This window comes from Kosakonia sp. R1.Fl (genome assembly GCF_023516815.1).
In the GTDB taxonomy this organism is placed as follows: Bacteria; Pseudomonadota; Gammaproteobacteria; order Enterobacterales; family Enterobacteriaceae; genus Kosakonia.
This window is the reverse complement of record NZ_JAMGSQ010000001.1, coordinates 1,254,899-1,312,569: the sequence shown is the minus strand read 5'-3', so window position 1 is coordinate 1,312,569 and position 57,671 is coordinate 1,254,899. Positions and strand designations below refer to the sequence as shown.

The window sequence follows — 57,671 nt, the reverse complement described above, 5'->3', positions numbered from 1 at the left end:
GAAGAAAGGCTTTATCGCCAACACGTTAACGCCGTTTGTCGGCGATGCGAACACCCAAACGCCGGAGTTTAAGGCGTTCCTGGTGAATGTGGAAAAGGTGTAACGGAGACGACTTATGGCTTATCAATCGCAAGACATCATCCGTCGTTCCGCGACTAACGGTTTCACTCCCGCGCCGCAGGCGCGGGATCACCAGCAGGAAGTGGCGAAGCTTATCGACGTCACCACCTGTATTGGCTGTAAAGCCTGTCAGGTGGCCTGTTCCGAGTGGAACGACATTCGAGATGAGGTGGGGCATAACGTCGGGGTGTATGACAACCCGGCGGATTTGACCGCCAAATCGTGGACGGTCATGCGCTTCTCGGAAGTGGAACAGAACGACAAACTGGAGTGGCTGATCCGTAAAGATGGCTGCATGCACTGCGCCGATCCTGGCTGTCTGAAAGCATGCCCGTCAGAAGGGGCTATCATTCAGTATGCCAACGGCATTGTCGACTTCCAGTCTGAGCAGTGCATCGGCTGCGGTTACTGCATCGCTGGGTGTCCGTTCGACGTACCGCGCATGAACCCGGAAGACAACCGCGTCTATAAATGTACGCTGTGTGTTGACCGCGTGACCGTGGGTCAGGAACCGGCGTGTGTGAAAACCTGCCCGACCGGCGCTATCCACTTTGGCTCTAAAGAGGATATGAAAACGCTGGCCGGCGAGCGCGTGGCGGAACTGAAAACCCGTGGTTACGACAACGCGGGCCTGTACGATCCGGCAGGGGTTGGCGGTACGCACGTGATGTATGTGCTGCACCACGCCGACAAGCCGAATCTGTACCACGGCCTGCCGGAGAACCCGGAAATTAGCTCTACCGTGAAGTTCTGGAAAGGTATCTGGAAACCTCTTGCGGCGGTCGGCTTTGCCGCGACCTTCGCTGCCAGCATCTTCCACTATGTCGGTGTCGGTCCGAACCGCGCAGAAGAGGAAGACGATAACCTGCATGAAGAGAAAGACGAGGTGCGCAAATGAAAAAACGTGACACCATCGTGCGCTACACGGCGCCAGAGCGCATCAACCACTGGGTCACCGCCTTCTGCTTCGTGCTGGCGGCGGTGAGCGGGCTGGGGTTTTTCTTCCCCTCCTTCAACTGGTTGATGGGGATTCTGGGTACGCCGCAGCTGGCGCGCATTCTCCATCCGTTTGTCGGCGTGGTGATGTTCGCGTCGTTTATAATCATGTTTTTCCGCTACTGGCACCATAACCTCATCAATAGGGATGATATCTTTTGGGCGAAGAATATTCGTAAGATCGTCGTCAATGAGGAAGTGGGTGACACCGGGCGCTATAATTTCGGTCAGAAATGTGTTTTCTGGGCGGCGATTATTTTCCTGGTGTTGCTACTGGTAAGCGGCGTGGTTATCTGGCGCCCTTACTTCGCGCCAGCGTTTCCCATTCCGGTGATCCGATTAGCGTTGATGGTGCATTCATTTGCCGCAGTCGCGTTAATTGTGGTTATTATGGTGCACATTTACGCCGCCCTGTGGGTAAAAGGCACGATAACCGCAATGGTGGAAGGCTGGGTTACCAGCTCGTGGGCGAAGAAACATCACCCGCGCTGGTACCGGGAAGTTCGCAAGACAACGGAAAAATCGACTGAATGAGTATTCGCATAATCCCGCAAGATGAGCTGGAGAAGAGCGATAAACGCACGGCGGAAGTTATTCCGCCGTTATTATTCCCCAGACTGAAAAATCTCTATAACCGCCGCGCAGAGCGTTTGCGTGAGCTGGCAGAGAGTAACCCGCTGGGTGATTATCTGCGTTTTGCTGCGCTTATCGCCCATGCCCAGGAAGTGGTGCTTTACGACCACCCCCTGCACATCGACCTGACTGCGCGCATTAAAGAGGCCGCTGAACAGGGCAAACCGCCGCTGGACATTCATGTGCTGCCGCGCGATGCGCACTGGCACAAACTGCTGCATTCGCTGATCGCCGAGCTGAAGCCGGAGATGAGCGGCCCGGCGCTGGCGGTCATTGAGAATCTGGAAAAGGCCTCTGCGCAGGAACTGGAAGCGATGGCCAGCGCGCTGTTTGCCGCTGATTTCACCTCGGTAAGCAGTGATAAAGCGCCTTTTATCTGGGCTGCGCTGTCGCTCTACTGGGCGCAAATGGCCAGCCTGATCCCCGGCAAAGCGCGCGCGGAATATGGTGAACAGCGCCAGTTCTGCCCGGTGTGCGGCGCAATGCCGGTTTCCAGCATGGTGCATATTGGTACGACACAAGGGTTGCGCTATCTGCACTGCAACCTGTGTGAAACCGAGTGGCATGTTGTGCGCGTCAAATGCAGCAACTGCGAGCAAACCCGCGATTTACACTACTGGTCGCTGGATAACGAGCAGGCAGCAATCAAAGCGGAAAGCTGCGGCGACTGCGGCACTTACCTGAAGATCCTGTATCAGGAAAAAGACCCGAACGTCGAGCCGGTCGCGGACGATTTGGCCTCGCTGGTGTTAGATGCCCGCATGGAGCAGGAAGGCTTCGCCCGCAGCTCCATCAACCCGTTTTTATTCCCCGGCGAAGGGGAATAATCGCCTCCAGCCCTTGCCTTTCTGGCAAGGGTTGTCAGCCCCTCTTTTTACTTCCCCAGGCACTGTCATTTCGCCCGCTGTTATTAAAAATCAGCCGTTCCCATTTACGCCAAACCAGGCTATAAAGACTGGATATTTATACAGATAAAGGTTAGCGGAATGGCACTGGAAAAAGGTATTGCCGGGCTGGTGAGCGACTTTATTGCCGCCGGTCGCCCGTCAGCGCGAGCGAAGAGTATTGATGACCGGCGCAGTGGATATGTCGCCAGCACCGTGCTGGCAGGGGAAACGGAAACGCGCGTTCATGTTGAAGATATAACGCTTGAAGGCATGACGTTTCGTCTGTTTTCGCCGCAGAACGCCAGCGGTGATCTTCCCGCGTTGATTTACTACCACGGCGGCTGTTTTATTAGCGGCGGCTTCGACACGCACGATAAGCAGTTGCGTCAGCTGGCCTTTTATAGTGGCTGCCGGGTTGTTGCTGTGCAGTACCGTTTAGCGCCAGAATATCGCTGGCCTGCCGCACATGATGATGCGCAATCTGGTGCCGATATAGTATGGAAAAACGCCGAAAAACTCGGTATCGACAGCAAACGTATCACGCTTGCGGGGGATAGCGCAGGCGGTCACCTGGCGCTGGTGACGGCGCTACGGCTGAAGGCTGCGGCGACATGGCAACCGGCACAACTGGTGTTGATTTACCCGATGCTCGATGCCACCGCCTATTTTGATAGCTATACCTTTAACGGTTCCGATTATGTGATTACCCGCGAGGCGCTGCTTTCAGGCTATGAAATGTATCTTGGCGATACCGATCGCCTGTTGCCGGATGTCAGCCCGCTGTGGCGCGATGATTTTTCCGGTCTGCCGCCGGTACATATTATTACTGCAGAGTTCGACCCGTTATGTGATGAGGGCGAGGCGCTGTTTCAGCACATGACCGAGCAGGGCGTAACCTGTACTTGTTCACAATATCAGGGCGTGATCCATGGCTTCTTCCAGCTTGCCGGGATCAGCCAAAGCGCAAAAGACGCGATAAGAGACGTGGCCGCACGGGTGGCCAGGATATAACCGCGCGAAAAAGGAGAGCCGATGTCTGTCGTAAGTCCTGTGGAAAAGCAGTTTGCTGCTTACAATGCCCATGATATTGAGGCGTTTATCGCCTGTTTTAGCGACGATTTTATCGCGTATCGCTTGCCATCCACTGAGCCATCGCTGCAAGGGCGTGAAGCATTACGTGCCTTTTATGCTGCGCATCGCTTTAACAACCCGGCATTACACGCCGAGTTGCTCTCGCGCACGGTGATGGGCAATAAGGTGTTCGATCACGAAAAAATCTACGGCATCGGCGAGTCGGTGATTGAAAATATGGCGGTTTATGAAGTGCAGGATGGGTTGATCAAAACCGCATGGTTTTTCTTCGCGCAGTAGGGGTTGTTCGCAGGACGTTGCGCGCCTGTATCGTCAGGCGCGCAGCGGCTTACTCTTCCTCGTTACCACCCTCTTCAAACGAGCCGAAGGGTTTGGCGGGCAACACGATATAAATGCCTTCGAAAATCGCGCCCTGCTTATCTTCGCCAAACAGTTCAACCTGGAGCTGAACGCGCGCTTTGCGCCCGCGCGCCAGACGGTCCAAATCACCGCTTAGCGAGCCAAGATCGGCAATTGCGCTCGGTTTACCGGTGATCGGCGTGCTATAGCGAATATGCGCATCGGCAAGAATGATGGTGCCGCCGAGATGGCGTTCGCGCAGCATCAGCCAGATCAGCCCCCAGCCGGTGAGCGTCGCCAGGGAAAACAGGCTACCGGCAAACAGCGTGTGGTGCGGATTCTGGTTGCCGGTTTCCGGCATGGTGGTGATAAATTTCTGCCCGGTGTACTGCTGAATGCGCACACCCATTTTTTCGCTCAGCGGAATATGCTGATACCAGGCCTGCTGCAACTGCCCGCACCAGTCGCCGCGATGCAGAATATCATCGAGCGTGGCGATCGGTTTGATCATCAAAAAGTGGCGTACCGGCGTGGTTTGCGGCGCGGTGATTTCCCCTTCATTGACGAACCCGAGTTTCGCGAAGAACGCCACCGCATCCTCACGGGCGCTACAGGTCACGCGCTTCACCCCTTCCTGGCGGGCCACGGACTCCAGCGTCATCGCCATCAATGTGCCGAGGCCTTTTTCCTGCACGTCCGGGTGGACCGCCATAAAGCGAATCGATCCTTCGTTATCTGCGTTGATATACAACCGACCGATAGCGACAATGTTGCCCTCTTCGTCGACAACCATCTGATGATGTGCCATCGCATCCCAGCCATCACGCTCGGAACCTTTCGGTTGATGCAGCGGTTTACGCAGCATTTCCCAGCGGAACTGGTAATAGAGTTCTAACTCTTCTTCCGTTTGCGGTACGCGAAGGTGGTACATAGCAGCACTCTCTCTTGTAACCAGGGGCCACGCCGCAAGCTGGCTCATACTTGCAACCAGAACGTGACGGGGCCGTCGTTGACCAGCGAAACCTGCATATCGGCAGCGAATCGCCCGGTTTGCGTTTCCATTTGCTGGCTGCGGCAACGTTCAACAAAATAGTGGTACAGCGCCTCGGCTTTTTCCGGCGCAGCGCCACGGGAAAACCCCGGACGCATGCCACGTTCTGTATCCGCCGCCAGCGTAAATTGCGACACCACCAGCACACTCCCACCAGCCTGCTGGACGTTAAGATTCATCTTCCCTTCCGCGTCGCCAAAAATACGATACCCCAGCACGCGCTCGCACAGGCGGTTCGCTTTTTGTTCATCGTCTTCTCTTTCGACGCCCAACAACACCAAAAGTCCAGGGCCGATTTCACCCGTCACCTCACCCGCCACGCTAACGCTCGCGCGGGAAACACGTTGAATTAATGCAATCATGGTTGGTCTGCTTCTTCTTGCTGTGCGGCTATTTTGAGTTTTCGGTATTCACCGAGAGTGACAGTTATTTCTGCGCCAAGCAAGACGATACACCAGGTCCAGTAGACCCAGAGGAACAAAATGGGGATGACAGCCAGCACGCCATAAATCAGCTGGTAAGACGGAAACATAGTGATATAGAGACCAAAAATCTTTTTACCTAACTCAAATAACAGCGCCGCGACAAACGCGCCGACAATCGCATCGCGGTTCGGCACGCGGGTTGTCGGCACAATGCTGTACAGCAACCAAAAAGAGAGCCACGACAGGATCAGCGGGAATATGCGCAGCACATCATCAATCACGCTATCCAGCTCGCTGGCCCAGCGCAGCGACAGCAAGTAGGAGCTTATCGCCAGGCTGGCACCCGCCAGCAGCGGGCCGAGTGTGAGGATCATCCAGTAGACGGCAAATGAATAAACATGCGGGCGTACACGCGTACTGCGCCAGATGGTGTTTAGCGCCGAATCGATGGAGTACATCAGCAGCAGAGATGTCACCACCAGCCCGCATGCGCCAACCGCCGTCATTTTGGTGGAGTTCGCCACAAACTGCTCAATGTAGTTCTGAATCACATCGCCGGTGGTGGGAATGAAATTGGCAAACACAAAGTGGCGCAACTGGACGCTAATTTCAGAAAACATAGGAAAAACAGCGAATAATGCAAACACCACGGCGATCAGCGGCACCAGCGAAAGCAAAGAGACGTAGGCGAGATTCCCCGCCAGCGTCGTCATATGGTCTTCATCAATGCGCCGCCATAGCAACCGCAACCAGGCAACAAGCGGGCGCGTGCGATGTTTTGCATGATGCCGCAGATTTTTTAGCATAGCTGTTTCGCGAAATAGTCCGGGATGGTCGTTTTATCCGTCACCAGAATACTGGTTATGCCCAGTTGTTCCGCACCGGCGATATTATCCGCATTGTCGTCGAAAAAGACGCCATCTTCGGCAGAAAAACCTTCAAGCGCCAGAACCTGCTGATAAATTCTCGCCTCAGGCTTACGCATCCCCATCTCCTGGGAAAGATAAATATGGTCAGCCGCCGCCTGAATTTCCGGATATTGCTCCGGCCAGTACGTGGTGTGCAGACGGTTAGTATTCGACAGCACGACAACCCGATGCCCCTGATCACGCAGTTTGTGCATGATGTCGACAACCTCTTTGCGCAGCGCGACAAACACCGCCTGCCAGCCGGTGGAAAACTGCTCGTAGCTGAGCGGTAGTTCCATTTCATGACACAGCGCTTTAGCGAAATCTTCGTCGCTGATTTCCCCTCGTTCGTGCTGATGAAACGGCTCGCCCATGGTGAAATTCTGCTTTAAGGTCGCCAGCGGCACACGGCTAAAATCGCTCCAGACACCCAGCACCCGATTGAAGTCGATGTCGACAATCACGTTACCTAAATCAAAGATATAGAGCATTTCTCTCTCCTTGCCAGCCGTGGAGAGTTAACTGTAGCGGGAAAGTTCTGACTTGAATAGTTCGCGGCTTCACGCGAAGAGGATACAGACATAAAAAAAGCCGCTGAAAATTAGCGGCTTTTTCACAAGCAAATAAAGAGCGATTACTCTTCTTTCGCTCCGCGCATTGCGCGTTTACGGTCGTTTTCCGTCAGGTGACGTTTACGAATACGGATAGAGAGCGGGGTCACTTCTACCAGTTCGTCGTCATCGATGAATTCCAGAGCTTGCTCCAGGGTCATCTTGATCGGCGGAACCAGAACCGTAGCTTCGTCTGTACCAGACGCACGCATGTTGGTCAGTTTCTTACCGGTCAGGCAGTTTACCGTCAGGTCGTTAGAACGGCTGTGAATACCGATGATCTGACCTTCGTAAACTTCCGCGCCGTGACCGAGGAACAACTTACCGCGATCCTGCAGGCCGAACAGTGCGAACGCAACCGCTTTACCCTGACCGTTGGAGATCAGCACACCGTTGTTACGCTGGCCCACTTCACCCGGACGAACATCGTCGTAGTGGCTGAAGGTGGAGTACAGCAGACCAGTACCGGAAGTCATGGTCATGAACTCTGAACGGAAGCCGATCAGACCACGGCTTGGGATCACGTAGTCGAGACGTACGCGGCCTTTGCCGTCCGGATTCATGTTTTTCAGATCGCCTTTACGCTCGCCCAGCGCCTGCATCACAGAACCCTGGTGCTGCTCTTCAACGTCCAGCGTGACGTTTTCGAACGGCTCTTGTTTACGGCCATCGATTTCGCGGAAGATAACTTTCGGACGGGAAACCGCCATTTCGAAACCTTCACGACGCATGTTCTCAATAAGAACAGACAGGTGCAGTTCACCACGACCGGAAACGCGGAATGCATCAGCATCCGGTGTTTCTTCAACACGCAGCGCAACGTTGTGCACCAGCTCTTTGTTCAGGCGGTCGAGGATCTGACGTGAAGTCACGTACTTACCTTCTTTACCACAGAACGGAGAGGTGTTGACGTTGAAGAACATGGATACGGTCGGCTCGTCAACAGACAGTGCCGGCAGCGCTTCCACATTCTGCGGATCGCAGATGGTGTCGGAGATGTTCAGCTCGCCCAGACCGGTGATCGCGATGATGTCGCCTGCTTCTGCGATCTCGCTATCGATACGCTCCAGCCCCAGGTGGGTCAGCACTTTGCCGACTTTACCGTTGCGGGTTTTGCCTTCGCTATCAATGATAGTGACTTGCTGGTTCGGTTTTACTTTACCGCGTTTGATACGACCAATGCCGATAACACCAACATAGTTGTTGTAGTCGAGCTGAGAGATCTGCATCTGCAGAGTGCCATCGAGGTCAACGTTTGGCGCAGGAACACGGTCAACAATCGCCTGGTACAGCGGAGTCATGTCTTCAGCCATGTTCTCGTGATCCAGACCTGCGATACCGTTCAGCGCGGAAGCGTAAACGATCGGGAAATCCAGCTGCTCGTCAGTCGCATCAAGGTTTACGAACAGATCGAATACCTGGTCAACAACCCAGTCAGGACGCGCGCCAGGGCGGTCAACTTTGTTGATAACGACGATGGGCTTCAGACCATGGGCAAATGCCTTTTTAGTCACGAAGCGCGTCTGCGGCATTGGGCCATCCATTGCGTCAACGACCAGCAGAACGGAGTCTACCATGGACATTACACGTTCAACTTCACCACCGAAGTCGGCGTGCCCTGGGGTATCCACGATGTTGATACGGTAGTCATTCCATTTAATCGCGGTGTTTTTCGCGAGGATGGTAATCCCACGCTCTTTCTCCAAATCGTTGGAGTCCATCACGCGTTCTTGGGTTTCGGCACGAGCATCAAACGTACCGGATTGCTGCAGCAGCTTATCAACCAGGGTAGTTTTACCATGGTCAACGTGCGCGATGATGGCGATGTTACGCAAATTTTCGATCACAACTTTGCCTCAGGCATTTAGAAATAGCGCGTTATTGTACACGGATTAATCGCACTACAAAACAGGATCACAAACATCCCCCGCAAACAAGTATTGCAGAGATGCTTTGTGATCGCTTTCACGGAGCGTTAAAAGGGGCAATTAACGAAAATTGCACCAATATAGTGCACTATGTTCACATAAAGGCACTATATTGGTGCAACATAACCATCATGGTGCAGCCCTTTTGCACTATACCGTGCATGATAACGCCTTTTTAGGGGCATTTAAAAGTTGGCATAGATTTCGCTTTAACGATTGTACGATAACTACGCCAGCTTACGTAGTAATTAGAAGACCTCGTTACCACGACGACAATGACAAATCCGGGAGAGTTTAAGTATGTCCGCTGAACACGTTTTGACGATGCTGAATGAGCACGAAGTGAAGTTTGTCGATCTGCGCTTCACCGATACCAAAGGTAAAGAACAGCACGTCACTATCCCAGCCCATCAGGTAAACGCTGACTTCTTTGAAGAAGGTAAAATGTTTGATGGTTCTTCGATTGGTGGCTGGAAAGGCATCAACGAATCAGACATGGTGCTGATGCCGGACGCGACTACCGCTGTCATTGACCCGTTCTACGAAGAGTCTACGCTGATCATTCGTTGCGATATCCTCGAACCAGGCACCATGCAGGGCTACGATCGTGACCCGCGCTCCATCGCTAAACGCGCTGAAGAGTACCTGCGCTCCACCGGTCTGGCAGATACCGTTCTGTTTGGGCCAGAGCCGGAATTCTTCCTGTTCGACGACGTACGTTTCGGCAGCTCCATTTCCGGTTCCAGCGTCGCTATCGACGATATCGAAGGCGCATGGAACACCTCCACCAAGTACGAAGGTGGTAACAAAGGTCACCGTCCGGCTGTGAAAGGCGGTTACTTCCCGGTTCCGCCGGTCGATTCATCACAGGATCTGCGCTCCACCATGTGTCTGGTGATGGAAGAGATGGGCCTGGTTGTTGAAGCTCACCACCACGAAGTGGCAACGGCTGGTCAGAACGAAGTGGCTACCCGCTTCAACACCATGACCAAAAAAGCGGACGAAATTCAGATTTACAAATATGTGGTGCACAACGTTGCTCACCGCTTCGGCAAAACCGCGACCTTTATGCCGAAACCGATGTTCGGTGATAACGGTTCCGGTATGCACTGCCACATGTCCCTGTCCAAGAACGGTACCAACCTGTTCTCTGGCGACAAATACGCTGGCCTGTCTGAAATGGCGCTGTACTACATTGGCGGCGTAATCAAACACGCTAAAGCTATCAACGCCCTGTCTAACCCGACCACCAACTCCTACAAGCGTCTGGTCCCGGGTTATGAAGCGCCGGTAATGCTGGCTTACTCTGCACGTAACCGTTCTGCGTCTATCCGTATTCCGGTTGTTGCGTCTCCGAAAGCGCGTCGTATCGAAGTGCGCTTCCCGGACCCGGCTGCTAACCCGTACCTGTGCTTCGCAGCGCTGCTGATGGCGGGTCTGGATGGCATTAAAAACAAAATCCACCCGGGCGAAGCGATGGACAAAAACCTGTATGACCTGCCGGCTGAAGAAGCGAAAGAAATCCCGCAGGTTGCAGGCTCTCTGGAAGAAGCGCTCAACGCGCTGGATGCTGACCGCGAGTTCCTGACTGCCGGTGGCGTGTTCACCGACGACGCTATCGATGCTTACATCGCGCTGCGTATCGAAGAGAACGACCGCGTTCGCATGACGCCGCACCCGGTAGAGTTCGAACTGTACTACAGCGTTTAAGAATTAAGACTCGGCAGAAGTCTTGTCGCAGCAAGGTGGCAACCGAATGAGTCCCGATGAGCTTAGTCTATAAGTGATTCGGGCTAATGAGGGCAGCCAACGCCGCTACGGTGAGAAAGATGCCAGAGGATTTTTAGTTGCCGTGGAACTTTTAGCCCATCCCTGGATGGGCTTTTTTCTCCACCAACAACCTGATCTAACGCGCTTTTTATCAATAAAACGCTATACTGCACTAAATTAGTGCACACCTCCGGGAGACTGCTAAATGGCAAGCGGCGTGCTGCCCGATGCTGGGCAGATCCTCAATTCTTTGATCAACAGCATCTTGCTGGTTGATGACGACCTGGCGGTACATTACGCCAACCCTGCGGCACAACAACTGCTGGCGCAAAGCTCTCGTAAGCTATTCGGCACACCGCTCCCCGAACTGCTGAGTTACTTTTCCCTGAACATCGATTTGATGCGGGAAAGTTTGCATGCCGGACAGGGGTTTACCGATAACGAAGTGACCCTCGTGATTGACGGGCGCTCACACATTCTTTCGCTGACGGCGCAACGTCTGCCGGATGGTTTGATTCTGCTGGAAATGGCGCCGATGGATAACCAGCGCCGTCTTAGCCAGGAGCAACTCCAGCACGCCCAACAAGTTGCGGCACGCGATCTGGTACGCGGTCTGGCGCATGAAATTAAAAACCCGCTTGGCGGTTTACGCGGCGCGGCGCAGTTGCTGAGCAAAGCCCTGCCCGATCCGGCGCTGCTGGAATACACCAAAGTGATCATCGAGCAGGCTGACCGCTTGCGTAACCTGGTTGATCGTCTGCTGGGGCCGCAACAACCGGGGATGCACGTTACCGAAAGTATTCACAAAGTGGCCGAGCGTGTAGTGAAACTGGTATCGATGGAGCTACCGGAGAATGTCACCTTAACCCGTGATTACGATCCAAGTTTGCCGGAGCTCGCACACGATCCCGACCAAATCGAACAGGTTTTACTGAATATTGTGCGTAACGCTTTGCAGGCGCTGGGGCCGGAGGGGGGCGAAATTATTCTGCGTACCCGTACGGCCTTCCAGTTGACGCTGCACGGCGTGCGTTATCGCCTCGCGGCGAGAATAGATGTGGAAGATAACGGCCCGGGTATTCCGTCGCACCTGCAGGATACGTTGTTCTACCCAATGGTGAGCGGACGCGAAGGCGGCACCGGGCTTGGGTTATCTATCGCACGCAGTTTGATTGATCAACATTCTGGCAAAATTGAATTTACCAGTTGGCCAGGCCATACCGAATTCTCGGTATTTCTGCCTATTCGGAAGTAGAGGTGTTTATGCAACGAGGGATAGTCTGGATCGTTGATGACGATAGCTCCATCCGTTGGGTGCTGGAACGCGCGCTCACCGGGGCTGGCTTGAGTTGTACAACGTTTGAAAGTGCCAATGAAGTGCTAGACGCACTCACCACCAAAACCCCGGATGTACTGCTTTCGGATATTCGTATGCCAGGGATGGATGGTCTTGCGTTACTGAAACAGATCAAACAGCGCCATCCGATGCTCCCGGTCATCATTATGACCGCGCATTCCGATCTTGATGCGGCTGTTAGCGCGTATCAACAAGGGGCATTTGATTATCTGCCTAAACCGTTTGATATCGACGAAGCCGTTGCGCTGGTTGAGCGCGCGATCAGCCATTATCAGGAACAGCAGCAGCCGCGCAATGTGCAGGCCAGCGGCCCGACAACCGACATCATCGGCGAAGCACCGGCGATGCAGGATGTGTTTCGCATTATCGGTCGCCTGTCGCGCTCGTCGATCAGCGTATTGATTAATGGTGAATCGGGGACCGGTAAAGAACTGGTGGCTCATGCGCTGCATCGCCACAGTCCGCGAGTGAAAGCGCCGTTTATCGCCCTCAATATGGCCGCCATTCCGAAGGATTTGATTGAATCGGAACTGTTTGGTCACGAAAAAGGGGCGTTTACCGGCGCGAATACAATTCGTCAGGGGCGGTTTGAGCAAGCCGATGGCGGGACACTGTTTCTGGACGAAATCGGCGATATGCCGCTGGATGTACAGACACGTTTGCTGCGCGTACTGGCCGATGGCCAGTTTTATCGCGTTGGCGGCTATGCGCCGGTGAAGGTCGATGTCCGTATTATCGCAGCCACACACCAGAACCTGGAACAGCGCGTTCAGGAGGGCAAATTCCGTGAGGATCTGTTCCACCGCCTGAACGTGATCCGCGTGCATTTGCCGCCGCTGCGTGAACGCCGGGAAGATATTCCGCGTTTAGCACGCCACTTTTTGCAAGTCGCCGCCCGTGAGCTGGGCGTGGAAACGAAACAACTGCATCCGGAGACCGAAACCGCGTTAACGCGTCTGGCATGGCCGGGTAACGTCCGCCAGCTGGAAAACACCTGCCGCTGGTTAACGGTTATGGCCGCAGGCCAGGAAGTGTTGATTCAGGATTTGCCAGGCGAGTTGTTCGAAACCACCGTACCGGACAGCCCTTCGCAGAGCCTGCCAGACAGTTGGGCAACACTGCTGGCGCAATGGGCGGATCGAGCATTACGTTCCGGTCATCAAAACCTGCTTTCAGAAGCGCAACCCGAAATGGAGCGCACGTTACTGACCACGGCCCTGCGCCACACACAGGGCCACAAACAGGAAGCGGCGCGGCTGCTCGGATGGGGTCGTAACACCCTGACGCGTAAGTTGAAAGAACTGGGAATGGAGTAGCGTGCGGGTGAAGTGTAAAGAATGAACCGCGATCGCAAATTGCCGCTATTTTGCGCTTTACTGTTACCGGCAGTGACGTATGATCTTGCCCGTTCATGGGAGAGGTCATCATGCTGGAATCATTAATCAATGTGGTCACTGCAGGCGTAGAAGCTGGCGCGTCGGCAAGCCACACACCGCAAACGGCCATCGCGGCTGTTCTGTGTGCCGCGCTGGTTGGGCTGTTTAGCTAATCTTCGCGTTATGCTGCGCTTATCAGGCCTACAGAACCTGTTTTGTAGGCTTGATGCGCCATCGCGTTAAATCACCCGGGAAAACTGCTGCAAGCGTGCTTTGCGCCGCAGATAAGCATCGAAACACATGCAGATATTGCGGATCAGCAAGCGCCCTTTCGCTGTGACTTGTAATCCCTGCTCGTTCATTGCCACCAGCCCGTCCTCCACCAGCGGTGCCAGCAGGCGCAAATCCTCGGCAAAATAATCACGGAAGTTGAGATCCCAGGCGCGTTCCACCGCATCGAACTCGAGGCGGAAGTTGCAAATCAGCCCTTTAATCACATCGCGGCGAATACAGTCGTCACGGGTTAGCGCGATACCGCGCCACAGCGCATTTCCGCGCTCGTCCACTTGCTGATAATAGTGTTTCAGCTCTTTTTGGTTTTGCGCGTAGCTATCGCCGATCATGCTAATGGCAGAAACGCCCAACCCCAGCAGATCGCTGTCGCCCTGCGTGGTGTACCCCTGGAAATTACGATGCAATACACCTTCTCGCTGAGCAATAGCCAACTCGTCGTCCGGGCGGGCAAAGTGATCCATACCAATAAACTGATAACCGGAGCCGGTCAGCGAAGCGATGGTCTGCTGCAAAATATCGAGTTTCTGCTGCGCTGTTGGCAAATCAGCGTCTTTGATTTTGCGCTGCGCGGCGAATAATGTCGGCAAATGGGCGTAGTTAAAGACGCTCAGGCGATCCGGGCTAAGCGCCGCCACGCGTTGTAACGTGAAAGCGAAGCTTTCCGGCGTCTGTTTTGGCAGGCCGTAAATCAGGTCAATATTGGTCGAGGTAAAACCAATATCGCGGGCATGATTGAGCAGCGCGAAGATAAAGGCTTCATCCTGCTCGCGATTAACCAGACGCTGAACCTCTTTGTTGAAATCCTGTACGCCCATGCTCAGGCGATTAAAGCCCTCGCTGCGCAGATGATCGAGCACATCCAGTTCGATTTCGCGCGGATCAACTTCGATCGAGATTTCCGCATCAGCATTAAACGCAAAATGATCGCGTAGCAGGCTCATCAGGCGGCTGATTTGCGCTTTGTTCAGATAGGTCGGCGTACCGCCGCCCCAGTGCAACTGGCTGACGTGGCGACCTGAAAATAGCGGCGCGCGGTGAATAATTTCCTGCTCGAGCGCGTCCAGATACTGATCGGCTTTATGCTGCTGGCGGGTGACAATCTTATTGCAGCCGCAGAAGTAGCACAGCTTGTGACAAAACGGGATGTGCACATACAGCGACAGCGGTCGCTCAGGATAACGCGCCACAGCCTGGCGAAAATCGTCTTCGCCGTAAGCGTCGGAAAACTCCAGCGCGGTAGGATATGAGGTGTAACGCGGCCCGGAATAGTTATATTTCTGGATCAGGGCCAGGTCCCAGTCGATGACTTGCTCAGACATTGTTTACTCCTTCCGATGACGCCGCTGGCGGTTCCGGCGGCCCGGCCTGACCTCGTTTCGGGTCATAAGCCGGTTGCGCAGCCACTGCTTGCGCCGCGACAACCGCTGTAGTTTAACGAATAACCACACCAGATAACATATAACCGGAAGGGTTATAAGCAGGACAGAAAGCCCCATAGAAAAGGATTAGTTGCCGCCCTTCAACAGACGCATCATATCTTCTTTGCCTTCTTCTTCCTCTTCTTCGTCATCATCGTAAGAGAGGCCGAGTTTTTGCATCAACTCATCAATGCGGTCCAGTTTGGCATCGACCCACGCCTGATCGTCAGCGCTCAGGGTTTCACCCTCTTCCAGACGTTCCAGTAGCGCGTCCAGGCGCTCATCCGTTTCCAGCATTTCCAGCTCAGCCTGCGGTGAAAGCATAGGTTTCTCGCTCTTAGGTTTGTGCTGCTTGTTGACCGGCGTGTCGGTGACACCCAGCGGGATCGGTTTTTTACTGCCAATACGCGGATCTTTTTGCTGTTTACCCCTTCCGGAGCCAGAAGCGCCGTCGCCACCGTTCGCACGGCTGCCTGAAGCATTACCGCGGTGCTTTTTCTCACGCTTACGATCGCGGCCTTCCTGATTTAACTCTTCACGGGTTTTACGGCGCACTTTACCGCGCGGATTGGTGGACGGTTTTTTCATATTAGTGGTCTTAAGTCGTTTTTCATCAGTATAGAATTGCGGCGGAATCTAGCAGAAAGCAAGCAAAGAAAAAAGGCGACAGTGCAAACTGTCGCCTTTTTTCTTGACCCTTCACCCGTAATGGGTTTTACATTCCGTGTTCGCTATCAACTTGCCCTGTTTATCCGTTAGCGTAGAACGTTCCCTGTTACGGTTCCTTTTCCTTGTTCAACGTCTTCTGACGTTAGTCTCCGGTCTTCGCCTCCTGGCGCTCCTGACCCCTCATTCCGTGAGTTATCCTTCCACAAGCAGCATCCGGCCTTGGTGAGTTACTTTACCCTTCTGAGCTAAACTGACAAGCAGGAAAAGCCCTGGAACCCGCAGTTTAAGAAAATTCTATATACATAACTCTTTGATTAGATAACTTTTAGCCATTTTTTAACCTGCAACTTCTCCGAAAGTTCGTATAACGAAAAGGGCAAATATCTTACATAGCGCGCGGTAATGGCTCACAGCAGAGTTTCTGGCGAGAAAAACAGCCTTTTGCGTGGGTTCAGGTATAATCGCCGCATGCTTTGACGATGGAGACGACCATTTTGACTAACTGGAATTACCAACAGACGCACTTTGTCACCAGTGCGCCTGATATTCGCCACTTACCCGCCGATACCGGCATTGAAGTGGCTTTTGCTGGCCGCTCCAACGCAGGTAAATCGAGCGCACTTAATACCCTGACTAACCAGAAAAACCTGGCGCGAACCTCGAAAACGCCCGGCCGTACGCAGCTGATCAACTTGTTTGAAGTCGCAGAAGGCAAACGTCTTGTCGACTTGCCGGGTTACGGTTACGCGGAAGTGCCGGAAGAGATGAAACTCAAATGGCAACGCGCGCTGGGTGAATACCTCGAAAAACGCCAGTGCCTGCAAGGCCTGGTAGTGCTGATGGATATTCGCCATCCGCTGAAAGATCTTGATCAGCAGATGATCCTGTGGGCTGTCGAGAGCAATCTGCAAGTGCTGGTGCTGCTGACCAAGGCGGATAAACTGGCCAGTGGCGCGCGGAAAGCGCAACTGAATATGGTGCGTGAAGCTGTGCTTGCCTTTAACGGCGAAGTCCAGGTTGAAACCTTCTCGTCGCTGAAAAAACAGGGCGTGGACAAATTACGTGAGAAACTGGATGGCTGGTTCAATAACCTGCCGCCAGTGGAAGAAGAAACGGGCGAGTAACCTTGATATCAAGCGTGGCATTCGCCGCGCTTTTTTCTTTCTTTCGTACAATAAAAAACGCCCCAGTCATTTCTGACTGGGGCGGCTAAATATTCAGCCAAATCCGATTACGTGAAGTAAAAGGTCTGAAAGATAGAACATCTTACCTCTGTACCCTACGCGAATAACTCTACTCCCTTTTTAAATCCGGACAAAGTACTTTTTGTAATTTCTTTTCAATTTTTACATAGGGAATTCTAATGATTGTCACAAAACTCACGGTGATTTGTTGCTTACTTACAGAAAAAGCCCTTTACCCACCGAACACTTAGTGCGCTTGATCCCAGTTTTGACCGCTTCCGACTTCCACCAGCAACGGCACATCCAGTTTGGTGCTGCTCTCCATCAGTTCATGGATCTTTTTCGACACGGCCTCAACATCATCTTTGTGCACTTCAAACACCAGTTCATCGTGCACCTGCATGATCAACCGCACGCGCGGTTTCTCGCTTTGCAGCCAGCTATCTACAGCGATCATGGCGCGTTTAATGATGTCCGCTGCCGTGCCTTGCATTGGGGCATTGATCGCCGCACGTTCCGCACCGGCTCGTCTGGCTCCATTGCTGGATTTGATGTCCGGCAGGTAAAGACGACGCCCGTCCAGAGTTTCAACATAGCCACGATCTTTCGCCTGTGCGCGGGTACGCTCCATATATTCCAGCACACCAGGATAACGCTCGAAGTAGAGATCCATGTACTTCTGCGACTCTTTACGCGGGATATTGAGCTGACGCGATAAGCCAAAGGCGCTCATTCCGTAAATCAGCCCAAAGTTGATCGCTTTCGCGCTGCGGCGCTGCTCGTTACTGACGCTTTCCAGTGGCAAACCAAACACTTCTGCCGCTGTTGCGCGGTGAATGTCTTTACCTTCGGCAAATGCAGACAGCAGGCCTTTGTCGCGTGACAGGTGCGCCATAATACGCAGCTCAATTTGCGAGTAGTCCGCCGAGACAATGACGTAATCTTTCGGCGCGATAAAGGCCTGGCGGATACGGCGGCCTTCCTCATTACGTACCGGAATATTTTGCAGGTTCGGATCGGTCGAAGATAAACGGCCCGTTGCCGTCACAGCCTGATGATACGAGGTATGCACGCGCCCGGTTTTCGGGTTGATCATCAGCGGCAGCTTATCGGTATAGGTCGATTTCAGCTTCGCCAGCCCACGATGTTCGAGAATGACTTTTGGCAGTGGGTAATCCAGCGCGAGCTCTTCGAGCACCTCTTCCGACGTCGACGGCGCGCCGCCAGGCGTTTTCTTCAACGGCTTAATGCCCTGTTTCTCAAACAGAATGGTTTGCAGCTGCTTGGTTGACGAGAGATTAAACGGCTCACCCGCAATTTCATGCGCCTTTTTCTCCAGCTCAGCCAGGCGCAGCGTCAACTCTTCGGAGTGCTTGTGTAACACGGCGGGATCGATATTGACGCCATTACGCTCAATACGCGAAATTACCGGCACCAGCGGCATTTCAATGTTCTGAAAGACGTTCAGCGGGCCGGCATTATTTTGCAACTCCGGCCACATCTTCAGATGCAGTTGCAGCGTGACATCGGCATCTTCCGCCGCATAACGCCCGGCCTGCTCAAGATCGATCTGATTAAACGTTAATTGGTTTTTACCTTTACCGGCGATCTCTTCAAAGGTGATCGTTTTGTGCTTCAGCCAGCGCTCGGAGAGGCTGTCCATATCATGACGCCCGGCGACGCTATCCAGCGTGTAGGATTCCAGCATGGTATCGAAGGCAATACCGCGCAGTTCAATGCCGTAATTTTCCAGCACGCCGCGATCGTATTTAAGGTTCTGCCCCACTTTACGGACATTTTCATCTTCCAGTAACGGTTTCAGCAATTCCAGCACGCGTTCGCGCGGAATTTGATCCGGTGCATCAAGATAATCATGCGCAACCGGCACATAAGCCGCGATACCCGGTTCGGTCGCAAAGGAGAGGCCAACCAGGTTGGCGCTGATATTGTCCAGGCTGTCGGTTTCCGTATCGAAAGCAAAGAGCGGTGCACTTTTCAGTTTGCCGATCCATGTTTGCAACGTCTCTTCATCGAGAATGGTGACGTAATTTTCCGCCGACAGCGCGGCTGCGGGAATATCCGCTTCAGCCTCAATCTCAATAGTTTCCTGCGGTTTCGCCGCCGGTTTACTGCCTTTCGCCTGGAGCCACTTGCCTGCTTCTACATCTGCGCTCCAGCGTTTGAATTCATATTTCTTAAACAGCTCCAGAAGCTCCTGCGCCGCAGGCTGCTGAACTTCCAGCTGTTCACAGGTCAGCTCCAGTTCAACATCCGTTTTGATCGTGGCCAGTTGGTAAGAGAGATAAGCCACCTCTTTGTTCTGCTCAAGCTTCGCCGCCATGGTTTTCGCACCGCGGAAGGTGAGCCCGGCGATTTTATCCGATTCGGCATAGAGCGTATCCAGGCCGCCCAGCCCTTGTAGCAGCGCCTGCGCCGTTTTCTCGCCAACGCCCGGCACGCCAGGAATGTTATCCGAGGAGTCACCCATCAGGGCGAGGAAATCGATAATTAACGCTGGCGGGACGCCATATTTTGTGACGACTTCATCCGGGCCGAGGATGGTGTTGGTCATGGTATTGATAAGCGTAATATTTGGCGTCACCAGCTGCGCCATATCTTTATCACCGGTGCTTATCAACACCGGCCGACCCGCTTTTTCGGCTTCACGCGCCAGCGTGCCGATGACATCATCCGCTTCAACGCCGGAGACCGCCAGTAACGGCAACCCCATCGCTTTTACCATGGTGTGCAGCGGCTCAATTTGCGCACGCAAATCGTCCGGCATTGGCGGGCGATGGGATTTGTAATGCTCAAACAGTTCATCACGGAAGGTTTTGCCTTTCGCATCAAACACCACCGCAGCATGTGTCGGCTGGTATTGCAAAATCAGGCTGCGCAACATGTTGAGCACACCGTACATCGCGCCGGTAGGCTCACCAGCGCTGTTGGTTAGCGGCGGAAACGCATGATACGCGCGATAAAGGTAAGACGAGCCGTCAACAAGGATAAGTGGGTTTTCTGGGATCTGAACCATGATGTCCATGCCTGTTTATCAAATTATGGTTAAAGGATGCCACAGACAGGGAGAAAACATGAGTTTTTCGCGGAAAATGCCGAAAAGATTTCGCGATCGTCGGGATCGCTCGCATAAACATCCTGTGGATAAGTTTGTGAATAGTTTTTATCAGGCTGGACTTTTGTGCCATTTCGTCGATCGTAGGATTATACAAATTATTTATATTCAATGAGTTATACTATAAAAGCTGATCGTTATTGCTATTTGCTGGCAATTTACGCTGTGTGGATATAAGTAATTTTGATTTGATTTATTGCCAATAATTGCTGAGGTATTACCAGCAAGGTTTAAGCATTCCTGATAACTGTTTTCTGTTAAGATCTGCACCTTGCGCTTGTTTTAGTGTGCTTTTAGCAGCTAACTTTCTGAATAATATAACTATGTCGAGATTCCTTGCGGTAGCCACTCTAATTTTGAGTGTCCTGCTCACCATATTGGTTACCATTTTTTGCTCCGTGCCCATTATTATCGCCGGAATGCTCAAGCTGTTAATTCCCCTTCCTGCGGTATGGCGCGCGATCTCAACGTTTTGCAATTTTATGATGTATTGCTGGTGCGAAGGGCTTTCATTGCTATTGCATCTCAACCCTTATTTAAAATGGGATGTTGAGGGGCTGGAAGGGCTGGATAAGAAAAACTGGTATTTGCTGATCTGCAATCATCATAGCTGGGCGGATATTGTGGTGTTATGCGTTTTGTTTCGTAAACATATTCCCATGAACAAATATTTCCTTAAACAGCAACTGGCGTGGGTACCTTTTATTGGCCTTGCTTGCTGGGCGCTGGATATGCCTTTTATGCGCCGTTACTCCAGAAGCTATTTGATTCGTCACCCTGAACGTCGGGGTAAAGATGTCGAAACCACGCGCCGTTCATGCGAGAAATTTCGCTTTCACCCAACCACCATTGTGAACTTTGTTGAAGGATCACGTTTCACTGAAGACAAGCGCCAACAGACACGCTCTTCTTTCAAAAATCTGTTGTCGCCAAAAGCGGCAGGTGTTGCCATGGCGCTAAATGTATTGGGTAAACAGTTCGATAAATTGCTTGATGTTACGCTCTGTTACCCGGAAAACGACCGGACGCCATTCTTTGATATGCTCAGCGGTAAGCTGACGCGTATTGTCGTGCGAGTCAATTTATTGCCGGTGGATGAAGCGTTACATGGAGACTACGTTAACGATAAGAATTTTAAACGGAGTTTCCAACAGTGGCTGAATAAACTGTGGCTAGGGAAAGATGAACTGATTGATACCATCAAAGCAGAATACAAAAACGCCGGTCAGTGACCGGCGTTATTTTTATTTCTTCTCAACCAGATACTTCACGGTGTTTGCGTAGTCCTGAATGAAGGCATCCAGGCTACTGCCGTCCATGCCCTGCTGGTTAACCTGGTATTTCCCGTTAACAAACATGGCCGGAACGCCCTGAAGTTGTAAATCCGCAGCCGCTTTTTCTTGCTGAGCAACCAGCGATTTCACCACGAAGCTGTTCCACGCAGCATCATACTCTTCGCCTTTCACGCCCGCGCTGATGAAGACATCGCGAATATCAGCAACAGACTGCACGGTTTGCGTTTTCTGCACAGCTTCAAACAGCGGAGAAGTGATTTTATCTTCCACACCAAGCGCCATGGCTACAGCCCACGCCTGCGTCATCTCTTTACCCAGTGGACCTAAGAATTCCACGTGGTATTTGGTCATTTTTGTGCCCTCTGGCAGCTTCTTCTTCACCGCGTCAGCAATATGCCAAACTTGCTCGAAGTCGTAGCAGTGTGGGCAATAAAACGAGAAGAACTCAAGCACCTGCGGCTCGCCCGCCACTGGCTTATCAAGTGTAATGAATTGCTTACCGTCTGTCGGTTGTGCTGCTGAGGCGCTAAAAGCCAGAATCATTCCTGCCAGCGCCAGCCAAATCTTCTTCATGGTTAACTCTCTCCATTTAATACATTGGTGTTAATGCTAAAGGTGGTTCTTGAAGAACCTTCACCTGTTCAAGAAAAATCAATGTCTGTCTGTGCCAGTGATTTTCACTGCTTAGCCACGGAAAATTTTTGGGAAATGCCGGATCGTCCCAGCGACGAATCAGCCATGCCAGATAATAAACCAGGCGCATGGCGCGTAGCGGCTCGATTAACGCCAGCTCAGCCACGTTGAATTCACTGAATTCTTCGTAGGCCTCGACGATCATCTCCAGCTGCATACGCTGCTCGGCTTTATCGCCGTGTAGCAACATCCACAGATCCTGTATGGCAGGACCGTTACGGGCATCGTCTAAATCAACAAACATTGGCCCGTCTCGCCAGAGAATATTCCCTGCATGGCAATCACCATGCAGACGCAAAAGATTAAAACGGTTATGCCATTGCGCCATTACAGCATCGATAAGCTTATCGGCTGCGCGCAAAAATTCATCCTTTAAACCAGAAGGAATGAGCGTTGTTGTTTCAAAGAGTTGGCGTGGCTCAATCAGATATTCTTGAACGCCTATTTCCGGACGGCTTGTAAAACGCGTCTTTCTGCCGGTTTGATGCATACGACCAAGGTAGCGACCCACCCACTCCATTTGATCCAGGTTGTCGGCTTCAAACTGACGGCCGCCAACGCTTGGAAAAACGGCGAAAAAGAAGTCCTGATGGGTGAGTAAGGTTTCATTGTTGAAAGCGAGTGGCGCCGCGACTGGCACGTCATCACGCTGCAAATCTAAAGCAAATTCATGCTCTTCACGGATTTGCTCTGCAGACCAACGCTCCGGACGGTAAAACTTCACCACATAACGTTTGCGATCTTCATCCTGAAATTGATAAACGCGGTTTTCATAGCTGTTGAGCGGGGTAAGCCCGGAATCCACCCGGATCCCCTGCTCAAACAGCGCATCCATAATGGTATCCGGGTGTAATGTCTGGAAGGTAAAGGCGTTGCAGGTCATCCTGGGATCCGAAAATACGACGAATAATTCAGGATATCATTTCGTAGCGTATTCGGTTGCGCCGCTTACAAGCTTTTACTCTTTAATTACGCCGCGCGCGCGCAACAGCGCGGTTTTAAAATCCTCTTCATAATCTTTCTGAATGCCTGGGATCACTGCATCTTTCGAGGAATCGCGCATTTTCAGATGATAGATCAGGATGTCATCACTTAAATCCACAAGGTCGCCTTGATAACCTGACTCTTGCGCCAGTTTCTGCAAAAATTGCACTAAATTAAGCTCTGGCTCTTTTTGCCATGCAGGCTGGAGAAGTTCGATAACTTCATTCAGGCGTTTACATTTCATAATCGTGCTCCTTACTCTGGGTACAGACACGTTAGCAGGGTAAAACCCACAATAAAAGAGGCGATAAGGGTGACGGACAGTAGTGCAGTAATAGGTGTGGTGCTGGCGGGAGGAAAAGCCTCGCGGATGGGTGGAAAAGATAAAGGACTGCAGGAATTAAATGGCACACCACTGTGGCAACATGTTGCCGAACGGCTGGCACCACAGGTAACCAGCTTAGTTATCAGCGCCAATCGAAACCTTGAAATTTATCGCACCAGTGGCTTACCGGTCCTCACAGATACGCTGGATGATTTTCCCGGCCCGCTGGCGGGAATTCTATCCGTTATGCAGCAAAGCGATGGGGAATGGTTTCTGTTTTGCCCGTGCGATACGCCACGTATACCAACGGATCTTATGACGCGGTTACAAAAGAACCGGCAGCATAATGCGCCAGCAATGTGGGTTAATGATGGCGAGCGAGATCACCCGGCAATTGCTCTGGTACATCGCAGCGTTTTACCATTTTTGCAGGACTATCTCGCCAGCGGCGAACGTCGGGTGATGGTATTTATGCAACGAGCAGGAGGGCATGCGGTGGATTTTAGTGATGTGAAATCCGCCTTCGCCAATGTGAATACCCCCGATGATCTCGCGCACTGGCAGGAGAGAACATGATCCCATTACTTGCCATTGCCGCCTGGAGCGGAACAGGGAAAACGACGCTGCTTAAAAAGTTGATTCCAGCTCTCTGCGAACAAGGTATTCGTCCGGGCTTAATCAAACATACTCATCACGATATGGACGTCGATAAGCCCGGTAAAGACAGCTATGAATTACGTAAAGCAGGTGCGGCGCAAACGTTGGTTGCCAGTTCACAACGATGGGCGTTAATGACAGAAACCCCAGATGAAGCCGAGCTGGATTTGGCATATCTGGTTAGCAGAATGGATGCAACAAAACTGGATCTTGTATTAGTCGAGGGTTTCAAACACGAGACGGTGCCCAAGATCCTGCTCTGGCGGCATGACTGTGGTCATGATTTAGCGGAGTTAACGCTGGACGAGCATGTTATCGCCATTGCCAGTGATATCCCTCTAATGCATGGTGTGCCGGTACTAAACCTGAATGATATTGAGCAGATAGTCACGTTTATTATGCGCTGGATTAGGCAAATGGATTAATTTGCTGGTACTTACTGCCTGTTTAACATGAGGCTTTCTGTCGGGCAGATGAAAGGTTAAAACCGCCATCACAGACATGTTTTGCCGCATCCGAAGGGGGAGCGCCTGTGCTGTTTCGCAGCGTAAAAACGCAAAAAGGCCATCCGTCAGGATGGCCTCTTCACTTGTTTGATGCCTGGCAGTTCCCTACTCTCGCATGGGGAGACCCCACACTACCATCGGCGCTACGGCGTTTCACTTCTGAGTTCGGCATGGGGTCAGGTGGGACCACCGCGCTACTGCCGCCAGGCAAATTCTGTTGTCAGACCGTTCTCACGCCCTGACGTAATCTGTATCAAGCTGATTTCATCTCTCTCACGCCAAAACATCTTCGGCGTTGTAAGGTTAAGCCTCACGGTTCATTAGTACCGGTTAGCTCAACGCATCGCTGCGCTTACACACCCGGCCTATCAACGTCGTCGTCTTCAACGTTCCTTCAGGAGACCTAAAGTCTCAGGGAGAACTCATCTCGGGGCAAGTTTCGTGCTTAGATGCTTTCAGCACTTATCTCTTCCGCATTTAGCTACCGGGCAGTGCCATTGGCATGACAACCCGAACACCAGTGATGCGTCCACTCCGGTCCTCTCGTACTAGGAGCAGCCCCCCTCAATTCTCCAGCGCCCACGGCAGATAGGGACCGAACTGTCTCACGACGTTCTAAACCCAGCTCGCGTACCACTTTAAATGGCGAACAGCCATACCCTTGGGACCTACTTCAGCCCCAGGATGTGATGAGCCGACATCGAGGTGCCAAACACCGCCGTCGATATGAACTCTTGGGCGGTATCAGCCTGTTATCCCCGGAGTACCTTTTATCCGTTGAGCGATGGCCCTTCCATTCAGAACCACCGGATCACTATGACCTGCTTTCGCACCTGCTCGCGCCGTCACGCTCGCAGTCAAGCCAGCTTATGCCATTGCACTAACCTCCTGATGTCCGACCAGGATTAGCTGACCTTCGTGCTCCTCCGTTACGCTTTAGGAGGAGACCGCCCCAGTCAAACTACCCACCAGACACTGTCCGCAACCCGGATTACGGGTCCACGTTAGAACACCAGCCATTAAAGGGTGGTATTTCAAGGACGGCTCCACGCAGACTGGCGTCCACGCTTCAAAGCCTCCCACCTATCCTACACATCAAGGACCAGTGTTCAGTGTCAAGCTATAGTAAAGGTTCACGGGGTCTTTCCGTCTTGCCGCGGGTACACTGCATCTTCACAGCGAGTTCAATTTCACTGAGTCTCGGGTGGAGACAGCCTGGCCATCATTACGCCATTCGTGCAGGTCGGAACTTACCCGACAAGGAATTTCGCTACCTTAGGACCGTTATAGTTACGGCCGCCGTTTACCGGGGCTTCGATCAAGAGCTTCTCCTTACGGATGACCCCATCAATTAACCTTCCGGCACCGGGCAGGCGTCACACCGTATACGTCCACTTTCGTGTTTGCACAGTGCTGTGTTTTTAATAAACAGTTGCAGCCAGCTGGTATCTTCGACTGATTTCAGCTCCACGAGCAAGTCGCTTCACCTACATATCAGCGTGCCTTCTCCCGAAGTTACGGCACCATTTTGCCTAGTTCCTTCACCCGAGTTCTCTCAAGCGCCTTGGTATTCTCTACCTGACCACCTGTGTCGGTTTGGGGTACGATTTCGTGTTACCTGGAGCTTAGAGGCTTTTCCTGGAAGCAGGGCATTTGTTACTTCAGCACCGTAGTGCCTCGTCATCACGCCTCAGTGTTAAAGTGCTCCGGATTTGCCTGGAGCACACACCTTCACGCTTAAACCGGGACAACCGTCGCCCGGCTAACATAGCCTTCTCCGTCCCCCCTTCGCAGTAACACCAAGTACAGGAATATTAACCTGTTTCCCATCGACTACGCCTTTCGGCCTCGCCTTAGGGGTCGACTCACCCTGCCCCGATTAACGTTGGACAGGAACCCTTGGTCTTCCGGCGAGCGGGCTTTTCACCCGCTTTATCGTTACTTATGTCAGCATTCGCACTTCTGATACCTCCAGCATGCCTCACAGCACACCTTCGCAGGCTTACAGAACGCTCCCCTACCCAACAACACATAGTGTCGCTGCCGCAGCTTCGGTGCATGGTTTAGCCCCGTTACATCTTCCGCGCAGGCCGACTCGACCAGTGAGCTATTACGCTTTCTTTAAATGATGGCTGCTTCTAAGCCAACATCCTGGCTGTCTGGGCCTTCCCACATCGTTTCCCACTTAACCATGACTTTGGGACCTTAGCTGGCGGTCTGGGTTGTTTCCCTCTTCACGACGGACGTTAGCACCCGCCGTGTGTCTCCCGTGATAACATTCTCCGGTATTCGTAGTTTGCATCGGGTTGGTAAGCCGGGATGGCCCCCTAGCCGAAACAGTGCTCTACCCCCGGAGATGAATTCACGAGGCGCTACCTAAATAGCTTTCGGGGAGAACCAGCTATCTCCCGGTTTGATTGGCCTTTCACCCCCAGCCACAGGTCATCCGCTAATTTTTCAACATTAGTCGGTTCGGTCCTCCAGTTAGTGTTACCCAACCTTCAACCTGCCCATGGCTAGATCACCGGGTTTCGGGTCTATACCCTGCAACTTAACGCCCAGTTAAGACTCGGTTTCCCTTCGGCTCCCCTATGCGGTTAACCTTGCTACAGAATATAAGTCGCTGACCCATTATACAAAAGGTACGCAGTCACCCCATTAAGAGGCTCCCACTGCTTGTACGTACACGGTTTCAGGTTCTTTTTCACTCCCCTCGCCGGGGTTCTTTTCGCCTTTCCCTCACGGTACTGGTTCACTATCGGTCAGTCAGGAGTATTTAGCCTTGGAGGATGGTCCCCCCATATTCAGACAGGATACCACGTGTCCCGCCCTACTCATCGAGCTCACAGCCTGTGTGCTTTTGTGTACGGGGCTGTCACCCTGTATCGCGCGACTTTCCAGACGCTTCCACTAACACACAAGCTGATTCAGGCTCTGGGCTGCTCCCCGTTCGCTCGCCGCTACTGGGGGAATCTCGGTTGATTTCTTTTCCTCGGGGTACTTAGATGTTTCAGTTCCCCCGGTTCGCCTCATTAACCTATGGATTCAGTTAATGATAGTGTGACGAGTCACACTGGGTTTCCCCATTCGGACATCGCCGGCTATAACGGTTCATATCACCTTACCGGCGCTTTTCGCAGATTAGCACGTCCTTCATCGCCTCTGACTGCCAGGGCATCCACCGTGTACGCTTAGTCGCTTAACCTCACAACCCGAAGATGTTTCGTGAAACATCCGCGTGTCGCGAAAATTTGAGAGACTCACAGAACAGTTCGCACTGTTCAGTGTTTCAATTTTCAGCTTGATCCAGATTTTTAAAGAGCAAATATCTCAAACATGACTCGCAAGTCAGTTTTGAGATACGGTTGGCAACGCCTTTCACACATTACCGCGCAAGTGGCGTCCCCTAGGGGATTCGAACCCCTGTTACCGCCGTGAAAGGGCGGTGTCCTGGGCCTCTAGACGAAGGGGACGTAAAGTCTCGCTCGCAAGACGCCTTGCTTTTACTTTTCATCAGACAATCTGTGTGGACACTGCAGAGGCAGGTTCTTTAAGGTAAGGAGGTGATCCAACCGCAGGTTCCCCTACGGTTACCTTGTTACGACTTCACCCCAGTCATGAATCACAAAGTGGTAAGCGCCCTCCCGAAGGTTAAGCTACCTACTTCTTTTGCAACCCACTCCCATGGTGTGACGGGCGGTGTGTACAAGGCCCGGGAACGTATTCACCGTGGCATTCTGATCCACGATTACTAGCGATTCCGACTTCATGGAGTCGAGTTGCAGACTCCAATCCGGACTACGACGCACTTTATGAGGTCCGCTTGCTCTCGCGAGGTCGCTTCTCTTTGTATGCGCCATTGTAGCACGTGTGTAGCCCTGGTCGTAAGGGCCATGATGACTTGACGTCATCCCCACCTTCCTCCAGTTTATCACTGGCAGTCTCCTTTGAGTTCCCGGCCTAACCGCTGGCAACAAAGGATAAGGGTTGCGCTCGTTGCGGGACTTAACCCAACATTTCACAACACGAGCTGACGACAGCCATGCAGCACCTGTCTCACAGTTCCCGAAGGCACCAAAGCATCTCTGCTAAGTTCTGTGGATGTCAAGACCAGGTAAGGTTCTTCGCGTTGCATCGAATTAAACCACATGCTCCACCGCTTGTGCGGGCCCCCGTCAATTCATTTGAGTTTTAACCTTGCGGCCGTACTCCCCAGGCGGTCTATTTAACGCGTTAGCTCCGGAAGCCACGCCTCAAGGGCACAACCTCCAAATAGACATCGTTTACGGCGTGGACTACCAGGGTATCTAATCCTGTTTGCTCCCCACGCTTTCGCACCTGAGCGTCAGTCTTCGTCCAGGAGGCCGCCTTCGCCACCGGTATTCCTCCAGATCTCTACGCATTTCACCGCTACACCTGGAATTCTACCTCCCTCTACGAGACTCAAGCCTGCCAGTTTCGGATGCAGTTCCCAGGTTGAGCCCGGGGATTTCACATCCGACTTGACAGACCGCCTGCGTGCGCTTTACGCCCAGTAATTCCGATTAACGCTTGCACCCTCCGTATTACCGCGGCTGCTGGCACGGAGTTAGCCGGTGCTTCTTCTGCGGGTAACGTCAATCAACACGGTTATTAACCGTATTGCCTTCCTCCCCGCTGAAAGTACTTTACAACCCGAAGGCCTTCTTCATACACGCGGCATGGCTGCATCAGGCTTGCGCCCATTGTGCAATATTCCCCACTGCTGCCTCCCGTAGGAGTCTGGACCGTGTCTCAGTTCCAGTGTGGCTGGTCATCCTCTCAGACCAGCTAGGGATCGTCGCCTAGGTGAGCCGTTACCCCACCTACTAGCTAATCCCATCTGGGCACATCTGATGGCAAGAGGCCCGAAGGTCCCCCTCTTTGGTCTTGCGACGTTATGCGGTATTAGCTACCGTTTCCAGTAGTTATCCCCCTCCATCAGGCAGTTTCCCAGACATTACTCACCCGTCCGCCACTCGTCACCCGAGAGCAAGCTCTCTGTGTTACCGTTCGACTTGCATGTGTTAGGCCTGCCGCCAGCGTTCAATCTGAGCCATGATCAAACTCTTCAATTTAAAAGTTTGATGCTCAATGAATTAAACTTCGTAATGAATTACGTGTTCACTCGTTGAGACTTGGTATTCATTTTTCGTCCGAGGACGTTCAAGAATCCAGTCACCCTGAGTGCCCACACAGATTGTCTGATAAATTGTTAAAGAGCAGTGCCGCCTCGCTTTTTGCTGCGGCGCGGGTTGCGTATACTACGCTTTCCCGCCGTGAAGTCAACTGTTTATTTTCAGATTTCTTCACCTGACAGGCCGGTGTGTTTGCCGTTGTGCCGTGTCAGTGGAGGCGCATTATAGGGAGTTAATTCACGCTGACAACCCCTAATTTCAAAAAACTTTTCAACCGTCTCTTTTTTCAACAAAGCGTGGTAAAAAGCGGCATGAATTGCCGATTTCGCTGTTTTTACCACCACTGAAAGGCATCGAATGGCATACTAGCCAGTGAAATAAAGAGATAAGGAAGTAAAAATGCCGCTAAACGCACAACAACTTGCCGCGCAGAAAAACATCTCCTGGGTTTTGGCTGAGAAACTGGCGCAACAAATCCTGAAGGGAGAATATGCCCCAGGAAGTATTCTGCCGGGTGAGATGGAGCTGGGTGAGAAGTTTGGCGTAAGCCGCACCGCGGTCAGAGAAGCGGTAAAGACATTAACCGCAAAAGGGATGGTGCTTCCCCGCCCGCGTATTGGTACTCGCGTCATGCCGCGCGGAAACTGGAACTTCCTTGATAAGGAGTTGCTCTCCTGGTGGATGCATGAGGATAACTTCCAGGACGTTGTTCAACACTTTCTCATTATGCGCAGCAGTCTTGAGCCTCAGGCGTGTCTGCTCGCCGCCACGCTGGGTAGCGCGGAACAAAAAGCGTATCTCAATACATTAATGGAAGAGATGGTGTTGCTGAAAAAGAACTTCAACCGCGAACGCTGGGTAGAAGTCGATATGGCATGGCATGAACATATTTATGCGATGAGCGATAACCCGTTTCTTATTTCATTCTCCACACTGTTTCATTCTATCTATCACACCTACTTTACCTCTATTACACAAAATGAAGTGGTCAAGCTCGACCTTCACCAGGCGATTGTGGACGCCATTCAGGAAAGCGATGGCGACAGCGCGTTCCGGGCGTGCCAGCTATTATTGAATACGCCGAATTAACAGGACCAGGTATGACAGAGAAGAAAGCGCGCAGTATGGCCGGCCTGCCGTGGATTGCGGCAATGGCTTTTTTTATGCAGGCACTGGATGCCACGATCCTTAACACCGCACTCCCCGCCATAGCACAAAGCCTTGGGCGTTCCCCTTTAGCAATGCAATCGGCGATTATCAGCTACACACTGACCGTCGCCATGCTTATCCCCATGAGCGGCTGGCTGGCCGATCGCTTCGGCACACGGCGCGTCTTTATGCTGGCAGTTAGCCTGTTTACCCTTGGCTCGCTGGCCTGCGCACTTTCTAATTCATTACCGATGCTGGTCGTGTTCCGCGTGATTCAGGGGATCGGCGGCGCGATGATGATGCCGGTTGCACGCCTGGCTTTGCTTCGGGCTTATCCGCGTAGCGAATTGCTGCCGGTACTGAACTTCGTCACCATGCCAGGGCTGGTCGGGCCGATTCTGGGACCGGTAATGGGCGGCGTGTTAGTCACCTGGGCGAGCTGGCACTGGATCTTCTTAATTAATATTCCGATTGGCCTCGCCGGTCTGTTTTATGCCCGCAAATACATGCCGAACTTCACCACGCCACGACGCAGTTTCGATATGGGCGGTTTTTTCCTGTTCGGTTTAAGCCTGGTGCTGTTCTCAAGCGGAATGGAGTTGTTCGGTGAGAAGCTGGTCGCCAGTTGGATCGCTTTTACTATCATTCTGAGCGGCATTTTGCTGCTACTGGCCTACATTCGCCACGCGCGCCGCCATCCAACGCCGCTGATCTCACTCAACCTGTTTAACACCCGCACCTTCTCCGTCGGGATCGCCGGGAACATAGCTTCGCGGTTGGGTACTGGCTGCGTTCCTTTCCTGATGCCGCTGATGTTACAGGTGGGGTTCGGGTATCCGGCATTGATCGCCGGTTGCATGATGGCGCCCACCGCGCTGGGTTCTATCCTCGCAAAATCGATGGTAACCCAGATATTGCGCTGGCTTGGCTACCGTAAAACACTGGTGGGAATCACGCTGTTTATTGGTTTAATGATTGCCCAGTTCGCCTTACAAACACCGGCAATGGCAATATGGATGCTGGTATTGCCGCTGTTCATCCTTGGGATGGCGATGTCCACGCAGTTCACCTCAATGAACACTATTACGCTTGCAGACTTAACTGACGAGAACGCCAGCAGCGGTAATAGTGTGCTGGCGGTAACACAGCAACTATCGATTAGCCTCGGCGTGGCGGTTAGCGCAGCGGTGCTGCGTTTCTATGAAGGGTTTGACAGCACAAACACAGTGGAACAATTCCACTACACCTTTATCACTATGGGCGCGATCACGCTGATTTCCGCGTTAGTGTTTATGTTGTTGAAAGCAAAAGATGGTCGCAACCTGATTAAAGAACGGCACAAAAAGTCAGGCTGAGCCGCGCTCCATCAATATTGGCGTGAGCTGCAAACGCTGCTGTTGCAGGCCAGGCTCCGCAATGCGGTGAATAAGCACATCAATCGCCAGCTCACCCAGTTCATCTTTCGGCTGATGAATAGTGGTGAGCGGCGGCGTCATGTAGCGCGCCAGTTCAATGTCGTCATAACCAACGATCGCCATATCCTGCGGGATTTTCAGCCCCGCCTGGTACAGCGCCTGATAGGCGCCAACGGCCATCGCATCATTACCAATAAATACCGCCTGCGGGCGTTCGTGCATTGCCAGCAATGCCTGCATCGCGTCGAAACCGCCGCCAAACTCAAAATCGCTCTCGATCTCATCCCCTTCACGGATCACCAACCCGGCGCGGGCCATCGCTTCGCGATACCCTTCCAGACGCAGACGTGCAGGGGTTTTATCCAGCGGACCGGTAATGCAGGCAATACGCGTATGGCCTTTGTTGATCAAATACTGGGTCGCCATATCGCCGCCGAGCAACGAGTTATCCTGAATCAGATCGCTGTCGCCGTCGAAGGGCGCCCAGTCCATCATCACAGTTGGAATTGAAGGATAGCGCTGCATGATCTCTTGCGAAGGCTGGTGCGTTTCGGTACACAGCAACAGCAACCCATCGACGCGTTTTTGCATCAATGTTTCCAGGTTGCGATTCATCCGCTGTTCGTCACCTTCGGTGTTGCACAGCACCAGACTGTAACCCCGCTCGAAACAGCTGCGCTCCACGCCGCGTACCAGCTCCGAGTAAAAGGGATTAGTACTGGCGGTGATCAGCATGCCAATCGTACGCGTCTGGTTGATCTTCAGACTGCGCGCAATCGCTGAAGGCGCGTAATTCAGCGTCTTGATCGCCGTTTCCACTTTTTCGCGGATAGCCTCACTGACAAAGCGATCTTTGTTAATTACGTGGGAAACGGTTGAAGTGGAAACGCCCGCCAAGCGGGCCACATCCTTCATGGTCGCCAAGCGTCACCCCTGCGAAGAGAGAAAATCGTCAATCTCATTGCGCCACGGCACAGACGGTTGCGCACCCTTACGCGTGACGGCAATCGCCGCCGCCGCATGAGCAAAACGAATCGCCTCATCCAGAGGTTTATCTTCCAGTAACGCGGTCAGCAACGCGCCGTTAAACGTATCACCCGCCGCAATGGTATCGATGGCTTTCACTTTAAAGCCCGGTACGCGTTTGCCTTCGCCATTAACGCTGGCCCAGACACCACGGCTACCGAGAGTAATGATCACCGTTTTAATACCTTTGGTGTGCAGCGCCTGTGCAGCCCGCGCGGCATCTTCGTCGCTGGATACCTTAATTCCGGTGAGTTTTTCCGCTTCGGTCTCATTTGGCGTGATGATATCCACCAGCGCCAGCAGGTCATCGGAAAGCTCGCGCGCCGGTGCCGGATTCAGCGCCACGGTAGTATTGTTCTGATGCGCAATACGCGCCGCAGCCAGTACGCTCTCAACCGGTGATTCCAGTTGCATTAACAGCGCAGAAGCCTGCGCAATCAGGTCATGCTGCGCGTTGACGCGATCAATTGAGAGCGCCGCATTCGCTCCCGCATGAATACCGATAACATTCTCACCTTCAGCGTTGACGAAAATCAGCGCAACACCGGTGGATTCGCCCGCGACAACGCTCACCGGCGCAACATCAATATTGTCGCTCTCAAGCTGTTTACGCACGCGCGCACCGGTATCGTCATCGCCGGTACAGGCGATAAACGCAATATCCGCACCGCTACGCCCGGCAGCTACCGCCTGGTTTGCCCCTTTACCGCCAAAAGCCACCTGATACTGGTTGCCTGTCACGGTTTCGCCCGGAGTCGGGAAAGATTCAAGGTTAAGAATGTGATCAGCATTGATACTGCCAAGGACAACGAGTTTGTCTGCGGTTTTCATGATGAGCTTGTCCGTAAAATGCGCCACCTTTCGGTGGCGCGTGCCATGCTTTTCTTTTTTGTATTGTCCCTCCAGCGGCGGGATTGCGCCCTCCACCAGAATGACGAATTACTGCTTAACCACCAGCTTCAGATCAACCGGGTTTTTGGCGTAGACTTTTTCACCTTTCAGCACCTTGTCTGCGGTATCCACGCCTTTCGCGCCGATCTGCTCCGGCAACTGAGCGATAGTCGCCGCCAGTTTACCGTCGTTAACCGCTTTCACGCCGTCTGGCGTACCGTCAAAGCCCACCACCATCACATCGGTTTTACCGGCAGTTTGCAGGGCGCGCAGCGCACCCAGCGCCATTTCATCGTTCTGTGCGAAAACAGCCTGCACGTCCGGATGCGCGGTCAGCAGGTTCTGCATCACGTTCAGGCCTTTAGTGCGGTCGAAGTCAGCCGGCTGGCTGGCCAGTACGTTGAATTTGTGCGCAGCAACTGCCTGCTGGAAGCCTTCACCACGTTCACGCGCAGCGGACGTCCCGGCAATACCCGCCAGTTCGATCACTTTCGCGCCTTCGCCCGCTTTCTTAGCAATGTAATCACCGGCGATTTTGCCGCCCAGTACGTTATCAGAAGCGATATGGCTTACCACTTCACCGCTGGAAGCCACACGGTCAAGGGTGATTACCGGGATTTTCGCCTGGTTTGCCATTTTCACAGCGTTACCTACAGCGTCGGAATCGGTCGGGTTGATCAGCAGCAATTTGGTGCCGCGCACGGTCAGGTCCTGCACGTTCGCCAGCTCTTTCGCCGGGTTGTTTTGCGAGTCCAGTACCACCAGGTCATAACCCAGTTTGTCCGCTTCTTTCTGCGCGCCATCCTTCAGGGAAACGAAGAACGGGTTGTTCAGCGTGGAAATCACCAGAGCAATAGAGTCTTTCGCCATCGCGTTTGCGCTTACGGTGGCGCTCAGTGCAACAGCAGAAACCAGAGTGGCCAGTTTTTTCATGTTCATTTTCATGAGTCCTGTTGTGTAGGTAATTACTGCTTTTTGTTGTCTACCAGCACCGCAAGCAGAATCACCACTGCTTTAACGATCATCTGGTAATAGGAGGAAACGCTCAACAAATTCAATCCATTATTGAGGAAGCCAAGGATCAGCGCGCCGATTAGTGTACCGACAATACGCCCTTTGCCACCTGCGAGACTGGTCCCACCCAAAACAACCGCAGCGATAGCATCCAGCTCATAACCTGCTCCCGCAGTAGGTTGCGCCGAGGAAAGACGCGCCACTTCAATAATGCCCGCCAGCGAGGCCAGAAGGCCGCACAGGGAGTAAACGATAACTTTGACTTTATCAACGCTGATACCGGACAAGCGCGTCGCCGCCTCGTTACCGCCTAATGCATAGATATAGCGGCCCAAACGGGTGTGATGCAACAGATACCACGCCGCGATAAAGACGACGGCCATCAGCCATACCGGTGTCGGAATACCGAACGGGCGACCAATACCGAACCAGCCAAACACATCCGCGTTATCAGTAAAACCAGTATTCACCGGGCTACCGTTGGTATAAACCAGCGTCACACCGCGCAGCAGCAGCATCATCACCAGCGTGGCGATAAACGCCTGCACGCGGCCTTTCGCGACAATCGTACCGGTCAGTGCGCCAACAGCCGCACCGAGCGCCAGCGCGCCGACAACCGCCACCAGCGCGTTAACTTCCATGCCCACCAGCGAGGCGGCAACTGCGCCGGTAAGCGCTAACAGGGAACCGACGGACAGATCGATCCCCGACGTTAAAATAACCAGCGTCATACCGACCGCCATAATGGCGTTGACCGAGGTCTGTTGCAGGATGTTTAACAGGTTATTGACGGTAAAAAAGTTGGGGCTCATGGTCGAGACAATCGCAATCAGCACCAGCAGGGCAATCAACGATTTTTGTTCCATCAACCATGCTTTGGTGAAATAACGGCGACCAGAAACAGCCTGGGTAGTCATCTTTTTTACTCCTGATTCACACGATTAAGCTTGCCCACAGCGGCAGCCATCAACACTTCCTGAGTGGCCTGCTCGCGCGTGAATTCACCGCCGAGATGCCCTTCATGCATCACCATTATGCGATCGCTCATGCCCAACACTTCCGGCATTTCGGAGGAGACAAGAATGATGCTCAGGCCATCGGCCTTAAACTGGTTAATTAACTGATAAATCTCTTTTTTCGCCCCAACGTCAACACCACGCGTCGGCTCATCGAGGATCAGCACTTTCGGCCGGGTCATCAAACCGCGGGCAATCGCCACTTTTTGCTGATTCCCGCCGGAGAGCAAACCAATGGCCTGCTCCATAGAAGGCGTTTTCACATTAAACAGACGAATAAAATCATTTACCGCCTGCTGCTCATCTTTGTGTTTCAGCGTACCGCCCGCATGGCTGAAATAACGCAGCGCAGTCAGCGACATGTTCTCTTTCACCGACATGCCGAGCACTAAGCCATCGCGCTTGCGGTCTTCCGAAATATAAACAATGCCGTTTGCCAGTCCGTCCTGCGGTGAGCGGGTGATCACTTCATGGCCGTCGAGCGTGACATAACCGCTGGTGCGCGGCAGCGCGCCATACAGCACTTTCATCAGCTCGGTGCGCCCCGCGCCCATCAATCCGGCTACGCCAAGAATTTCGCCTTTACGCAGTGTAAAACTGACGTTTTCCACGCCCGGCCCACAGAGCTTGTCAACGGTAAGGCGAATTTCGCCCGGCGCTTTATCCAGCCGCGGATATTGATCTTCCAGTTTGCGGCCTACCATCATTTCAATCAGCGTATCTTCGGTCAGCGTGGCCACTTCGCGCTCAGCGATAAATTGCCCGTCACGGAAGACGGTCACGTCATCGCAGATCTCGAAGATCTCTTTCATGCGGTGAGAAATATAGACGATGCCGCGCCCCTGCGATTTCAGCTCGCGAATGACACGAAACAGCGATTCGGTTTCGGTATCGGTCAGGGCATCGGTTGGCTCATCCATAATGATGACCTGCGATTCGTAGCTCATCACTTTGGCGATTTCGACCATCTGCTGATCGCCAATCGACAGTTCGCCGACCAGCCGCTCGCTTTTAAAACGCAGATTCAGCTTCGCCAGCAGTTTGTCAGCTTCGGCAAACATCTTTTTCCAGTCGATTTTGCCAAAGCGATTCACAAACTCGCGGCCGAGAAAGATGTTCTCGGCAATGGTGAGTTGCGGGATCAGGTTCAGTTCCTGGTGGATGATGCCAATACCGGCTTCCTGGGAGGATTTCGGCCCGGTGAAGGTGGTTTCTTTACCTAACCACAGCAGCGAACCAGCGTCACGGGTGTAGATCCCCGTCAGCACTTTCATCATCGTTGATTTACCGGCGCCGTTTTCACCCACCAGCGCCATTACGCGGCCTGGGTAAACATTCAGCGCCGCGCCGGAGAGGGCTTTTACGCCGGGAAAGGCTTTGTCGATGCCTTTGAGTTGTAGTAACGCGTCCATGATGGCCTCAGAAGGTCACGCCAGCACAGAGAATGATATTCGCAAACGGGGAACACTCCCCGCTGCGAATCACCGCATGACTGTCCGCGGTGTGTTTTTTAAATTGCTCGTGCGTAACGTACCGCACTTCGATGTTATTTCCCTGGTGTTGCTGCAGCTGCTCAATATGCTTGAGCAACGTTTCATGGAGCTGCGGATTATGCTGCTTAATCTCCGAGGCGATAATCGCGGACTCAACCTGCATTTCCGCCGTCACCACTTCCAGTACTTGCATAAAGGAAGGCACGCCCTGCGTTAATGCCATATCAATACGTTGCGTGTTACGCGGCACCGGCAACCCGGCATCACACACCACCAGCGAATCGGTATGACCAAGACGAGAGATGACTGACGAGATATCAGCGTTAAGCACACGACCTTTTTTCATTTTTTATGCTCCATCAGCGAAACGTTTCGCTGTATGCAGTGTAGTACGAAGAATGTGCAGAAAACCATCTTGCCGTTACAGAAGTGTGATCGATATCGAAACGTTTCGCTTGTCGAATTGATGAAAAAAACAGCTTTACTGTTTTAAGTGAAATAGCCAGCAATTAATAGCAAAAACCCCTCATAGGGAGGGGTTTTATCAGCATTAAATTTCGACCTGCGTTCCCAGTTCTATCACCCGATTTGGCGGGATCTCAAACTGGTCTGGCGCGCGTAGCGCGTTGCGCTGTAGCACCAGATAAAGCTTACCGCGCAGACGCAGATACCAGGGGCGTTTGCCCAGAATCAACGACTCATGCGACATAAAGAACGAGGTCTCCATCATGCGGCAGTTCAGCCCTTCCAGTCCGCAACGGTGGAACACCTCTTCCACGTTCGGCGTTTCGCGCCAGCCGTAGCTCGCCACCACTCGCCAGAAGGTCGGCGATAATTGCTCAATCTGCACCCGGCGTACATTGTGCACGTACGGCGCATCTTCAGTACGCAGTGTCAGCAGGATCACGCGCTCATGCAGCACCTTGTTGTGCTTCAGGTTATGCATCATCGCAAACGGAATAACGTTCAACGCCCGCGACATATAGACCGCCGTGCCCGGTACGCGCACCGGCGGTGATTTCTCCAGCGAGGCAATCATCGCCTCCAGAGAGTTACCGTGTTCATGCATACGGCGCAGCAGGCGGAAACGCTCGCTCTTCCAGGTGGTCATCACCATGAACATCACCAGCCCCAAAGTTAATGGCAACCAACCGCCGGAGACGATTTTATCGAGGTTCGCCGAGAACAGCGGCACATCAATAGAGAGGAATAAGAGCAGAAGCAGCCCCACCAGCACTTTGTTCCAGTGCCAGTTTTTGCGCGCCACCGTGGTGGAGAGAATCGAGGTCAGCACCATCGTACCGGTCACGGCGATACCGTACGCCGCCGCCAGGTTACTGGAGTGCTCAAAGCTGACAATAACCAGCACCACCGCAAAGTAGAGCAGCCAGTTAATGAACGGGATATAGATCTGCCCGGATTCCATCTCCGAGGTATGGATGATGCGCATCGGTGCCAGATACCCCAGACGCACGGCCTGGCGCGTCAGCGAGAACACGCCGGAAATCACCGCCTGCGAGGCAATTACCGTCGCCAGCGTGGCGATAATCAGCATGGGGATCAGCGCCCATTCCGGCGCAAGCAGGAAGAAGGGGTTTTTAATCGCTTCCGGCGTTTTCAGTAGCAACGCGCCCTGGCCAAAGTAGTTCAGCACCAGCGACGGCAGCACAACGATAAACCACGCCACGCGGATCGGCAGCTTACCGAAGTGGCCCATATCCGCATACAGCGCTTCCACCCCGGTGATCGACAGCACCACCGCGCCCAGCGCCACAAAGGAGATAGCTTTATATTGCAGGAAGAAGTTCACCGCCCACATCGGGTTCAGCGCCTGCAACACCTCAGGATTATCAATAATGCTGCGCGCACCAAGCACCGCGAGAATCAAAAACCACGCCAGCATAATGGGCGCAAACAGCTTCCCCACAAGGCCAGTACCGTGTTTCTGAATCGCAAACAGCAGGGTTAACACGACAATCGACAGCGGCACAATCCAGGCGTCGAGCGAAGGCGCGATAATTTCCAGCCCCTCTATCGCCGACATCACCGAGATGGCGGGCGTGATGACCACTTCGCCATAGAAGAAGCTGCCGCCAATCAGCCCCATGATCACCAGCACCGAGGTCATCCTTGCAGAGGTATTGCGCCCGGCCAGCGACATCAGGGTTAAGATCCCACCTTCACCGGCGTTATCCGCCCGCATGACGAATGTCAGGTACTTAATGGAGACAACAAAAATCAGCAGCCAGAAGATGAGCGACAAAAAGCCGAACACGGCATCGCGCTCAACGCCAAAACCAAACTGACCAGACAAACATTCACGAAGTGTATAAAGTGGGCTGGTGCCGATATCACCGTAGACAACCCCAATCGCCGCAAGCGTAACCGCAGGTAATGATTGCTTATTCTCAGTGCTCATAGACTAATCTTTTGATTGAATGCCAAAATGTGTGCTTAGTCCCTTGGCCCACAAAAAGCGCACAGTATGCACGATTATTTGCGAAATCGTACCCCTAAATGCGGCCACATTAATCTGGCGCAAAGAAAATAAAGCCGTTCTTCAGTCTATTACAAGCCCTTTCAGGAACGTCTATACTCGCTTTTGCAAGCCGGATAACACGGCGAAAGGACGCAAATCTATTATGGCTCACTCACATTTATTAGCAGAAAGAATTTCCCGCTTAAGCAGCGCACTGGAAAAAGGACTCTTCGAGCGCAGCCACGCCATTCGCCTGTGTTTGCTGGCGGCACTAAGCGGTGAGAGTGTGTTTCTTCTTGGCCCGCCGGGCATAGCCAAAAGCCTGATTGCTCGCCGTCTGAAGTTTGCCTTCAAACATGCCCGCGCTTTCGAATATTTGATGACCCGTTTCTCCACACCGGAAGAGGTGTTTGGCCCGCTTTCCATTCAGGCGCTGAAAGATGAAGGTCGCTATGAGCGTTTAACCAGCGGCTATTTACCGGAAGCTGAAATTGTCTTTCTGGATGAGATCTGGAAAGCAGGTCCGGCCATTCTCAACACCCTGCTGACCGCAATTAACGAACGGCGTTTTCGCAATGGTGCCAGTGAAGAGAAAATCCCCATGCGTCTGCTGGTGGCCGCCTCTAACGAACTACCGGAAGCGGACAGCAGCCTTGAAGCACTGTATGACCGCATGTTGATTCGTCTGTGGCTCGACAAAGTGCAGGAGAAGGGCAATTTCCGCTCGATGCTGATTAGCCAGCAGGATGAGAACGACAACCCGGTGCCCGCTGAGTTGCAAATCACCGATGAAGAGTACGCCAGCTGGCAACAGGAAATCAGTAAGGTCAAACTGCCGGATAATGTTTTTGAGCTTATTTATACGTTGCGCCAGCAGCTTGATGCGTTGCCGAGCGCGCCGTATGTTTCCGATCGTCGCTGGAAAAAGGCTATCCGCCTGTTACAGGCCAGCGCCTTTTTTAGCAGTCGCGATGCGGTTGCGCCGATTGATTTAATCTTGCTGAAAGATTGCCTGTGGCACGACGCGGAAGGCATGCGTCTGCTGGAGCAGCAACTGGAAGTATTGATGACCGGGCACGCCTGGCAGCAGCAATCGATGATTGCGCAGCTCACCACGATTTCGCAGCGCCACCTGCAACTTCAGCAGCAACAAAGCGACAAAACGGCACTCAAAGTGAGCCGTCAGGGCGGGATGTTCAGCCGTAAGCCGCATTATGAGTTACCCGCCGGTTTAACCGAACCGGTGTTGACCCTCCTTCTGCAACAGCCGTTAAAACTGCATGATTTGCAGGTTATCCACGTCACTATTGAACGCGGTGCGCTGGAGCAGTGGCTGGCGAAAGGTGGTGAGATCCGCGGCAAACTCAACGGCATTGGTTTTGCGCAAGTGCTGAATCTGGAAGTGGATACCAGCCTGCATCTATTGATCCGTGACGTCAGCCTGCAAGGATCGCGTCTTGCTCTGCCCGGTGGCAGTACCACTGAAAATGTGCCGGAAGAGATCAAGCAACAACTGGAAGCACTGGACAATACCTGGCACCAGCAGCACACCCGCTTTAGCGAACAGCAAAAATGCCTGTTTATTGCCGCCGACTGGTTAGGTCGCATTGAAGCCAGCCTGCAGGATGTCAGAGCGCAGATCCAACAGGCGCGACAATGCTAACGCTGGAAACACTGAATGTAATGCTCACCATCAGTGAGGAGGCGTTGGTTGAAGAACTTATCGTCCTCCTGCTGGCTTCACCGCAACTGGCGCTGTTTTTCGAAAAATTCCCCAAACTTAAACATGCGATAACAGAAGATGTGCCGCGCTGGCGCGAGGCACTGAAAAAGCATCTGAAAGAGACCGAGGTGCCGCCGGAACTGGCGCAAGAAGTACTGAGCTATCAGCAAAGCCAGCTGCTTTCAACCTCGCAATTTACTATTCAGCTTCCGCAAATCCTGGATTTACTGGATAAGCTGCGATCCCCTTTCGCCACCCAGGCGCGACAAATGGTCGCCGATAACCCGGTCTTCACGCCCGCGCTGCATACCCTGTTTTTGCAACGCTGGCGGCTGAGTCTGGTGGTGCAAACCACCGCATTCAATCAGCAGTTACTGGAAGAGGAGCGTGAGCAACTGCTCAGTGAAGTGCAGGAACGCATGACACTCAGCGGCCAGCTAGAACCGGTCCTGATCGAAAATGAAAATGCCGCAGGCAGGCTATGGGATATGAGCGCCGGGCAGCTCAAACGCGGTGATTATCAGTTGATCGTGAAGTACGGTGATTTTCTCAAAGAGCAACCGGAACTCCAGCAGCTCGCGGAACAACTTGGTCGCTCACGGGAAGCCAGGTCGGTGCCGCGGAAAGATGCGCCGATGGAAACCTTCCGCACCATGGTGCGCGAACCGGCAATCGTACCGGAGCAGGTTGACGGGCTGCATCAGAGCGACGATATCCTGCGCTTATTGCCGCCGGAGCTGGCAACGCTGGGTATCACCGAACTGGAGTACGAGTTTTACCGGCGGCTGGTGGAAAAACAGTTGCTGACTTACCGCCTGCATGGCGATGCCTGGCGGGAAAAAGTGACGGAACGCCCGGTTGTTCACCAGGATTTTGACCAGCAACCGCGCGGCCCCTTCATTGTCTGTGTCGATACCTCCGGTTCCATGGGCGGTTTCAACGAACAGTGCGCCAAAGCGTTCTGCCTGGCACTGATGCGCGTGGCGCTGGCGGACAAACGGCGCTGTTTTATTATGCTGTTTTCCAGCGAAGTGGTGCGCTATGAACTTACCAGTGCGCAGGGGCTGGAACAGGCGATCCGCTTTCTCAGCCAGCGTTTTCGCGGTGGCACCGATCTGGCGAGTTGTTTTCGCGCGATCATCGAACGGATGCAGGGTGGTGAGTGGTATGACGCGGACGCGGTAGTGATTTCTGATTTTATCGCCCAGCGTCTGCCGGACGATGTCGTCAGTAAAGTAAAAGAACTTCAGCACATTCATCAACATCGCTTTCACGCGGTGGCGATGTCGTCACACGGTAAGCCCGGTATCATGCGTATCTTCGACCATATCTGGCGCTTCGATACCGGGATGCGCAGCCGCCTGTTACGACGCTGGCGGCGTTAAAGCAGGCCGGAAACCTGCTCGCGAACTTGCGCAGGCCATACACCGCACTGCACTTGCCCGATGTGCGGTAATTGCAGCAGCAGCATGGTAAGGCGCGATTGCCCGATACCGCCGCCGATGGTTTGTGGCATTTCACCGCGCAGCAGCGCCTGGTGCCACTCCAGTTGTAAGCGATCTTCATCGCCGGTCAGCTTCAACTGGCGCTTTAAGGCCTCGGCATCGACGCGAATGCCCATCGACGACAGTTCCAGCGCGTCTTCCAGCACCGGGTTCCACACCAGAATATCGCCATTCAGGCCACTGAAACCGGCTTCCACCGCCGTGCTCCAGTCATCATAATCCGGTGCTCGCACATCGTGGCGCTTGCCGTCGCTAAGTTTGCCGCCAATGCCCATCAGGAACACCGCGCCCAGCTCTTTCGCGATCGCTCTCTCGCGCCCTTTGGCGTCGAGATGCGGAAAGCGGCTGAGCAACGCTTCGCTGTGAACAAAATGGATCTGTTCTGGCAGGAACGGTGCCAGGCCAAATCGTTCGCTGACGGCGGCTTCGGTCTCTTTGATTCCTGACCAGATCGCCTCAACGGTGCTTTTTAAGGTTGCCAGCTGACGCTGATCGTCGCCCAACACGCGTTCCCAGTCCCACTGATCCACATAAACGGAGTGAATAGAAGAAAGGCGCTCTTCATCCGGGCGCAGGGCTTTCATGTGCGTATAGAGCCCTTCTCCGGCGCTGAAGTCGTGCTGGCCCAGCGTCTGACGTTTCCATTTAGCCAGTGAATGCACCACTTCGAAACGGGCATCCGGCAGCGTTTTCACATTGACCTGTACCGCTTTTTCGCACCCCGACAAGTTATCTTGCGTGCCATCACCCACGCGGCTAAGGATCGGCGCCTGAACTTCAATCAGACCCAGTTTCTCCTCCAGCTGGCGAGAGAAAAAAGATTTCACGAAAGCAATCTGCCGTTGTTTTGCGATGTAAGCGGTTTTCATTATGTTACTCCTGTGTCTTATTGCTGTTCATTAAGCAATAAAACATCACAGCAACTCAATAATCTGCAATTAAAAAGCCAGTAACGCTTTTGATTCGTCAAAACAGCAAGCTAAAATAGAAAGAATCATCATTCTTCATAAAAAAATCCTATGGAAAATTATCAGATCGACAATCTGGACCGCGGCATCCTCGACGCGTTAATGGAAAATGCGCGTACTGCATACGCCGAGCTGGCCAAACAATTCGGCGTCAGCCCAGGCACCATTCACGTTCGCGTAGAGAAAATGAAGCAGGCAGGGATCATTACCGGTGCGCGCATTGACGTAAGCCCGAAACAACTGGGATATGACGTCTGTTGCTTTATCGGCATTATTTTGAAAAGCGCGAAAGATTACCCCTCCGCGCTGGCGAAGCTGGAAAGTCTGGAAGAGGTGACCGAGGCTTATTACACCACCGGCCACTACAGTATCTTTATTAAAGTGATGTGCCGATCCATTGATGCCCTGCAACAGGTACTTATCAACAAGATCCAAACAATTGATGAAATTCAGTCCACGGAGACGCTGATCTCCCTGCAAAACCCGATCATGCGTACGATCCGCCCTTAACCGGGCGTTTTCATCCTCAAATAATACCCGCATTATCCACAGGTAGATCCCAGCCCATTCACAGCGTACAATGCCCCCCTATTTATCGTCGAATGGCGAGTAAAACGGAGCGGGCTTCATGGCAGACATCACTCTTATTAGCGGCAGTACCCTTGGCGGTGCGGAATACGTGGCGGAACATCTGGCGGAAAAGCTGGAAGACGCGGGTTTCAGCACCGAGACGCTGCACGGCCCGCTTTTAGAGGATCTCGCTTTGCAGGGTACCTGGCTGGTGGTCAGTTCCACCCATGGCGCGGGCGATCTGCCCGAAAACCTGCAACCGCTTTTAGACGATTTGAATGAGCAAAAGCCGGATCTGTCCCAGGTACGTTTTGGCGCTATCGGTATCGGTAGCCGCGAATATGACACCTTCTGTCAGGCAATCGAAAAACTGGAAGCTTCATTAAAGGCGTGCGGAGCAAAACAGATTGGCGAAACGCTGAAGATCAACATCCTTGATCACGATATTCCGGAAGATCCAGCGGAAGAATGGCTGGGATCCTGGAAAAATTTACTCAATAACGATTAAAGATCGTTCGATCAGATGTGGATAACTATGCTTAAAAGCACTGATCAACCGGTAGTTATCCCATTAACAACCGCAGTTCAGTTTTTGACTTGTGTATAACTAGCCATTCTGATCCCAGCTTATACGGTTCAGGATCACCGATCATTCACAGCTAATGATCCTGCCTAATGAATTGATCTTAAAGTGATGATCCGGGTTATCCACAGCACCTGTCGATCCTAATAAGAGATCACAATAGAACAGATCTCTACATATAAAAGATCTTCTTTTTAATAGCCGGGATCCGATCCTTTCTCACTGGACTAAAGTTGAGTAGAATCCACGGCCCAGGCTTCAATCCAATTTCTAACCGCTCAGGCGAGGCATACCACCATGTTTTATCCGGATCCTTTTGACGTCATTATCATTGGCGGGGGTCATGCAGGCACTGAGGCCGCGATGGCCGCAGCGCGTATGGGTCAGCAGACCCTGCTGTTGACACACAATATCGACACGCTGGGGCAGATGAGCTGCAACCCGGCGATCGGCGGTATTGGGAAAGGACACCTGGTAAAAGAAGTGGATGCGCTCGGCGGGCTGATGGCGAAGGCGATCGATCAGGCAGGTATTCAGTTTAGGATACTAAACGCAAGCAAAGGCCCGGCAGTGCGCGCGACACGTGCTCAGGCCGACCGCGTGCTTTATCGCCAGGCAGTACGTACCGCGCTGGAAAACCAACCGAACCTGATGATCTTCCAGCAAGCGGTTGAAGATCTGATCGTCGAAAACGATCGCGTTGTTGGTGCCGTGACCCAGATGGGGCTCAAATTCCGTGCGAAAGCGGTGGTGCTGACCGTAGGGACATTCCTCGACGGTAAAATCCATATTGGTCTTGATAACTACAGCGGTGGTCGTGCGGGCGATCCGCCATCGATTCCGCTGTCGCGTCGTCTGCGCGAACTGCCGCTGCGCGTCAGCCGCCTGAAAACCGGCACACCGCCGCGTATTGACGCGCGCACCATTGATTTCAGCGTCCTGGCTCAGCAGCATGGCGATAACCCGATGCCGGTGTTCTCGTTTATGGGCAACGCAGCGCAGCATCCGCGTCAGGTGCCGTGCTACGTCACACATACGAATGAGAAAACGCATGATGTGATCCGCAATAACCTCGATCGCAGCCCGATGTACGCCGGTGTTATCGAGGGAATTGGCCCGCGTTACTGCCCGTCGATCGAAGATAAAGTCATGCGCTTTGCCGATCGCAATCAGCACCAGATCTTCCTTGAGCCAGAAGGACTGACCTCAAACGAAATTTACCCGAACGGTATCTCCACCAGCCTGCCGTTTGATGTGCAGATGCAAATTGTGCGTTCCATGCAGGGGATGGAAAACGCGAAGATTGTTCGCCCTGGCTACGCCATTGAGTACGACTTCTTCGATCCGCGCGATCTGAAACCTACGCTTGAAAGCAAATTTATTCAGGGTCTGTTCTTTGCCGGGCAGATTAACGGCACCACTGGATACGAAGAAGCTGCGGCTCAGGGGCTGCTGGCGGGGCTTAACGCCGCGCGTTTCTCTGCCGAAAAAGAGGGCTGGGCACCGCGTCGCGATCAGGCTTATCTCGGCGTACTGGTGGACGATCTCTGTACCCTGGGGACGAAAGAGCCGTACCGCATGTTTACCTCCCGCGCGGAATACCGCCTGATGCTGCGCGAAGACAATGCCGATCTGCGCCTGACGGAAGCGGGCCGTGAGCTGGGTCTGGTGGACGACGCTCGATGGGCGCGTTTCAACGAGAAACTGGAGACTATCGAGCGTGAACGTCAGCGCCTGAAATCTCAGTGGGTATCACCAGCCTCTGAATATGCGCCAGCGGTCAACGAACATCTGACCGCACCGCTCTCGCGCGAAGCCAGCGGAGAAGATCTGCTGCGTCGTCCGGAGATGACCTACGAGCAACTGGTTCAGTTGGCTCCGTTCGCTCCGGGCCTGGACGATCAACAAGCTGCCGAGCAGGTGGAAATCCAGGTGAAATACGAGGGGTACATCGCGCGTCAGCAGGATGAGATCGAAAAACAGCAGCGCAATGAGAATACGCTGTTGCCCGCAACGCTGGATTACCGGCAAGTTAACGGGCTGTCCAACGAAGTGATCGCCAAACTTAACGATCATAAACCGTCTTCTATTGGCCAGGCATCACGTATCTCCGGGATCACCCCGGCGGCGATCTCCATTCTGCTGGTGTGGCTGAAAAAACAAGGTATGCTGCGCCGCAGCGCCTAATCTTACTTATCTGCCCGGTTTTTACCGGGCATTTTAATTCCACAGGTAACAACCGTGCTTAACAAACTCTCTCGTCTGCTCGATGAAGCAGGTATTTCGTTGTCCGATCACCAGCAACAGCAACTGGTGGCTTACGTCGAAATGCTGCACAAATGGAACAAAGCGTACAACCTGACTTCCGTACGCGATCCCAACGAGATGCTGATCCGCCATATTCTCGACAGCGTTGTGGTTGCGCCTTATCTGCAAGGCTCTCGCTTTATTGACGTCGGGACCGGCCCCGGATTGCCTGGTATTCCGTTGTCTATCGTACGCCCTGAATCGCACTTCACTTTGCTTGATAGCCTTGGCAAACGGGTGCGGTTTTTACGCCAGGTTCAGCATGAATTAAAACTGAGCAATATTGAGCCGGTGCAGAGCCGTGTAGAAGATTTTCCGGCTGAACCTCCATTTGACGGCGTTATTAGCCGCGCTTTTGCTTCGCTGAACGACATGGTGAACTGGTGCCGACATTTGCCTGGCGCAGAAGGGCGTTTCTATGCGCTTAAAGGTTTAGTGCCGGAAGAGGAAATTGCGCTGTTACCCGCTGATTTGTGTGTAGAAACAATTGTTAAACTGCATGTTCCGCACCTGGATGGCGAGCGTCATTTGGTCGTCGTTAAAGCAAATAAAGTTTAATTTTTATCAAAAAATGTATCATTCGTGCGGTTGCTGCGATGTTAAAAAACGACATTAAAAACGATGATACGTTCGGTTACATTTAACCGTATTTTTACCAGGATTTTTCTGACATTTAACGATGAGAATTTTATTAACGCTTAAAATAATCAACTGTGAAAATATCAGCCCGCTAAAAATCGGCCTCGATAACGAAATATTGATGTTAAATAATTATTAAAAATGTCAATAAATCGTTTTCATAGTAGATGCGAGTGTTTTAAAAAGAGTTGTGATAAATCGGCTTAAATATCAGAAAGATGAAAAGTATCAAATTCCTGCTCCGATAAATGTGGCAAGCGCATAAATGTTTATTTTGTGACCGAGTGCACGCTTTACCATCAGGAATTTCGCGTTATTTGCACTTTTGTCTGAAGGTTCACAGTTTCTGCAAAAGTTTAAAAATAGCCCTTGGGAAAAATATTTAAACATTTATTCACCTTTTCGCTACTTATTGTTTGAAATCACGAGGCCGCACCGTATAATTTGACCGCTTTTTGATGCTTGACTCCGGGCCCCAAAGAACGTTTTATACGACACGCGGCATACCTCAAAGGGAGCAGGAGTTAAGAAACGCAATGTCTGTGTCGCTCTATAGTCGAAACGTTGCTCGCAGGCTTCTGCTTATTCAGTTTCTGGCAGTAATGGCAAGTGGATTGCTGTTTAGCCTCAAAGACCCCTTCTGGGGCATTTCCGCCGTGTGCGGAGGTATGGCAGTCTTACTGCCGAATATGTTGTTTATGATTTTTGCCTGGCGTCATCAGGCGCATACACCCGCTAAAGGCCGCGTGGCCTGGACCTTCGCCTTCGGTGAAGCGCTCAAGGTGTTGATGACATTCGTGTTACTGGTGGTGGCGCTGGCGGTTTTCAAGGTGGCTTTTTTGCCGCTGATAGTCACGTGGGTTTCGGTGCTGGTAGTTCAGATACTGGCACCTGCTGTAATTAACAACAAAGGGTAAGAGGCATCATGTCTGCAGGAGAATACTCAACACCGCAGGAGTACATCGGTCACCATCTGAATAACCTTCAGATTGACCTGCGTACCTTCTCACTGGTGGATCCGCATAACCCCCCGGCCACTTTCTGGACGCTGAATATCGACTCCATGTTTTTCTCAGTGGTTCTGGGTCTGTTGTTCCTGGTGATGTTCCGTAGCGTAGCGAAAAAAGCCACCAGCGGTGTCCCGGGGAAATTCCAGACGGCGATTGAGCTGGTGATTGGTTTTGTTCATGGTAGCGTCAAAGACATGTACCACGGCAAAAGCAAGCTTATCGCACCACTGGCCCTGACGATTTTTGTCTGGGTATTCCTGATGAACCTGATGGATCTTTTGCCTATCGACTTCCTTCCGTGGATTGGCGAGCACGTCCTGGGTCTGCCTGCACTGCGCGTGGTGCCGTCTGCTGACGTGAACATCACCCTGTCGATGGCGCTGGGCGTATTTATCCTGATTCTGTTCTACAGCATCAAAATGAAGGGTATTGGCGGTTTCGCTAAAGAGCTGACTCTCCAGCCGTTCAACCATCCGGTATTTATTCCGGTAAACCTTATCCTTGAGGGCGTGAGCCTGCTGTCCAAACCGGTTTCACTCGGTCTGCGACTGTTCGGCAACATGTACGCGGGTGAGTTGATTTTCATTCTGATCGCGGGTCTTCTGCCGTGGTGGTCACAGTGGGTTCTGAATGTGCCGTGGGCCATTTTCCACATCCTGATTATTACGCTGCAAGCCTTTATCTTCATGGTTCTGACGATTGTCTATCTGTCGATGGCATCCGAAGAGCATTGATTTTTAACAACACTACTACGTTTTAACTGAAACAAACTGGAGACTGTCATGGAAAACCTGAATATGGATCTGCTGTACTTGGCTGCCGCTGTGATGATGGGTCTGGCGGCAATCGGTGCTGCGATCGGTATCGGCATCCTCGGGGGTAAATTCCTGGAAGGCGCTGCGCGTCAGCCGGATCTGATTCCTCTGCTGCGTACTCAGTTCTTTATCGTAATGGGTCTGGTGGATGCTATCCCGATGATCGCTGTGGGTCTGGGTCTGTACGTGATGTTTGCTGTCGCGTAGTAAGGGTTGCTTTTCAAGCAATTGTTTAGAACGTTAACCAGATAAGAGGCATTGTGCTGTGAATCTAAACGCAACAATCCTCGGCCAGGCCATCGCGTTTGTCCTGTTCGTTCTGTTCTGCATGAAGTACGTATGGCCGCCGTTAATGGCTGCCATCGAAAAACGTCAGAAAGAAATTGCTGACGGTCTTGCTTCCGCAGAACGAGCTAAAAAGGACCTTGACCTTGCACAGGCCAATGCGACCGACCAGCTGAAAAAAGCGAAAGCTGAAGCTCAGGTAATCATTGAACAGGCGAACAAACGTCGTTCTCAGATCCTGGACGAAGCAAAAGCAGAAGCCGAGCAGGAACGTACCAAAATCGTGGCGCAGGCGCAGGCGGAAATTGACGCCGAACGCAAACGCGCCCGCGAAGAGCTGCGTAAGCAAGTGGCTCTGCTGGCAGTAGCCGGCGCCGAGAAAATCATCGAGCGTTCCGTGGATGAAGCTGCTAACAGCGACATCGTGAATAAACTGGTCGCTGAACTGTAAGGAGGAGGGGCTGATGTCTGAATTTGTAACGGTAGCTCGCCCCTACGCCAAAGCAGCTTTTGACTTTGCCGTCGAAACTCAGAGCGTTGACCGCTGGCAGGACATGCTGGCGTTCGCCGCCGAGGTGACGAAAAATGAAGACATGGCAGAGCTTATTTCCGGCGCGTTAGCACCGGAAACGCTCGCTAAGTCGTTTATCGCAGTCTGTGGGGAGCAACTTGACGACAAAGGTCAGAACCTGATCCGGGTGATGGCTGAAAATGGTCGAATCAAAGTGCTTCCTGATGTTCTTGAGCAGTTTATTCAGTTACGCGCAGCCAGCGAGGCTATCGCAGAAGTCGAAGTGACTTCCGCGTCCGCACTGAGTGAAGAACAGCTTTCGAAGATCCGCGCCGCGATGGAAAAACGTCTGTCACGCAAAGTGAAGCTGAATTGCAATATCGATAAGTCTGTAATGGCAGGCGTAATCATCCGTGCGGGTGATATGGTCATTGATGGCAGCGTACGCGGCCGTCTTGAACGCCTTGCAGACGTCTTGCAGTCTTAAGGGGACTGGAGCATGCAACTGAATTCCACCGAAATCAGCGAACTGATCAAGCAGCGCATTGCTCAGTTCAGTGTTGTGAGCGAAGCTCACAACGAAGGTACTATTGTTTCTGTAAGTGACGGTGTTATCCGCATCCACGGCCTGGCCGACTGTATGCAGGGCGAGATGATTTCTCTGCCGGGTAACCGTTACGCTATCGCACTGAACCTCGAGCGCGACTCCGTAGGTGCGGTTGTGATGGGTCCGTACGCTGACCTCGCCGAAGGCATGAAGGTTAAGTGTACTGGCCGTATTCTGGAAGTTCCGGTTGGCCGTGGCCTGCTTGGCCGTGTGGTCAACACCCTGGGCGCGCCGATCGACGGTAAAGGTCCGGTTGATAATGATGGCTTCTCGCCAATCGAAGTTATCGCCCCGGGCGTTATCGATCGTCAGTCCGTCGATCAGCCGGTACAGACGGGTTATAAATCCGTTGACGCCATGATCCCAATCGGTCGTGGTCAGCGTGAATTGATCATCGGTGACCGTCAGACCGGTAAAACCGCGATGGCAATCGATGCGATCATCAACCAGCGCGATTCCGGTATCAAATGCGTATACGTCGCTATCGGCCAGAAAGCCTCTACCATTTCTAACGTGGTACGTAAGCTGGAAGAGCACGGCGCACTGTCCAACACCATCGTTGTTGTGGCAACCGCTTCTGAATCTGCTGCACTGCAATATCTGGCGCCGTATGCCGGTTGCGCAATGGGCGAATATTTCCGCGACCGCGGTGAAGATGCGCTGATCGTATACGATGACCTGTCTAAACAGGCAGTCGCTTACCGTCAGGTTTCCCTGCTGCTCCGTCGTCCGCCAGGACGTGAAGCATTCCCGGGCGACGTATTCTATCTCCACTCTCGTCTGCTGGAGCGCGCATCCCGCGTTAATGCTGAATACGTTGAAAACTTCACCAAAGGTGAAGTGAAAGGTAAGACCGGTTCTCTGACCGCACTGCCGATCATTGAAACCCAGGCGGGTGACGTTTCTGCGTTCGTTCCGACCAACGTAATTTCTATTACTGATGGTCAGATCTTCCTGGAAACTAACCTGTTTAACTCCGGTATTCGTCCGGCGGTTAACCCGGGTATCTCCGTATCTCGTGTGGGTGGTGCAGCTCAGACCAAGATCATCAAGAAACTGTCCGGTGGTATTCGTACCGCACTGGCGCAGTATCGTGAACTGGCGGCGTTCTCGCAGTTTGCGTCTGATCTGGATGAAGCGACCCGTAAACAGCTGAGCCACGGTCAGAAAGTGACCGAACTGCTGAAACAGAAACAGTATGCCCCAATGTCTGTTGCACAGCAGGGCCTGGTGCTGTTCGCGGCTGAGCGCGGTTACCTCGAAGATGTGGAACTGGCGAAAATCGGTAGCTTCGAAGCCGCTCTGTTGGCTTTCGCTGACCGTGATCACGCTCCGCTGATGCAAGAGATCAACCAGTCCGGTGGCTATAACGACGAAATCGAAGGCAAGCTGAAAGGCCTCCTCGATTCCTTCAAAGCAACCCAATCCTGGTAACGTCTGGCGGCTTGTCTTAGGGCAGGCCGCAAGGCATTGAGGAGAAGCTCATGGCCGGCGCAAAAGAGATACGTAGTAAGATCGCAAGCGTCCAGAACACGCAGAAGATCACTAAAGCGATGGAGATGGTCGCCGCTTCCAAAATGCGTAAATCGCAGGATCGCATGGCGTCCAGCCGTCCTTATGCAGATACCATGCGCAAAGTGATTGGTCACCTTGCAAACGGTAATCTGGAATATAAGCACCCATACCTGGAAGAACGCGACGTTAAACGCGTGGGCTACCTGGTGGTGTCGACCGACCGTGGTCTGTGCGGTGGTTTGAACATTAACCTGTTCAAAAAACTGCTGGCGGATATGAAAGCGTGGTCCGATAAAGGCGTTCAGAGCGAACTCGCGATGATCGGCTCTAAAGGCGTCTCTTTCTTTAATTCCGTAGGTGGCAACGTTGTCGCTCAGGTGACTGGTATGGGTGATAACCCGTCCTTGTCAGAGCTGATCGGCCCGGTAAAAGTAATGTTGCAAGCCTACGACGAAGGTCGTCTCGACAAGCTTTATATTGTTAGCAACAAATTTATCAACACCATGTCTCAGGTACCGACCATCACTCAGCTGCTGCCGTTACCGGCTGCAGAAGATGAAGAGTTGAAGCGTAAATCCTGGGATTATCTGTATGAACCTGATCCAAAAGCGCTGCTGGATACTCTCCTGCGTCGCTATGTTGAATCTCAGGTTTACCAGGGTGTTGTGGAAAACCTGGCCAGCGAGCAGGCCGCACGTATGGTGGCGATGAAAGCCGCGACCGACAATGGCGGCAGCCTGATTAAAGAGCTGCAGTTGGTATACAACAAAGCTCGTCAGGCCAGCATTACTCAGGAACTCACCGAAATCGTCGGTGGTGCATCCGCGGTATAACCAGGTTAATTCGTAGAGGATTCATGATGGCTACTGGAAAAATTGTCCAGGTAATCGGCGCCGTAGTTGACGTCGAATTCCCTCAGGATGCCGTACCGCGCGTGTACGATGCTCTTGAGGTTAAAAATGGTAACGAGACGCTGGTGCTGGAAGTTCAGCAGCAGCTCGGCGGCGGTATCGTACGTACCATCGCCATGGGTTCTTCTGACGGTCTGCGTCGTGGTCTGGAAGTTAATGACCTTGCGCATCCGATCGAAGTCCCGGTAGGTAAAGCAACACTGGGTCGTATCATGAACGTGCTCGGTCAGCCGATCGACATGAAAGGCGATATCGGTGAAGAAGAGCGTTGGGCGATTCACCGCGCGGCACCTTCCTATGAAGAGCTCTCCAGCTCTCAGGAACTGCTGGAAACCGGCATCAAAGTTATCGACCTGATGTGTCCGTTCGCCAAGGGCGGTAAAGTTGGTCTGTTCGGTGGTGCGGGCGTAGGTAAAACCGTAAACATGATGGAGCTGATCCGTAACATCGCGATCGAGCACTCCGGTTACTCTGTTTTTGCGGGCGTGGGTGAACGTACTCGTGAGGGTAACGACTTCTACCACGAAATGACCGACTCCAACGTTCTGGATAAAGTATCCCTGGTTTACGGCCAGATGAACGAGCCGCCGGGAAACCGTCTGCGCGTTGCGCTGACCGGCCTGACCATGGCTGAGAAGTTCCGTGATGAAGGTCGTGACGTTCTGTTGTTCGTCGACAACATCTACCGTTATACCCTCGCCGGTACTGAAGTATCCGCACTGCTGGGCCGTATGCCTTCAGCGGTAGGTTACCAGCCGACGCTGGCGGAAGAGATGGGTGTTCTGCAGGAACGTATCACCTCCACCAAAACCGGTTCTATCACCTCCGTTCAGGCGGTATACGTACCTGCGGATGACTTGACTGACCCGTCACCAGCCACCACCTTTGCGCACCTTGACGCAACCGTGGTACTGAGCCGTCAGATCGCGTCTCTGGGTATTTACCCGGCCGTTGACCCGCTGGACTCCACCAGCCGTCAGCTGGATCCGCTGGTTGTTGGTCAGGAACACTACGACACCGCGCGTGGCGTACAGTCTCTGCTGCAACGTTATCAGGAACTGAAAGACATCATCGCCATCCTCGGTATGGATGAGCTGTCTGAAGAAGACAAACTGGTGGTAGCTCGCGCACGTAAGATCCAGCGCTTCCTGTCCCAGCCGTTCTTCGTAGCGGAAGTATTTACCGGTTCTCCGGGCAAATACGTCTCCCTGAAAGACACCATCCGTGGCTTTAAAGGCATTATGGAAGGCGAATACGATCACCTGCCGGAGCAGGCGTTCTACATGGTTGGTTCCATCGAAGAAGCAGTGGAAAAAGCCAAAAAACTTTAACGCCTTAATCGGAGGGTGATATGGCAATGACTTACCACCTGGACGTCGTCAGCGCAGAGCAACAAATGTTCTCTGGTCTGGTCGAAAAAATCCAGGTAACGGGCAGTGAAGGTGAACTGGGTATTTTCCCGGGTCACGCACCGCTGCTCACCGCCATTAAGCCTGGTATGATCCGCATCGTAAAACAGTTCGGTCATGAAGAGTTTATCTATCTGTCCGGCGGCATTCTTGAAGTGCAACCGAGCAGCGTGACCGTTCTGGCTGATACCGCTATTCGTGGCCAGGATCTCGACGAAGCGCGAGCCCTGGAATCGAAGCGTAAAGCAGAAGAGCACATTAATAGCTCTCACGGTGACGTGGATTACGCTCAGGCGTCTGCGGAGCTGGCGAAAGCCATCGCGAAACTGCGTGTTATCGAGTTGACTAAAAAAGCGATGTAACACCGGCTTGAACGTTAAAAAGCCAGTCTGGTTTCCAGGCTGGCTTTTTTTATGGCTGCGTTCCAGTAAAGATGAAACTGAAAGTGTGTTTTATTATTTTGTGATGGATATCACAAAAATATTGATCGGTTAAAAAATGAGGCGTAGACTCTTTTTTGTGAAGTTCATCACAGAAAATAACCTTCAGTCAAAGCAGGAAACCATTATGAAACTGATCAACAAAATCATCGCTCTCTTCAGCAACATGAACATCTCTTTCGGTACGTTCAATCATTAATTGCTGATATGCCGAGTGGCGCCACGCTTACAGTTGTGTGATAAGCGAGCGCCATCTGGCTACATCTTCAGTTCCGCCAGCACTGCCCCGCTATCCAGCACTTTTCCTTTGTTGTTCACGCTCTGCCCTTTCGCAATGAAATAATTCGTCTCATCAATATTTCCGGTCACTGCATCGTCATAGCGGCCCGGCGCACTGCGCACGGATTTGTTATTGGTGAATTTCCCCTGAGTAGACGCGTCACCGTAGGGACTTGGACGAAAAATAAAGTTAAACCGTTGATTATCCGCAGCGATATTGTTCTCTACCACCAGCGCGCCAGGGTTAAAGTTGTCAGTGAAACCGTCCAGATGGTTAGCAATCGCTTTACTGTTCCGCACCTGATGTGCGACTGGCTGTCCTTCTCCCCCCAGTTTGAAACCGTTGCTGGTATTGTTGCTGGCAATAGAATTCTCGATCACCACAACACCGTTCCCGCCGTCCTCAATTTTGTTAAACAAATCAAAACCGTCATCGATATTGTCATGGGAGAAGCATCTCTCCAGGCGGTTCCCGTCACCGACGCGCATCTTCACCGCGAAACCGTCAGCGTTGATTTTACCCGGATCTTCATTCCCCCAGGATTCGGAGTCGATCACGCGGTTATGGCTCGCCCACAATGCGCGACCGATGTTTTCCGGTGAGGAGATTTGAATGCCGGTATCGTCATTACGCCAGGCGACCACTTTTTCGATCACGTTATGGCTCCCCTGCACACGCAGGCTCTTGTCGGTAACGCCAATACCTTTGATATACCAGTAGCTGGCATCAACCAGTAAACCGTGGATCACCGCTTTGCCATCGGCTTGCAGCGTTTTTGGTTTTTCACGTAAGCCGCTGGCAGTAAGTGGGATTTCTGTCCGGGCATAATCTCCGGCTTTCAGGTTAATTGTCCCGCCTGGCGGCAACAGAGATATAGCGGTCGGCAAATCCAGAGGCGATGCAGTGGTGCCTTCACCATCCGCTTTACCATCGGCTGCGGCATACAGAGTAGAAGCCATGGTTCCGGCAACCCTTTCGACTGTGAATGTCTGCGAGATGGGAGTGGTGTCTTTGCCGCTTGTCGGCGTAAAGGTCAGTGCAAACGTGTTCTCTGCCGACAGATGGGTTGGCAGAGTATACATTTCGCCCGCTTTCACCGGTTTTTCATTACCGATCACCACTTCGTTCTGCCGCACGCTAAACAAGCCATCATAATTAGCGCGTGCCTGCACCGTGTAGGCTTCGCCAATGCTTTGTGTGGGAGAGGCTATTTGTACGACAACCGGCAACGGCTTAGCCTGCCAGGGCTTCGAGTCGATGGTCTGGGCTTTGCTGGTGGTCAATGTGGCATCGCTGACCACGA

At 52.8% G+C, this 57,671-nt stretch carries 52 protein-coding genes, 1 tRNA gene and 3 rRNA genes (2 of these 56 running past the window's edge); 31 read left to right on the top strand and 25 right to left on the bottom strand.

Annotated features, from left to right (window positions below):
- From fdnG to M8Q36_RS06195, 6 genes are all read left to right on the top strand, one after another.
- Positions 1-103 carry the end of a formate dehydrogenase-N subunit alpha gene (gene fdnG / locus M8Q36_RS06220; RefSeq protein ID WP_249880349.1) on the top strand. It extends 2,948 nt beyond the left edge of the window, so the window shows 103 of its 3,051 coding nt (coding positions 2,949-3,051); its start codon lies off the left edge, out of view; its stop codon occupies positions 101-103.
- 12 nt (positions 104-115) lie between these two features.
- Positions 116-1,018 carry a formate dehydrogenase subunit beta gene (gene fdxH, locus M8Q36_RS06215; protein WP_017459689.1) on the top strand — a complete coding sequence of 301 codons (903 nt, stop codon included), beginning with the start codon at positions 116-118 and terminating at the stop codon, positions 1,016-1,018.
- Positions 1,015-1,650: a formate dehydrogenase cytochrome b556 subunit gene (fdoI, locus tag M8Q36_RS06210; RefSeq protein WP_017459690.1), complete on the top strand. Its 636-nt coding sequence runs from the start codon at positions 1,015-1,017 to the stop codon at positions 1,648-1,650. Before fdxH ends, fdoI begins: the two co-directional genes overlap by 4 nt.
- Positions 1,647-2,576 (top strand): formate dehydrogenase accessory protein FdhE, encoded by a 930-nt coding sequence (gene fdhE / locus M8Q36_RS06205; RefSeq protein ID WP_017459691.1) that lies wholly within the window; start codon positions 1,647-1,649, stop codon positions 2,574-2,576. Before fdoI ends, fdhE begins: the two co-directional genes overlap by 4 nt.
- A 159-nt stretch (positions 2,577-2,735) precedes the next feature.
- Entirely contained in the window at positions 2,736-3,647 is a 912-nt protein-coding gene (locus M8Q36_RS06200; RefSeq protein ID WP_249880348.1) for an alpha/beta hydrolase, read from the top strand.
- Positions 3,648-3,668: 21 nt separating this feature from the next.
- Complete coding sequence (locus M8Q36_RS06195) at positions 3,669-4,007, top strand: nuclear transport factor 2 family protein (protein WP_249880347.1); 339 nt, start codon at positions 3,669-3,671, stop codon at positions 4,005-4,007.
- A gap of 49 nt (positions 4,008-4,056) precedes the next feature.
- Here the strand turns inward: M8Q36_RS06195 and fabY are convergent, their stop codons facing one another.
- The 5 genes from fabY to typA form a co-directional block, all read right to left on the bottom strand.
- Positions 4,057-4,998, bottom strand: coding sequence for a fatty acid biosynthesis protein FabY (gene fabY / locus M8Q36_RS06190; RefSeq protein ID WP_020455892.1), 942 nt, complete (start codon positions 4,996-4,998; stop codon positions 4,057-4,059).
- A gap of 44 nt (positions 4,999-5,042) precedes the next feature.
- The gene (gene dtd / locus M8Q36_RS06185) at positions 5,043-5,480 is read right to left on the bottom strand and encodes a D-aminoacyl-tRNA deacylase (protein ID WP_017459695.1); all 438 of its coding nucleotides are present in this window, start codon (positions 5,478-5,480) and stop codon (positions 5,043-5,045) included.
- Positions 5,477-6,349, bottom strand: coding sequence for a virulence factor BrkB family protein (locus M8Q36_RS06180; RefSeq protein ID WP_249880346.1), 873 nt, complete (start codon positions 6,347-6,349; stop codon positions 5,477-5,479). Before M8Q36_RS06180 ends, dtd begins: the two co-directional genes overlap by 4 nt.
- Positions 6,343-6,942: a glucose-1-phosphatase gene (gene yihX / locus M8Q36_RS06175; protein ID WP_249880345.1), complete on the bottom strand. Its 600-nt coding sequence runs from the start codon at positions 6,940-6,942 to the stop codon at positions 6,343-6,345. The genes M8Q36_RS06180 and yihX overlap by 7 nt, the downstream gene beginning before the upstream one ends.
- A 143-nt stretch (positions 6,943-7,085) precedes the next feature.
- On the bottom strand, positions 7,086-8,909 hold the full coding sequence (typA, locus tag M8Q36_RS06170; RefSeq protein WP_249880344.1) for a ribosome-dependent GTPase TypA: 1,824 nt from the start codon (positions 8,907-8,909) through the stop codon (positions 7,086-7,088).
- A gap of 381 nt (positions 8,910-9,290) precedes the next feature.
- On the opposite strand from typA, the gene glnA reads away from it, so the two are divergent.
- The 4 genes from glnA to M8Q36_RS06150 all read left to right on the top strand — a co-directional run bounded on the left by glnA (position 9,291) and on the right by M8Q36_RS06150 (position 13,666).
- Positions 9,291-10,700 carry a glutamate--ammonia ligase gene (glnA, locus tag M8Q36_RS06165; RefSeq protein WP_017460102.1) on the top strand — a complete coding sequence of 470 codons (1,410 nt, stop codon included), beginning with the start codon at positions 9,291-9,293 and terminating at the stop codon, positions 10,698-10,700.
- 265 nt (positions 10,701-10,965) lie between these two features.
- Positions 10,966-12,015 (top strand): nitrogen regulation protein NR(II), encoded by a 1,050-nt coding sequence (gene glnL, locus M8Q36_RS06160; RefSeq protein WP_017460101.1) that lies wholly within the window; start codon positions 10,966-10,968, stop codon positions 12,013-12,015.
- 8 nt (positions 12,016-12,023) lie between these two features.
- Complete coding sequence (glnG, locus tag M8Q36_RS06155) at positions 12,024-13,433, top strand: nitrogen regulation protein NR(I) (RefSeq protein ID WP_017460100.1); 1,410 nt, start codon at positions 12,024-12,026, stop codon at positions 13,431-13,433.
- Between the two features lie 110 nt (positions 13,434-13,543).
- Positions 13,544-13,666, top strand: coding sequence for a YshB family small membrane protein (locus M8Q36_RS06150; RefSeq protein WP_141399381.1), 123 nt, complete (start codon positions 13,544-13,546; stop codon positions 13,664-13,666).
- Between the two features lie 66 nt (positions 13,667-13,732).
- Here the strand turns inward: M8Q36_RS06150 and hemN are convergent, their stop codons facing one another.
- Positions 13,733-15,106 (bottom strand): oxygen-independent coproporphyrinogen III oxidase, encoded by a 1,374-nt coding sequence (gene hemN / locus M8Q36_RS06145; RefSeq protein ID WP_249880343.1) that lies wholly within the window; start codon positions 15,104-15,106, stop codon positions 13,733-13,735.
- A gap of 186 nt (positions 15,107-15,292) precedes the next feature.
- A complete protein-coding gene (gene yihI, locus M8Q36_RS06140; protein WP_017460097.1) occupies positions 15,293-15,793 on the bottom strand; it encodes a Der GTPase-activating protein YihI in 501 nt (166 codons plus the stop codon).
- A 575-nt stretch (positions 15,794-16,368) separates the two neighbouring features.
- Here yihI and yihA point away from each other — a divergent pair.
- Positions 16,369-16,998: a ribosome biogenesis GTP-binding protein YihA/YsxC gene (gene yihA, locus M8Q36_RS06135; protein WP_044489766.1), complete on the top strand. Its 630-nt coding sequence runs from the start codon at positions 16,369-16,371 to the stop codon at positions 16,996-16,998.
- A gap of 93 nt (positions 16,999-17,091) precedes the next feature.
- Here yihA and spfP read toward each other — a convergent pair whose 3' ends face one another.
- Together spfP and polA are read right to left on the bottom strand one after the other, a co-directional pair.
- Entirely contained in the window at positions 17,092-17,139 is a 48-nt protein-coding gene (spfP, locus tag M8Q36_RS25555; protein ID WP_071892919.1) for a small protein SpfP, read from the bottom strand.
- Between the two features lie 166 nt (positions 17,140-17,305).
- Positions 17,306-20,092, bottom strand: a complete 2,787-nt coding sequence (polA, locus tag M8Q36_RS06130; protein ID WP_249880342.1) for a DNA polymerase I — start codon at positions 20,090-20,092, stop codon at positions 17,306-17,308.
- A 422-nt stretch (positions 20,093-20,514) separates the two neighbouring features.
- Here polA and yihG point away from each other — a divergent pair, with 422 nt between their 5' ends.
- Positions 20,515-21,423 (top strand): 1-acylglycerol-3-phosphate O-acyltransferase, YihG family, encoded by a 909-nt coding sequence (gene yihG / locus M8Q36_RS06125; RefSeq protein ID WP_249882721.1) that lies wholly within the window; start codon positions 20,515-20,517, stop codon positions 21,421-21,423.
- Positions 21,424-21,435: 12 nt separating this feature from the next.
- Here yihG and dsbA read toward each other — a convergent pair whose 3' ends face one another.
- From dsbA to M8Q36_RS06110, 3 genes are all read right to left on the bottom strand, one after another.
- Positions 21,436-22,059, bottom strand: a complete 624-nt coding sequence (gene dsbA / locus M8Q36_RS06120; protein ID WP_249880341.1) for a thiol:disulfide interchange protein DsbA — start codon at positions 22,057-22,059, stop codon at positions 21,436-21,438.
- 16 nt (positions 22,060-22,075) lie between these two features.
- Positions 22,076-23,062, bottom strand: a complete 987-nt coding sequence (locus M8Q36_RS06115; RefSeq protein ID WP_249880340.1) for a serine/threonine protein kinase — start codon at positions 23,060-23,062, stop codon at positions 22,076-22,078.
- A gap of 75 nt (positions 23,063-23,137) precedes the next feature.
- Positions 23,138-23,407, bottom strand: coding sequence for a YihD family protein (locus M8Q36_RS06110; protein ID WP_017460091.1), 270 nt, complete (start codon positions 23,405-23,407; stop codon positions 23,138-23,140).
- 69 nt (positions 23,408-23,476) lie between these two features.
- Here M8Q36_RS06110 and mobA point away from each other — a divergent pair, with 69 nt between their 5' ends.
- Together mobA and mobB are read left to right on the top strand one after the other, a co-directional pair.
- A complete protein-coding gene (mobA, locus tag M8Q36_RS06105; RefSeq protein WP_249880339.1) occupies positions 23,477-24,064 on the top strand; it encodes a molybdenum cofactor guanylyltransferase MobA in 588 nt (195 codons plus the stop codon).
- The gene (gene mobB, locus M8Q36_RS06100; protein WP_249880338.1) at positions 24,061-24,570 is read left to right on the top strand and encodes a molybdopterin-guanine dinucleotide biosynthesis protein MobB; all 510 of its coding nucleotides are present in this window, start codon (positions 24,061-24,063) and stop codon (positions 24,568-24,570) included. Before mobA ends, mobB begins: the two co-directional genes overlap by 4 nt.
- Positions 24,571-24,743: 173 nt before the next feature.
- On the opposite strand, the gene rrf is transcribed toward mobB, so the two are convergent.
- The 4 genes from rrf to M8Q36_RS06080 all read right to left on the bottom strand — a co-directional run bounded on the left by rrf (position 24,744) and on the right by M8Q36_RS06080 (position 29,747).
- Positions 24,744-24,859: ribosomal RNA gene (gene rrf, locus M8Q36_RS06095) — 5S ribosomal RNA — on the bottom strand.
- A gap of 91 nt (positions 24,860-24,950) precedes the next feature.
- A 23S ribosomal RNA gene (locus tag M8Q36_RS06090) occupies positions 24,951-27,856 on the bottom strand.
- A gap of 192 nt (positions 27,857-28,048) precedes the next feature.
- A tRNA-Glu gene (locus tag M8Q36_RS06085) sits at positions 28,049-28,124 on the bottom strand.
- Between the two features lie 83 nt (positions 28,125-28,207).
- A 16S ribosomal RNA gene (locus M8Q36_RS06080) occupies positions 28,208-29,747 on the bottom strand.
- The 16S, 23S and 5S rRNA genes sit together here with 1 tRNA gene alongside, the layout of an rRNA operon.
- A gap of 459 nt (positions 29,748-30,206) precedes the next feature.
- Between M8Q36_RS06080 and M8Q36_RS06075 the strand changes: the two genes are divergently transcribed.
- Together M8Q36_RS06075 and mdtD are read left to right on the top strand one after the other, a co-directional pair.
- Entirely contained in the window at positions 30,207-30,896 is a 690-nt protein-coding gene (locus M8Q36_RS06075) for a FadR/GntR family transcriptional regulator (protein WP_020455877.1), read from the top strand.
- 11 nt (positions 30,897-30,907) lie between these two features.
- A complete protein-coding gene (gene mdtD / locus M8Q36_RS06070; protein ID WP_249880337.1) occupies positions 30,908-32,311 on the top strand; it encodes a multidrug transporter subunit MdtD in 1,404 nt (467 codons plus the stop codon).
- On the opposite strand, the gene rbsR is transcribed toward mdtD, so the two are convergent.
- From rbsR to kup, 7 genes are all read right to left on the bottom strand, one after another.
- A complete protein-coding gene (gene rbsR / locus M8Q36_RS06065; protein ID WP_097407231.1) occupies positions 32,303-33,295 on the bottom strand; it encodes a ribose operon transcriptional repressor RbsR in 993 nt (330 codons plus the stop codon). The genes mdtD and rbsR overlap by 9 nt on opposite strands.
- Positions 33,296-33,298: 3 nt before the next feature.
- Positions 33,299-34,228 (bottom strand): ribokinase, encoded by a 930-nt coding sequence (gene rbsK / locus M8Q36_RS06060; RefSeq protein ID WP_249880336.1) that lies wholly within the window; start codon positions 34,226-34,228, stop codon positions 33,299-33,301.
- 108 nt (positions 34,229-34,336) lie between these two features.
- Positions 34,337-35,227 (bottom strand): ribose ABC transporter substrate-binding protein RbsB, encoded by an 891-nt coding sequence (gene rbsB, locus M8Q36_RS06055; protein WP_025263782.1) that lies wholly within the window; start codon positions 35,225-35,227, stop codon positions 34,337-34,339.
- A gap of 26 nt (positions 35,228-35,253) precedes the next feature.
- The gene (rbsC, locus tag M8Q36_RS06050) at positions 35,254-36,219 is read right to left on the bottom strand and encodes a ribose ABC transporter permease (protein WP_017458032.1); all 966 of its coding nucleotides are present in this window, start codon (positions 36,217-36,219) and stop codon (positions 35,254-35,256) included.
- A 5-nt stretch (positions 36,220-36,224) separates the two neighbouring features.
- On the bottom strand, positions 36,225-37,730 hold the full coding sequence (gene rbsA / locus M8Q36_RS06045) for a ribose ABC transporter ATP-binding protein RbsA (RefSeq protein ID WP_020455872.1): 1,506 nt from the start codon (positions 37,728-37,730) through the stop codon (positions 36,225-36,227).
- Between the two features lie 7 nt (positions 37,731-37,737).
- Entirely contained in the window at positions 37,738-38,157 is a 420-nt protein-coding gene (rbsD, locus tag M8Q36_RS06040; protein WP_020455871.1) for a D-ribose pyranase, read from the bottom strand.
- Positions 38,158-38,361: 204 nt separating this feature from the next.
- Positions 38,362-40,230 (bottom strand): low affinity potassium transporter Kup, encoded by a 1,869-nt coding sequence (kup, locus tag M8Q36_RS06035; RefSeq protein ID WP_200551087.1) that lies wholly within the window; start codon positions 40,228-40,230, stop codon positions 38,362-38,364.
- A 223-nt stretch (positions 40,231-40,453) separates the two neighbouring features.
- Here kup and ravA point away from each other — a divergent pair, with 223 nt between their 5' ends.
- The gene (gene ravA, locus M8Q36_RS06030) at positions 40,454-41,953 is read left to right on the top strand and encodes an ATPase RavA (protein WP_249880335.1); all 1,500 of its coding nucleotides are present in this window, start codon (positions 40,454-40,456) and stop codon (positions 41,951-41,953) included.
- Positions 41,947-43,398: an ATPase RavA stimulator ViaA gene (gene viaA, locus M8Q36_RS06025; RefSeq protein WP_017458037.1), complete on the top strand. Its 1,452-nt coding sequence runs from the start codon at positions 41,947-41,949 to the stop codon at positions 43,396-43,398. The genes ravA and viaA overlap by 7 nt, the downstream gene beginning before the upstream one ends.
- Here the strand turns inward: viaA and asnA are convergent.
- A complete protein-coding gene (asnA, locus tag M8Q36_RS06020) occupies positions 43,395-44,387 on the bottom strand; it encodes an aspartate--ammonia ligase (protein WP_249880334.1) in 993 nt (330 codons plus the stop codon). The two genes, viaA and asnA, sit on opposite strands and share 4 nt — an antisense overlap.
- A 150-nt stretch (positions 44,388-44,537) precedes the next feature.
- On the opposite strand from asnA, the gene asnC reads away from it, so the two are divergent.
- The 13 genes from asnC to M8Q36_RS05955 all read left to right on the top strand — a co-directional run bounded on the left by asnC (position 44,538) and on the right by M8Q36_RS05955 (position 56,010).
- Positions 44,538-44,996, top strand: coding sequence for a transcriptional regulator AsnC (asnC, locus tag M8Q36_RS06015; protein WP_249880333.1), 459 nt, complete (start codon positions 44,538-44,540; stop codon positions 44,994-44,996).
- 118 nt (positions 44,997-45,114) lie between these two features.
- On the top strand, positions 45,115-45,564 hold the full coding sequence (mioC, locus tag M8Q36_RS06010) for an FMN-binding protein MioC (protein ID WP_065369733.1): 450 nt from the start codon (positions 45,115-45,117) through the stop codon (positions 45,562-45,564).
- A gap of 372 nt (positions 45,565-45,936) precedes the next feature.
- Entirely contained in the window at positions 45,937-47,826 is a 1,890-nt protein-coding gene (mnmG, locus tag M8Q36_RS06005; protein ID WP_249880332.1) for a tRNA uridine-5-carboxymethylaminomethyl(34) synthesis enzyme MnmG, read from the top strand.
- A 54-nt stretch (positions 47,827-47,880) separates the two neighbouring features.
- Positions 47,881-48,504 (top strand): 16S rRNA (guanine(527)-N(7))-methyltransferase RsmG, encoded by a 624-nt coding sequence (rsmG, locus tag M8Q36_RS06000; protein ID WP_249880331.1) that lies wholly within the window; start codon positions 47,881-47,883, stop codon positions 48,502-48,504.
- A gap of 617 nt (positions 48,505-49,121) precedes the next feature.
- Positions 49,122-49,502: a F0F1 ATP synthase subunit I gene (atpI, locus tag M8Q36_RS05995; protein ID WP_017458042.1), complete on the top strand. Its 381-nt coding sequence runs from the start codon at positions 49,122-49,124 to the stop codon at positions 49,500-49,502.
- Between the two features lie 8 nt (positions 49,503-49,510).
- Positions 49,511-50,329: a F0F1 ATP synthase subunit A gene (atpB, locus tag M8Q36_RS05990; protein WP_020455863.1), complete on the top strand. Its 819-nt coding sequence runs from the start codon at positions 49,511-49,513 to the stop codon at positions 50,327-50,329.
- Positions 50,330-50,377: 48 nt separating this feature from the next.
- Complete coding sequence (atpE, locus tag M8Q36_RS05985) at positions 50,378-50,617, top strand: F0F1 ATP synthase subunit C (RefSeq protein WP_007369368.1); 240 nt, start codon at positions 50,378-50,380, stop codon at positions 50,615-50,617.
- Between the two features lie 58 nt (positions 50,618-50,675).
- Entirely contained in the window at positions 50,676-51,146 is a 471-nt protein-coding gene (gene atpF, locus M8Q36_RS05980; protein WP_017458044.1) for a F0F1 ATP synthase subunit B, read from the top strand.
- A gap of 13 nt (positions 51,147-51,159) precedes the next feature.
- Positions 51,160-51,693, top strand: coding sequence for a F0F1 ATP synthase subunit delta (gene atpH / locus M8Q36_RS05975; protein ID WP_017458045.1), 534 nt, complete (start codon positions 51,160-51,162; stop codon positions 51,691-51,693).
- A 12-nt stretch (positions 51,694-51,705) separates the two neighbouring features.
- A complete protein-coding gene (atpA, locus tag M8Q36_RS05970) occupies positions 51,706-53,247 on the top strand; it encodes a F0F1 ATP synthase subunit alpha (protein ID WP_131412997.1) in 1,542 nt (513 codons plus the stop codon).
- Positions 53,248-53,297: 50 nt separating this feature from the next.
- Entirely contained in the window at positions 53,298-54,161 is an 864-nt protein-coding gene (atpG, locus tag M8Q36_RS05965; RefSeq protein WP_017458047.1) for a F0F1 ATP synthase subunit gamma, read from the top strand.
- Positions 54,162-54,187: 26 nt separating this feature from the next.
- The gene (atpD, locus tag M8Q36_RS05960; RefSeq protein WP_017458048.1) at positions 54,188-55,570 is read left to right on the top strand and encodes a F0F1 ATP synthase subunit beta; all 1,383 of its coding nucleotides are present in this window, start codon (positions 54,188-54,190) and stop codon (positions 55,568-55,570) included.
- 20 nt (positions 55,571-55,590) lie between these two features.
- Positions 55,591-56,010, top strand: a complete 420-nt coding sequence (locus M8Q36_RS05955; RefSeq protein WP_017458049.1) for a F0F1 ATP synthase subunit epsilon — start codon at positions 55,591-55,593, stop codon at positions 56,008-56,010.
- Positions 56,011-56,346: 336 nt separating this feature from the next.
- Here the strand turns inward: M8Q36_RS05955 and M8Q36_RS05950 are convergent, their stop codons facing one another.
- Positions 56,347-57,671: the 3' portion of a right-handed parallel beta-helix repeat-containing protein gene (locus tag M8Q36_RS05950; protein WP_249880330.1), read on the bottom strand. It continues 793 nt past the right edge of the window; only the last 1,325 of its 2,118 coding nucleotides appear in the window; its start codon lies beyond the right edge, outside the window — the gene reads right to left on this strand; it ends in the stop codon at positions 56,347-56,349.

Bases quoted from the DNA above. Each gene is read 5' to 3' on its own strand.
- fdxH (WP_017459689.1), top strand. From the start codon at position 116: ATGGCTTATCAATCGCAAGACATCATCCGTCGTTCCGCGACTAACGGT.
- fdoI (WP_017459690.1), top strand. From the start codon at position 1,015: ATGAAAAAACGTGACACCATCGTGCGCTACACGGCGCCAGAGCGCATC.
- fdhE (WP_017459691.1), top strand. From the start codon at position 1,647: ATGAGTATTCGCATAATCCCGCAAGATGAGCTGGAGAAGAGCGATAAA.
- M8Q36_RS06200 (WP_249880348.1), top strand. From the start codon at position 2,736: ATGGCACTGGAAAAAGGTATTGCCGGGCTGGTGAGCGACTTTATTGCC.
- M8Q36_RS06195 (WP_249880347.1), top strand. From the start codon at position 3,669: ATGTCTGTCGTAAGTCCTGTGGAAAAGCAGTTTGCTGCTTACAATGCC.
- fabY (WP_020455892.1), bottom strand. From the start codon at position 4,998: ATGTACCACCTTCGCGTACCGCAAACGGAAGAAGAGTTAGAACTCTAT.
- dtd (WP_017459695.1), bottom strand. From the start codon at position 5,480: ATGATTGCATTAATTCAACGTGTTTCCCGCGCGAGCGTTAGCGTGGCG.
- M8Q36_RS06180 (WP_249880346.1), bottom strand. From the start codon at position 6,349: ATGCTAAAAAATCTGCGGCATCATGCAAAACATCGCACGCGCCCGCTT.
- yihX (WP_249880345.1), bottom strand. From the start codon at position 6,942: ATGCTCTATATCTTTGATTTAGGTAACGTGATTGTCGACATCGACTTC.
- glnA (WP_017460102.1), top strand. From the start codon at position 9,291: ATGTCCGCTGAACACGTTTTGACGATGCTGAATGAGCACGAAGTGAAG.
- glnL (WP_017460101.1), top strand. From the start codon at position 10,966: ATGGCAAGCGGCGTGCTGCCCGATGCTGGGCAGATCCTCAATTCTTTG.
- glnG (WP_017460100.1), top strand. From the start codon at position 12,024: ATGCAACGAGGGATAGTCTGGATCGTTGATGACGATAGCTCCATCCGT.
- M8Q36_RS06150 (WP_141399381.1), top strand. From the start codon at position 13,544: ATGCTGGAATCATTAATCAATGTGGTCACTGCAGGCGTAGAAGCTGGC.
- hemN (WP_249880343.1), bottom strand. From the start codon at position 15,106: ATGTCTGAGCAAGTCATCGACTGGGACCTGGCCCTGATCCAGAAATAT.
- yihI (WP_017460097.1), bottom strand. From the start codon at position 15,793: ATGAAAAAACCGTCCACCAATCCGCGCGGTAAAGTGCGCCGTAAAACC.
- polA (WP_249880342.1), bottom strand. From the start codon at position 20,092: ATGGTTCAGATCCCAGAAAACCCACTTATCCTTGTTGACGGCTCGTCT.
- yihG (WP_249882721.1), top strand. From the start codon at position 20,515: ATGTCGAGATTCCTTGCGGTAGCCACTCTAATTTTGAGTGTCCTGCTC.
- dsbA (WP_249880341.1), bottom strand. From the start codon at position 22,059: ATGAAGAAGATTTGGCTGGCGCTGGCAGGAATGATTCTGGCTTTTAGC.
- M8Q36_RS06115 (WP_249880340.1), bottom strand. From the start codon at position 23,062: ATGACCTGCAACGCCTTTACCTTCCAGACATTACACCCGGATACCATT.
- M8Q36_RS06110 (WP_017460091.1), bottom strand. From the start codon at position 23,407: ATGAAATGTAAACGCCTGAATGAAGTTATCGAACTTCTCCAGCCTGCA.
- mobB (WP_249880338.1), top strand. From the start codon at position 24,061: ATGATCCCATTACTTGCCATTGCCGCCTGGAGCGGAACAGGGAAAACG.
- M8Q36_RS06075 (WP_020455877.1), top strand. From the start codon at position 30,207: ATGCCGCTAAACGCACAACAACTTGCCGCGCAGAAAAACATCTCCTGG.
- mdtD (WP_249880337.1), top strand. From the start codon at position 30,908: ATGACAGAGAAGAAAGCGCGCAGTATGGCCGGCCTGCCGTGGATTGCG.
- rbsK (WP_249880336.1), bottom strand. From the start codon at position 34,228: ATGAAAACCGCAGACAAACTCGTTGTCCTTGGCAGTATCAATGCTGAT.
- rbsB (WP_025263782.1), bottom strand. From the start codon at position 35,227: ATGAACATGAAAAAACTGGCCACTCTGGTTTCTGCTGTTGCACTGAGC.
- rbsC (WP_017458032.1), bottom strand. From the start codon at position 36,219: ATGACTACCCAGGCTGTTTCTGGTCGCCGTTATTTCACCAAAGCATGG.
- rbsA (WP_020455872.1), bottom strand. From the start codon at position 37,730: ATGGACGCGTTACTACAACTCAAAGGCATCGACAAAGCCTTTCCCGGC.
- rbsD (WP_020455871.1), bottom strand. From the start codon at position 38,157: ATGAAAAAAGGTCGTGTGCTTAACGCTGATATCTCGTCAGTCATCTCT.
- kup (WP_200551087.1), bottom strand. From the start codon at position 40,230: ATGAGCACTGAGAATAAGCAATCATTACCTGCGGTTACGCTTGCGGCG.
- ravA (WP_249880335.1), top strand. From the start codon at position 40,454: ATGGCTCACTCACATTTATTAGCAGAAAGAATTTCCCGCTTAAGCAGC.
- viaA (WP_017458037.1), top strand. From the start codon at position 41,947: ATGCTAACGCTGGAAACACTGAATGTAATGCTCACCATCAGTGAGGAG.
- asnA (WP_249880334.1), bottom strand. From the start codon at position 44,387: ATGAAAACCGCTTACATCGCAAAACAACGGCAGATTGCTTTCGTGAAA.
- asnC (WP_249880333.1), top strand. From the start codon at position 44,538: ATGGAAAATTATCAGATCGACAATCTGGACCGCGGCATCCTCGACGCG.
- mioC (WP_065369733.1), top strand. From the start codon at position 45,115: ATGGCAGACATCACTCTTATTAGCGGCAGTACCCTTGGCGGTGCGGAA.
- mnmG (WP_249880332.1), top strand. From the start codon at position 45,937: ATGTTTTATCCGGATCCTTTTGACGTCATTATCATTGGCGGGGGTCAT.
- atpI (WP_017458042.1), top strand. From the start codon at position 49,122: ATGTCTGTGTCGCTCTATAGTCGAAACGTTGCTCGCAGGCTTCTGCTT.
- atpB (WP_020455863.1), top strand. From the start codon at position 49,511: ATGTCTGCAGGAGAATACTCAACACCGCAGGAGTACATCGGTCACCAT.
- atpE (WP_007369368.1), top strand. From the start codon at position 50,378: ATGGAAAACCTGAATATGGATCTGCTGTACTTGGCTGCCGCTGTGATG.
- atpH (WP_017458045.1), top strand. From the start codon at position 51,160: ATGTCTGAATTTGTAACGGTAGCTCGCCCCTACGCCAAAGCAGCTTTT.
- atpA (WP_131412997.1), top strand. From the start codon at position 51,706: ATGCAACTGAATTCCACCGAAATCAGCGAACTGATCAAGCAGCGCATT.
- atpG (WP_017458047.1), top strand. From the start codon at position 53,298: ATGGCCGGCGCAAAAGAGATACGTAGTAAGATCGCAAGCGTCCAGAAC.
- atpD (WP_017458048.1), top strand. From the start codon at position 54,188: ATGGCTACTGGAAAAATTGTCCAGGTAATCGGCGCCGTAGTTGACGTC.
- M8Q36_RS05955 (WP_017458049.1), top strand. From the start codon at position 55,591: ATGGCAATGACTTACCACCTGGACGTCGTCAGCGCAGAGCAACAAATG.